A 55,696-nucleotide genomic window follows, 5' to 3' on the forward strand; every position below is an offset into this window, starting at 1 on the left:
GCCGGAAGTGAAGGATCCGGCTATCGACCTGGCAGCGTTTGCCGACTCGATCCTCAGGCGCGGCGTCCAGGACACAGTGATTGTCCAGTCGTTCAGCTACCCGGTTGCCCAGACCCTGGCCAAGTCCGGGCTGCAGGTCCTGTACCTGCTGCGCGAGGGCGAGGAGCCTGATCCGGCCGAGGTCCGCGCTGCCGGGATAGACCATGTGGGACCGAACAAAAGCATCAGGGCCGACTACCTGCGCAAGCTCAAGGATGCCGGGCTGACGGTGTGGCCCTATACGGTCAACGACGACGCCACCGCGTCCCGCCTGCGCAGCGACGGCGCCGACGGTGTCTTCACCGACGACCCCTGGGAGCTTTCGAAGCAGCTGCACCTGGGCTAGCCCTGCGGCGGTGGATGGATGGGTTGACCGATACGCCGGGTTCTGTGTTCCCGCGCTGTTACCGGCGCGGGAATAGCGGCCATCCATCTACGGACGCCGTTGCCGACGCCCTCCAGCAGCCTACCCGGACACTCGGGCGAGCAGCCCTCAAACGTGCCCTGTCTGGCCTTGCTCCGGGTGGGGTTTACCTAGCCTTCCCGGTCACCCGGGAAGCTGGTGGTCTCTTACACCACCGTTTCACCCTTACCTGCCCTGCCGCCTGTGCAGGCACACACGGCACGCAGGCGGTCTGTTCTCTGTGGCACTGGCCTGCGGGTTACCCCGAGTGGGCGTTACCCACCACCCTGCTCTGCGGAGCCCGGACGTTCCTCGAGCCACTTGCGTGACGCGCGGCCGCCTGGTCAACCCATCCGCTGTCCATTCTACTGGGACCGGGGACCGCTGATCGCCGGGGCTTGGGAGGACAGCCATGGTCCCGATTCCGGGGCCTTTTCCAAGCCGCGGTGGGACAATTGAACCAAGGTAAGCGACCTAGGGAAACTCCACAACGCAGGCACTTCAGGCAATCAGGAGGGGATCCGCATGGACCTCACCGGCATCGTCGTTCTCATCGTCGTCGTCGTGCTCGTGCTGACGCTGGCCCGGATGTCCATCCGGATTGTGCGCCAGTACGAGAAGGGCGTCCTCTTCCGGCTGGGCAGGGTCATCGGGGTGAGAATGCCCGGGCTGCGCTTCATCATTCCCGTGATCGACAAGCTCCAGCTCGTCAGCCTGCGGATCGTGACGATGCCGATCCAGTCGCAGGGCATCATCACCCAGGACAATGTGAGCGTCGATATCTCCGCGGTGGCGTACTACCGGGTGATCGACGCCGTGAAATCCGTGGTGGCGATCGAAAACGTGGCGGCGGCCATCAACCAGATCGCCCAGACCACGTTGCGGAAAGTTGTCGGCCGGCACAGCCTGGACCAGACGCTGTCCGAGACCGAGCGCATCAACAGCGATATCCGGGAAATCCTGGATGCCCTCACCCTGGAATGGGGCGTCCAAGTCACCCTGGTGGAGCTGAAGGACATCCAGCTCCCGGAGAGCATGAAGCGCGCCATGGCCCGCCAGGCGGAGGCTGAGCGGGAGAAGCGGGCGAAGATCATCGCCGCCGAGGGCGAGTCCATCGCCGCCGCCGCCCTCGGAGACGCCTCGGACACCATGATGGCCCACCCGCTTGCCCTGCAGCTGCGGAATCTGCAGTCCCTGGTGGAAATCGCGGTGGACAAGAATTCGACTGTAGTCTTCCCTGCACCCATGATGAGCACCATTGCAGAGCTCGCTGCTTTCCTGGCGCGCGAAAACAAGGCAGCCCAGGCGGCCCAAACCTCGGCATCTGCGTCCGCCACCCCGATTAAGGCGGCGTAGGAGGGTAGAACTACTCGTGTGCCGGGTAGCCTCCATGCCTATGATCAGACTATGGACTGGCCGTTGCTTGGACGCCGGCGGATGCTGGAGCTCGGAGCCGGCTTGCTGGGCGCCACCGCGCTGGCGTCATGCGCTGCTGCGGCCAAGCCTACGGCAGACCCGGCGACCGACGGGCTGACCGCAAAGCCGACGGCGGCCAATCCGGGAGACCCGGCGACGGCGACCGTCGACCCGCGTCCGCAGGTGGAGGTCACATCCGGTTCCTTCGTCTCAGGCTTCCGGCCGGGCACCTCCACCGGGTGGTCGGTGGCCGCGCCGGTGCCGTCCGGCTTGGCCGGGCAACAAAAGCTCCCCGTGGCCGTGTTCCTGCACGGCACCGGCAGCAGCAACCGTTTCATCTTCGATGTCCTCGGCGCCCAGGCGGTACTGCAGCGGCACCTCGCTGATGGCGGCCCGCCCTTCGCTATAGCCTCCGTGGATGGCGGCGACACCTGGTGGCACGCGCGCGCGGACGGTACGGATACCCAGGCGATGCTGCTGGCGGAGTTCATCCCGCTCCTGGCAAGCCAAGGGTTCGACACCGGCAAGCTCGGCCTTTTCGGCCTGTCCATGGGAGGACTCGGCGTGCTGCTCCTCGCCTCACAGGGGAAGGTCGCCGGACTCCGGGGCGTAGCCGCCATGAGCCCCGCCGTCTGGAGCGAGTACGACGTCGGCCTGGACGGTGCCTTCGACAGCCCGGAGGATTTCGCGGCAAATGACGTCTTCGCTCTCCGGCCGCAGCTGGAGGCATTGCCCAAGAGGATCGACTGCGGTACCGACGATGATCTTCTCCCCACAGTCCAGGCCTACGTCAGCGCCCTCCCCGGCCGGATCGAGGGCGGCTTCCAGCCCGGCGGGCACGACGAAGACTACTGGCGGTCCATCCTGCCGGACGTGGTCTCCTTCCTGGGCCGGCACCTCGGCTGAGCCGGCGCCTTTGGAGGGTCTGCGGACGTCCAGCCACCGGTAAGATTGGACGGTGCTGATTCTGCTGCCGCCCTCCGAAGGCAAGACCCCCGCCGTGGGCGGCGACGCCGTCGAGTGGGCCTCCCTGAGTTTTCCCGGACTCAATACGTACCGTGCGAAGGTCCTCGAAGCCCTCGGCACGGTCAGCGCTCACGAGGACGCCCTCGCGCTCCTGGGCGTCGGCGCCTCACTGCGGGCCGACGTCGAACGCAACACGCGGCTGCATGCCGAACCGGCGGCGCCGGCACACCAGGTCTATTCCGGGGTGCTGTACGACGCCTTGGGCTATGACTCCCTGACCGCGGCGCAGCGCCGCAAGGCGGACGAGTCCGTGCTGGTCATTTCAGCACTCTGGGGTGCCATCCGCTTCGCCGACCGGGTGCCCGCGTACCGTCTGTCGATGGGCACCGCACTTCCCGACGTCGGACGGCTGGCCTCGTTCTGGAAACCGCAGCTCAACGAGGCACTGCTGGCCGCAACGGAAGGTGAGCTGTTGGTGGATTGCCGCTCCAGCACCTACGCCGCCGCGTGGACTCCCCCGCCGCCGCAGACCGTCGCGGTCAACGTCTTCACCGAGGTCAACGGCGTGCGCAAGGTGGTCAGCCACTTCGCCAAGCACACCCGCGGGGAGCTGGCGCGGCACCTGCTGAGCCGCCGGGGCAAGGCTCCGGGGACGCCCGCGCAGCTGCAGAAGGCCGCGGCCGAGAAGTGGGCCGCGGAACTCGTCGAAGGCACGGCCCGGAAGCCGCATACCCTCAACATCGTCCTGCCCAACTAGTTCCATAAGCCCCAACTAGCTCGCATTTGTTGTCGTTTGGAGCGCTCCAAACGACAACAAATGCGGGTCAGTTGGGCTGACGAGGCGGCGGCTAGACCCACTCGGCGGAGCGGACCAGGATGCAGCCGGAATCGGGGCAGAACACGATGTCGTCCTCGGCCGCGGCTTTGATCTCGGCAAGGTCGCCCGGGCTGAGGTGCATGCCGGAGCCTTCCGAGGTGCCGTGGAAGAGCCGGGCGGCGCCGACACCCCGCTTGGCCAGGGTCTTCTCGTAAATCGCCAGCATCCCGGCGTCCAGTCCTTCGGCGAACTCGGCTCGCTTGGCGCGTACCACCGTGGCCTCGGTGGCGATCTCGGCCAGCTGCTCGTCCAGTTCGGCGCGGATGACGCCGAAGGAACCCTGGATGTCATCGACGATCTGCTGCTGCGTTGCCTGGCGGAGGCGCAGCGAGTCCAGGCGTTCCAGGACTTCCAGCTCGACATCTTCGAGGTCGGAGCGGCGCTTGTTGAGGGACACGAGGTCCTTCTGCAGGGCAACGAGGTCCTTGGAGAGGCCGGTGCCGCTGTTCAGCCTCGCCTCGTCGCGTTCAATCCGGGAGGCAACCTGCTCCACGTCGGCCTCGGCGCGCTTGAGCTCGAGTTCGGCGTCGTGGACGGCCACTTTCGCGGCACCGAGTTCGCCGTTGGCCACGCCGAGGGCAGCCTCGAGATCGGTGATCCGGGAGTCGCTTTCAAGGCTTCGGCGGCGGTTGGACAAGGACTTGAGCTTGGCGTCAAGTCCCTGCAATTCGAGCAACTTCAACTGTTCCGCCGGTGCTGCCTTGGCCACTATTACCTCCGCTTGTTCCCTTCCGGCCGGAGCCGGGCACCTTGTCGGCGCTCCCTAGACTCTAGTCCCCGCCCGGAGTCAGAATGAAGTCCCACGGGTCGCTGTTGGTGGTGCTGACCCGGATCTCAACGTCATGGCCCTGATCGTTCAGCACATTGCCGAGGGCTTCGGCGGCGGCCGGCAGCCACAGCCACTCGCTGGCGAAGTGCGAAACGTCGATCAGGTAGGGCCGGTCGTTGACTGCCGCCTCGCGGGCTTCCGACGCCGGATGATGCCGGAGATCGGCAGTCAGGTAGACGTCGGCGTTGCTGGCCCGCACCGCGCCGAACAGGGAGTCACCGGCCCCGCCGCAGAGGGCGACGCGCCGGACGAGTCCGTCCCGGTCCCCGGAAACCCGGACCCCACCGGCGACCGCCGGCAGGATGCCGAAGACGCGGGCGGCGAATTCACCCAGCGTGAGGACTTCCTTGAGGTCCCCGACCCGTCCTATCCCCTCTTCGGGCAAGCCATCCGCTGCCGGGGTCAGCGGGGCGACGTTTTGCAGGCCGAGTGCGTCCGCCAGGACATCGGACACCCCACCGACGGCGGAGTCACCGTTCGTGTGCACCGTCAGCAGCGCAGTTCCGGACTCGATCAGCCGGTGCACCGCCCGGCCCTTGGCGGTGGTCGCGGCGACCGAGGTCACGCCCTTGAGCAGCAGGGGATGGTGCGTAATCAACAGCTCCGCGCCCCATTCGATGGCCTCCTCGATCACCTCGAGGGTCGGATCGACGGCGAAGAGGATCCTGCTCACCTCAGCCGAAGGATGGCCTGCCACGAGGCCCACTTCGTCCCAGTCCTCGGCCAGCGATTCCGGCCAGAGCTCCTCGACGGCAAGCAGGATCATGCCCAGCATGGGCGGGCCGGACGCTTCTCCGGCCCCGGCTCCGGCATGTGAATCAGTGGTGATGGCAGCGTCGATTCCTTCGGAAGAGCCGGCTGAAACAACGGCGTTTACAGGTTCCATAACCTCATTTTTACCCTACTCGGCGCGCCGGGCCACCGGCGTCGGGAATCATCGGGGCTCTTCAACCATTGAAGAGGACATGAGAACTTTTGTCCTCGGCGGAGGCTGCTTCTGGTGCCTCGACGCCGTCTACCAGAAAACCAAGGGTGTCAGCTCTGTTGTTTCGGGCTACACCGGAGGCCATGACCGTGACCCCGACTACTACACCGTGTGCTCCGGAACCACCGGCCATGCGGAGGTGGTGGCGGTGACATTCGACGAGGACGTGGTTCCGGCGGAAGTCATCCTGGACATGTTCTTCGCGCTGCACGACCCCACCACGCTCAACCGCCAGGGCTACGACGTCGGCACGCAGTACCGCTCCTCGATGTTCTACGAGACCACGGAGGAGAAGGTCCTTTTCGAGGAGGCGATCGAACGGAACCAGCAACTGTGGGCCGACCCGATCGTGACCGAGGTCAGCCGGCTGCCGGTGTTCCACGTCGCGGAAGCGATGCACCAGGACTTCTACGCCAAGTACCCGGGAGAGGGCTACTGCCGGGTGATCATCAACCCGAAGCTCGCCAAGGCCAGGAAATATTACTCTGCATGGCTTAATGCTTAGCTAGGCCCTGCAGGCCCTCGTTAGGCTGACCTCAGTATTCCCCCTTCAACAGACAGGCGCTTATACCCATGGCACGGATCTATGACGATGTTACCCAGTTGGTTGGCGGCACCCCGCTGGTCCGGCTGAACCGGCTCACCGAAGGGCTGGACGCCACGGTTGCCGTCAAGCTGGAGTTCTACAACCCGGCCAACAGCGTCAAGGACCGGATCGGCGTCGCCATTATCGATGCAGCCGAGAAGTCCGGTGCCCTCAAGGCCGGCGGCACCATCGTCGAAGGCACCTCCGGCAACACCGGCATCGCCCTGGCCATGGTCGGCGCGGCGCGCGGGTACAAAGTCATCCTGACCATGCCGGAAACCATGTCCACGGAGCGCCGCGTCATGCTCCGTGCCTACGGTGCCGAGATCGTGCTGACCCCCGGTTCCGAGGGGATGCGCGGCGCCGTCGAGAAGGCCCAGGAGATCGTGGCCAACACGGAGAACTCCATCTGGGCGCAGCAGTTCGCCAACGAGGCCAACCCGGAGATCCACCGCCAGACCACCGCGGAGGAAATCTGGTCCGACACCGACGGCAAGGTGGACATCTTTGTCTCCGGCGTCGGCACCGGCGGCACCATCACCGGCGTCGGCCAGGTCCTCAAGGAGCGCAATCCCGGCGTCCAGATCGTTGCCGTCGAGCCCAAGGATTCAGCGATCCTCAACGGCGGAGCCCCGGGCCCGCACAAAATCCAGGGCCTCGGCGCCAACTTCGTCCCGGAAATCCTGGACATCAACGTCTACGACGAGGTCATTGACGCCACCCTGGAGGATTCCGTCCGCGTCGCGCGCGAGCTCGGCAACAAGGAAGGCATCCTGGGCGGCATTTCCTCCGGCGCGATCGTCTGGGCGGCCGTGGAGCTCGCCAAGCGCCCGGAGAACGCCGGTAAACTCATTGTTGCCGTAGTCTGCGACTTCGGTGAGCGCTACATCTCCACCGTGCTGTACGACGACATCCGCGGCTGAGTCCCAGCCCACTGTCCCACCATCGCTGTAGAAAGGTCTTTGTGAGCTTCTTCGCAAGACTTAAGGAAGACCTCGACGCCGCCCGGTCACACGACCCGGCGGCTCGGGGTTCTTTTGAGAACTTCTTTGCCTACTCCGGCCTGCACGCGATCTGGTTCCACCGCCTGACGCACCGGCTGTGGCAGAACCCCGCCCTGCGTTTCCCGGCGCGGCTGATTTCCCAGCTGGCCCGGTTCCTCACGGGCATCGAGATCCACCCGGGGGCGACCATCGGCCGGCGCTTCTTCATCGACCACGGCATGGGCGTCGTCATCGGCGAGACCGCCGAGATCGGCGAGGACGTCATGATCTATCACGGTGTGACCCTCGGCGGACGCTCGCTGGCGAAGGTCAAGCGGCACCCGACCATCGAGGACCGCGTCGTGATCGGCGCCGGGGCCAAGATCCTGGGACCCATCACCATCGGGCGGGACAGCGCCGTGGGCGCCAATGCCGTGGTGGTGAAGGACGCCCCGGCCGAATCGATCATCACGGGTGTGCCGGCCACCTGGCGCCACCGGGACGCGCAGCGGGAGACCAAGCCCGCCGTCGACCCGGCCGAATACCTCATCGATTACCACATCTAGCCAACCCTGAAGCCAACCGGCCGGCCGCTAGACGGGGAACCGCTTGTAGATGTTCCAGATCACGACGTCGAACACCCGGTCCGGCAGCAGGCGCCGCAGCAGCAGAAGAGCCCGCGCACTCCCGCCCACCGGATAACGGGTTTTGGGCCGCAGAGCGGTGGCGGCCTGAACGATCACGTCGGCAACCACCTCGGGCCGCGTGGAGAGCGCAGCCTTGTCTGTGGTGGCCAGCACCGCCGCCATGACCTTGGCCTGCGCCGCGTACGGCCCGTCCCCGGAGCTGGCCAGCAGGCCCTGCGCGGAAATGGCACCCCATTCGGTCTGGGTGCCTCCCGGCTCGATGATGGACACGCCGATGCCGTGCGGCTTGAGCTCCATCCGCAGGGAATCGCTGAGGCCCTCCACGGCGAACTTCGTGGCGTGGTACCAGGCGCCGAGCGGCTCATACATCTTCCCGCCCATGGAGGACACATTGATGATCCTCCCCCGGCCCGCGGCCCGCATGGCAGGAATCACCAGCTGCGTCATCCGGGCCAGGCCGAAAACGTTGACGTCGAACTGCCGCCTGCCTTCGGCGAGCTCCACCTCCTCGAGCGAGCCGTAGGACCCGTAGCCGGCGTTGTTCACCAGGACATCGATCCGCCCGTGCGCGGCAATCACCGCTCCGACGGCGGCGCCCATGGACGCCTCGTCCGTCACGTCCAGCGCCACGACCTTTACGCCGTAGGCCTTCAGCGGCTCCATCTTCTCCACCCGGCGGGCCCCGGCATAGACCGTGAACCCGGACGCCGCAAGCTTCCTGGCGGTTTCAAAGCCGATCCCGGTGGACGCACCGGTGACGAACGCTACGGGCTGGGGCATGAGCTGAACTCCTTGGACAGGTTGCGGCCGGAAACACGAACGACCGGCGCCCCCAGAGTATCGGGAAGCGCCGGCCGCTGTGTCAGACGGTGGCCGGGACTAGTGGGTGTCCACGGCCTCGATCTCGGACTTGTCTTCGCCCCAGAGGGTGTGGAAGGTGCCTTCGGCGTCGATGCGGCCATAGGTGTGGGCGCCGAAGAGGTCGCGCTGGCCCTGGATCACGGCGGCCGGGAGGCGCTTGCGGCGAAGGCCGTCGTAGTAGGCCAGCGAGGAGGAGAACACCGGCACCGGGATGCCGAGCTGGACAGCCGTGGAAACAACCCGGCGCCAGGCCGGAAGGACCTCGGCGATCGCCTTGGTGAAGGCGGGCGCGAAGAGCAGGTTGGCCGGCTTCTCCGTTGCGGCGTAGGCCTTGGTGATCTCCTTGAGCAGCTCCGCCCGGATGATGCAGCCGCCGCGCCACAGCGAGGCGATCTCGTCCAGCTTCAGGTCCCAGCCGTATTCCTTCGCGGCCGAGGTGAGCATGTCCAGTCCCTGCGCGTAGGAAACCAGCTTGGAGGCGTACAGCGCCTGGCGCACGTCTTCGACGAAGCCCTCGGGGACCTCGACTGCGGCTTCTCCGCCGGCCAGGAGTTCCTGGGCCAGCACACGCTGCTCCGACTGGGAGGACAGGGCCCGGGCGAAGACCGATTCGGCGATGCCCGACGTCGGCGATCCCAGTTCGAGCGCGGAGATGACCGTCCAGCGGCCGGTGCCCTTCTGGCCCGCGGCGTCCACCACGACGTCGACGAACGGCTTGCCGGTCCTGGCGTCGACGTGGCCGAGGACCTCGGCGGAGATTTCGATCAGGAAGGAGGCGAGCTCGCCCTGGTTCCACTCCTCGAAGATCTGCGCCTGCTCGGCCGGTTCGATCCCCGCGCCGGAGCGCAGCAGGTCGAAGGCTTCGCCGATGACCTGCATGTCCGCGTATTCGATGCCGTTGTGGACCATCTTGACGAAGTGGCCGGCGCCGTCGGTGCCGATCCAGGCGCAGCACGGCTTGCCGTCCACGTGGGCGGCAATTTTTTCCAGCAGCGGGCCGAGGGCGTCGTAGGACTCCCTGGAGCCGCCGGGCATGATCGAGGGGCCGTTCAGGGCGCCCTCCTCGCCGCCGGAGACGCCGATGCCGACGAAGTGCAGGTCCTTCTTGGCCAGCGCGGCCTCGCGGCGGCGGGTGTCCTCGTAGTGCGAGTTGCCGGCGTCGATGATGATGTCGCCCGCCTCCAGGAGCGGCTCGAGCTGCTCGATCACGGAGTCCACCGGCTTGCCGGCCTTGACCATGATCAGCACGCGGCGCGGCTTCTCCAGCGAGTCGACGAGTTCCTGGAGCGTCTCCGTGCGGACGAAGTCTCCGTCCTGGCCGTGCTTTTCCAGGAGCGCGTCGGTTTTCTCCACGGACCGGTTGTGCAGGGCAACGGTGAAGCCGTTCCGGGCCAGGTTGCGGGCGAGGTTGGCCCCCATCACCGCAAGGCCGGTGACACCGATGTGTGCTGACATCAAAACTCCAATTCATTTCTGTGCAACGAGTGCAGTTCGTCCCGCATTTCATGCGGAACACGCTTCTGGGAACAGTGGCTGTCAATAAACCATATGTATTTCCGCGGTCTACGGGAAAGCAGCGCCCACGTGGCGGAATAACGGCGCGTCATAAACAGTCTATGATTTCCGGCACCCGCTCCACCGGTCCGGACCGGAACGGCGGCTGGATGCCGCCGCTGGGTCCCCGTGCTGCGCACTATGCTTACGACTATGTCAACCAGCCTCCACCACCGTGCCATCGAGCATCTGGGCGCCCGCATCGTCGCGGGAGAACTCCCCGCCGGCCACGTCATGCTGGCCGAGCACCTTGAAGCCGAGCTCAAAGTCTCCCGCTCGGTAGTCCGTGAGGCCGTGCGCGTCCTGCAGTCCCTGGGCCTGGTCGAGACCATCAAGCGGGTGGGAATCCGGGTCCTGCCGGCCAACCGGTGGAACCCCTTCGATCCTCTCGTGATCCGCTGGCGGCTGGCCGGCGCCGGACGCGGAGCCCAGCTGCGCTCCCTCGCCGAGCTGCGCACCGCCGTCGAGCCCGTTGCCGCGGAACTGGCGGCGGTCAATGCCCCCGAAGAGCTGCGGCGCGAGCTGGTGGACATTTCCCTCGCCATGCGCGACGCCGGCCAGGCCGGCGACGTGCCGCGGTTCCTGGAGCTGGACATCCACTTCCACTCCCTGCTGCTGACCGGCTCCGGCAACGAGATGTTCGCCAACATGGTGGGCCAGGTGGCCGAAACCCTGACCGGGCGCACCGTGCACGGCCTGATGCCGGACCACCCGAGGGAAACGGCACTCCGGTGGCATGTCGAGCTGGCCGAAGCGATTGCCGCCGGAGAGGCCACCGCCGCCAGGGACGCTTCGAACCGGATCATGCGGGAGACCATCTCCGAGATGGAGCCCAGCTGGAAGAACCAGCCCCGGGTGTTCGTGCCGCTCCAGCGGCTTTAAGGCAAGCGGCCCCGCCACGGACGGGTGCCGTTCACTCCCCGCCGTTCACCCTTCAGCGGCCGGCCTGAAGTCCAGCAGCACCTTTCCGGAGACAGCCGAGTTTTTGGCGACCTCGAAGGCCTCCAGTCCTTGGTCCAGCGTGAAGGTGTGGGTGACCACCGGATCCACGAACAGCGATCCGTCGGCGAGTGCTGCAATGACCTCATCAATTTCGTTGTTGAAGCGGAACGAGCCCAGCAGCTCCAGCTCGCGGGTAATCGCCAGCGAGATCGGGACGGGCTGCGGGCCGGAGGGCAGGAGCCCAACCATCACGACTTTGCCGCCGCGCACCGCTCCCTTGATGGCCGAGGCCAGGCCGTGATGGCTGCCGGAGGACTCGATGACAACGTCTGCCTCCACCGCCGCGATGGCCTCGGCGTCGTCGCCCTGGAGGACCTCGTCCGCTCCCACGGCGCGGGCTATTTCCAGCGGCCTGGCGTGCATGTCCACGGCCACGATCCGCTGCGCGCCCGCTCGTTTGAGGACAGCCACCGCCAGCGCGCCGATGGGGCCGCTGCCGATCACCAGGGCCGTCTTTCCCGCGACGTCGCCGGCACGCGAGACGGCGTGCCAGGCGACACTGGCCGGTTCCACCAGCGCGGCGGTCCTTAGCGGCAGGCCTGCTGGCAAGGGCCGGAGCATCCGGGCCGGCAGCGTGGCGAAGCGGCTGAAGGCCCCGTCGGTGTGCGGGAAGCGTGCGGCGCTGCCCAGGTAGGTGCAGCCCGGTGACAGGTTCGGACGGTCTTCGGGGTACCGGGCCGCGCCCGGGCCGGGCGTGGCGGGATGCACCGTGACGGCCGTGCCGGCCGCAGGCCCGGTGCCGTCCGCGGCGGGCAGGAGCACGGTGCCCACGATTTCGTGGCCCAGGATCATGGGCGCCTTGAGGACCGACTCGCCGGCGGCACCGTGCATCCAGTAGTGCAGGTCCGAGCCGCAGATGCCGCCGAACGCCACTTCGACAACAGCTTCATCGGACGCCGGTGCGGACACTGGAATGTCCTCGATCCGGAGATCGCCCGCTGCGTGAGCCACCACCGCGGCCGCCGTGGCCGGCAGTTCTGTTACGGCGCCCATCAGACCACCACAGTCATTCCGCCGTCGATGAAGATCGTCTGGCCGTTGACGAAGTTCGAGCCGTCGGACGCGAGCCAGACCGCCGGGCCGGCCAGGTCCTGCACGGTCCCCCACCGGTGTGCCGGCGTCCGGCCGAGGATCCAGGAATTGAACTCCGCATCGTCCACGAGGTTCTGCGTCATTTCGGTGTGGATGTAGCCAGGTGCGATGCCGTTGATCTGCAGGCCGGAACCCGCCCATTCCGCCGTCATGGCCCGGGTCAGGTTCCGGAGTCCGCCCTTGGCCGCAACATAGGGAGCGATGGTGGGCCGGGCGAGGTCCGTCTGGACGGAGCAGATGTTGATGATCTTGCCCCGGCCGCGCGGGATCATGTGCCGCGCGGCCTCACGCCCCACGAGGAACGCGCTGGTCAGGTCGGTGGAGATCACCCGTTCCCAGTCGGCCACGTCCAGTTCCAGCATGGGGACACGGTGCTGGATGCCTGCGTTGTTCACCAGGATTTCCAGGGGTCCGACGTTTTCTTCCACCCAGGCGACGCCGCGGGCCGCCTCGGTGTCGCGCGTGACGTCGAAGGCGCAGCTGTGAACCCGCCCTGGTGGGTATTCCGCGGCCATTGCGGCTTCTGCGGCCTTCAGCCGTTCGGGGTTGATGCCGTTGAGCACCACCGTCGCGCCGGCGTCCGCCAGCGCGCGCGCCAGGGCATTGCCTATCCCCCGGCTGGAGCCCGTGATCAGTGCGGTCCGGCCTGTCAGGTCAAAAAGTGCACTCATGGTTTGCTGATCCTCAATTGGTCTTGGCTGCTGTGGTCGCTGAGATTCGAGATGGTCTGCCGGACGACGGCGAGGTCCTGGTCCCCCAGTCCCTGGCGCTCTAGTTCCGCGTAGAGTTCGACGCCGGCGCCCGCCATCGGCACGGCGGCGTTGACGGCGGCGGCGCTCTCGAGCACAAACGTAAGGTCCTTGTGCATGAACTTGGCGGGGCCGGTGGGAGCGTAGTCCTTGGCGGCGAGCCGTGGCCCCACGATGTCCAGGACCCGGCTTCCGGCCAGGCCGCCGGCGAGCACCTCGTAGAGCGCCGCGACGTCCATGCCGGAGCGTTCGGCGAGCTCGGCGGCTTCTGCGAGTGCCGCCGTCGTGGTTCCCACGATGAGCTGGTTGCACGCCTTGGCGAGGGATCCCGAACCGAGCGGTCCCAGCCTCCGCACCGTGGTGCCCATCGCGCTGAACAGCGGCAGGAGCCGCCGGAAGTCCTCGTCGCCTGCGCCCGCCATGATGGCCAGGGTCCCGTCCACGGCACCTTTGGTGCCGCCGCTCACGGGAGCATCGACGACGACGGCGTTACCGCCGCTCGCCCGGGCGACCCGGGCCCCAAATTCCTGCACCCCGGCCGGCGAGACGCTGCTCATGACCACAACGGCGGTTCCGGCGGCCGGCGGCTGCACGGACCAGCTGGCCAGGAGGCCCACGGCTGAGTCCTCGATGTAGGAGAGGTCAGGGAGCATGAAGATGATGACCGGCGCGTCCCGGAGGTCCTCCACCGCGGCCACGCGTCCGCCCCCGAGGGCGTCGAACGCGTCGAGTGCTGCCGGTGAGCGGTTCCAGGCGCTGACGGCCCAGCCTGCTTTGAGCAGGTTTGCCGCCATCGGCGCACCCATCAGCCCCAGGCCGACAAAGCCGGCTTCCTTCCGGTCCCTCTCCATGCTGCCTCACTTCGTCGTGACTGATCCTGGTCAATCTTCGAAATCTGTTCAATATCCTAACCTTCATTCAGTATGATGAACACCATGACGACTCAAACCACAGTCGCGATCGCCGTCCCGCTCGAAGCAGAGTTTGTGGAGCGCATCCGTGCAGTAGATCCTTCCGTTACTGTCCTTTACGAACCAGAGCTGTTGCCGCCGGAACGCTTTCCCGCGGACCACTCCGGAGATCCGGACTTCCGCCGGACGCCGGAGCAGGAGGAGCGCTACTGGGACATGCTGAACAGCGCGCAGGTCCTGTACGGATTCCCCAACGAAAGCCCGGCAGGCTTCGCCAGGATCGCCGGCAGCAACCCCCACCTTGAGTGGATCCATGCCATGGCGGCCGGCGCCGGCGGTGCCATGAAGGCATCGGGACTCGACGCCGGAACGCTGCAGAAGTTCAAGGTAACCACCTCGGCGGGCGTTCACGCCCTGCCGCTGGCGGAGTTCGCCGCCCTCGGCATCCTCAACGGCTTTAAGCGCAGCGCAGAACTGGCGCAGGACCAGGCGGCAAAGGTCTGGCCCGAGCTCCGCACCCCCACGCGCCTGGTCAACGGCTCCCGCCTGGCGATCACCGGACTGGGCGAGATCGGGCTTGAGACTGCTCGGATCGCCCGCGCCCTGGGCATGACCGTCAGCGGCACCAAGAGGACCGTGGAGCCCATCGACGGCATCGAGGAAGTCGCGGACAACGCCGGCCTCGCCGGCCTGCTGGCCACGGCGGACGCCGTCGTCAATACACTTCCCGGCACGCCGTACACCGAGCGGCTCTTCAACCGCGAAGTTTTCGCGGCCATGAAGCCCGGGACTGTCTTTGTGAATGTGGGCCGCGGCACCGTGGTGGACGAGGAGGCCCTGCTGGAGGCGCTCGGGAACGGCCAGGTCTCGTATGCGTGCCTCGATGTGTTTGCCGTGGAGCCGCTCCCCCAGGACAGCCCGCTGTGGAACCACCCCAGGGTGATGGTGTCCCCTCATACCTCTGCCCTCAGCGCAGCCGAAAACCGCCTGATCTCGGAGCGCTTCTGCACCAACCTGCGCACGTTCCTCGACGGCGGCGAACTCCCGCACCTCGTGGACACGGTCCACTTCTACTAAGCCCGGCAGCCTGTTCGGCACCAACCAAACAAGGCGGCCCGCCGGAAACGGAGGGCCGCCTTTTGCGTTGGTGCCGTGCCGCACAAACGGCCGCGGCCCCTTCCTGAAGGGAGGGGCCGCGGCCTCAGGTTGTGCCGACGTCGGGCTGGGAGCGAGGAGCGCCTAGCTCGCGTCTTCTGTGAGGAGGAGGTCGCGTCCCACCGTCTCGGGGGTGAAGAAGGTGGTCACAAACGAGATGAGCGCAAGAACCAGCGAGTAGATGGCGAGCACCAGCCAGGAGTGATCCGTGGCCGCCAGGAGCGCGGCACCCACCAGGGGAACGAGTCCGCCAGCCATGACGGCAGAGAGTTCACGGCTCATGGCCACGCCGGTGAACCGGTACTGCGAACCGAAGAGTTCGGGCAGGAGCGGGCACTGCGGGCCGAGCATGGACTGAACGCCGAGGGCGATGCCCACCACCATGACTATCCAGACGAGCGTGACGTTGCCGAGCGTCACCAGATAGAACGCCGGCAGCGCGATGATCGCTTGGAAGAGTGCACCGTAACGGTAGACGGGCACCCGGCCGAACCTGTCCGACAACGCACCAAAGGTGACCACCATAACGGCGGCGAAGCCGGCGGCAATGAGCAGGCCCACCGGACCAATGAACTTGTCGCCCGGGAAGACCCCGTCCTTTGACGCCAGGAAGGCGATGAGGAGGGCGGAATAGATCGAGGAATTCCCGTTCTCGCCCATCCGCAGGCCAATGCCGATCAGCACGTTCTTCTTCGAGTGCTTCCACAGCTGGCCGATGGGGTTCTTGACCACACTCTTGTGCTTCTCCAGCTCCTGGAATACGGGCGTTTCCCTCAGCCTCAGCCGGATGAAGATGGCCACCGCAATCAGGATCACACTCGCCAGGAACGGCACCCGCCACAGCCAGCCTTCCAGGACGGCCTTGTCAGCCATTGCAATCAGGGCGAAGGTTCCCGCACCGAGCAGGGTGCCCAGCTGGATACCGACAAACGGCAGCGAGGCGAAGAAGCCACGGCGCCGGCGCGGTGCGACTTCGGAAATCAATGTGGTGGCGCCTGCCTGCTCCGCGCCGGCGCCCAGACCCTGAAGAATGCGCAGGGTCACCAGGAGAACGGCGCCCAGCATGCCGGCCTGTTCAAACGTCGGCAGCAGACCGATGGCGAAGCTTGCTGTTCCCATCAGGCCGATAGTGAGGATCAGGACCATTTTGCGGCCGAACCTGTCGCCGATGTAGCCGAAGATCAGGCCGCCAAAAGGCCGGGCCGCGAAACCCACGCCGTACGTGGCAAACGATGCGATCAGGGCTCCATCCTCGCCGAGCGGCTTGAAGAAGAGCGGGCCGAAGATCAGGGCCGACGCCAGTCCGTAGATGTAGAAGTCGTAGTACTCCAGAGCGGAGCCCACGGAGCTGGCAAGAGTTGCCCTTCGCAGCTGTTCCGGATCGACGACGGCGCCGTCCGCTTCGGCCAGCGGTGTATTAGTACTAGTTGTCACAAGCACTCCCTCAAGATCACTCCAGACCCCCGTTGGCCTGGTGGGATAGGAGCAACCCCCTGAGGGGTTGATCACCATGTTGAACAGCGTACAACATGGTGATCAATGCGCCAATGTGTAATCAGATTTAGTTTTCGGGGAACCCACTTGCCTGGCTGACGCCGCCAGCCCTACCCCATGGGATTGCCCAGGGACCGGGCCAGTTCCTGCAGTTCTTTAACCATCATGGCGCCTTGTTCTTCCGAGTACGTGGCCTTCAGCGCGGTTACCGACAGGCCCAGGCTGGGCCCGTGCGCCCCCCGCGTTGGGACCGCGACGGCCAGGCAGACGACCCCCGTGGTCGATTCTTCATCCTCGAAAGCGAAACCCTTGTCCCGGATGACGGCGAGCTGGGCCTTGAGCTCGGCCCCGGTGCGCAGCGACTTCGGGGTGAGGACGGGCAGTTGGGCGTCGTCCGGGAACATCTCGGCGATGTCGTGGTCATGCAGCCGCGCCAGCAGCGCCTTGCCCACGGCACAGAGTGACACCGGCATCTTGTCCCCGACGTTGGAGGTCAGGCGAACTGCAGGGTGGCCTTCATAGCGGGCCAGATAGATGACGTTTGCTCCATCCAGCATGGCGATGCGGACGGTTTCCCCCGAAAGCGTTGGAGCCTGTTCACAGAACAGGTAGAACTCCTGGACCTCATCCAGGCGGCTGAGGTACGCCGCGCCGAGCTCAACCAACTTCCGTCCGAGAGTGAACTCGGCGCCTTTGCGATTGATGAGCCTGGCCTCCTCGAGCGCAAGCAGGAGGTTCGACGTCGAAGACTTCGGAATTCCCAGCTCCCTGGCGAGGTCACTCAGCGTGAGGCGCCCGGTCGCAGAGGCAGCCAGGGCCTCCAGCACAGCGGCGGCGCGGGTGACCGCCGGTGCGGGTGAGGCGCTCCCCAGCCCGTCGGAGATTCGGGGAACTCGGGAATCGGCCATGATTCTCCTTCAGGTTTCGCGCGTATGTCGCCGGCGCCATTCGAGTGCTGTTCATTCAGCTGAACAGTAACCATCATAATGGCTAGAGCCGGAAACCGTGCTGCCGCTGCCGTTGCCTCGTCGCATTGGTCCCCGAAGAGTGCTGCGTTGTGATTTCAGCGGTCAAGCCTGACACGCGATGCAAACGAACGCAGTCAGTCCGCGGCCACCACGGGATTCGTCAGCTCCCCGATGCCCTCGATGTGGCAGGTGACGGTGTCGCCGGGAACGATGCGCGCGCACTCGGCGGGGAAGCCCGTGAGCACCAGATCGCCAGGGTGAAGCGTCATGAAGGATGTCACGTAGACCAGGATTTCCTCCACTCCCCAGCCGAGATCAGCGGAGCCGGCCGCCCTGAGTTCCGTGCCGTTGTGTTTGATTCCGATCGCCAGGTTGGCGCCACTCAGCTCCGTGACGATCCACGGCCCCATCGGAGTGAACGTGTCCCGGCTCTTGGCGCTGATCCACAGCTCGTCGGTCATCTGCAAGTCCCGCGCGGAGACGTCATTTCCGATGGTGAACCCCAGAACTGCGGTCAGCGCGTTGCTGAGCGTCAGTCCGCGGACTTTGCTCCCGACGACGATCGTCAGTTCCGCTTCCGGGTCGACGCGGCCCACGTCTGGCCCCAGTTCTATGGCGTCTCCCGGACCGACCACGCTGGTCGCTGCCTTGTGGAAGGCCTGCGGCGGGAGATCGCGTCCCGCTTGGCCGGTGTTGTGCGCCATACCCAGGACATTGGCCGGGACACTTGGCGCCAGAAAGGTGAACGAGCTTTCTTCGACCGTGTCACCGCTTTCCCAACCACTGCGGGGTGCGCTGCCGGCGTTGGCCACGGATCCAGGGAAGGGCGTGTTGATCACCGTCCACGCCTTTCCTGCTTCACTGCCGAAGCCCGGGGCGTCGTTTGCGACGAAAAAATGCTCGGCCTCCGAAACATGGGCGAGGGGGCGGACTCGGGCGATTCGGCGGGCACTCGTGGCAGTCATGAAGACATCCTAGATCCCGGGCCGGCGTGTCCCGCGGCCGGAGTGTCGCAGGGCCGGGGCGTCGGCGGATGGAACCAGGCCCGATTCACCCCAGCGGCAGCAGGCCCTGCCGGAAGCCATCGACGATGGCCCCATTACGCCACCGAATGGGCCATTCCAGTGGCTGGCAACTGTGGCCTTGGGTTTAACATTTCCGGACTTTCACGGTATATTCGTAACAAGCCTTCCACCGCGGCATCCCCCAATAGTCGCGGTGGAAGGCTTTTCCATTGCCTCTTTCCCGCGCCTCCCTAGGCGGCGTCCGCGACGGCGTCCCGCAGCCGCCACCCACCGCCCAGCCCATCCCGGATGAGTTCCATTGTGGTCAGCGCCGAGCCCCGGTTGCGGCCAAGAGTCGCCTGGACCTGCCACACCTCCACGTCGACGCGGCTCAGCCCCTTCGGCATCCGCCGTTCGGACTCCCACCAGCTCACCCGCTCAAACCAGCGGACCGGCTCGGCGCCGACAATCCATTCCCGGCCGCCGCGGACCACCGCCCAGGGCTTCCCGTCCGGGCCTGATTTCACCATCACATGTTCCATGCCGACAAAGCTATTGCGAGGGTATGACACTCCCTCGCGCGGGTCCCGTGGCTGCTGCGCTGGAGACAAACCCGTGGATCGCTCTGGACTATATTTGATCCCTGGGCATGCCAGCAGCGACTCCGCGCCATACTACGGAGGATGATGTTCACAGCATGCAAAAAACAGGGAGCATCCGATTGAGAGCCACCGCCACTCGCGCGGCCATCGCCGTTGTAGCCATCGCAATCACCACCTTCATCTCGATCGTCAGACTCCCTAAAACTGCCTTGGATACCGTTTGGGCCGAAGATGGTCCGGTGTTCCTGCAGCAGGCAATGTCTGGCGGGGGACCCGGCGCAATCTTCGCTCCCTACGAGGGTTATCTGCACGTCCTTCCACGGCTCGCCGCAGAGGCGGTTGTGGACTTCGTTCCGGTCGAGAACTTCGCCGCAAGCCTGGCCTTTGTCTCCTGCCTTGTCGTCGCCGTGGTTGCCTACCTGACGTTCCACTGCGCCTCGGCCCTGACTGACAGTCTCTGGGTCAGACTCGCCTGGGCGGCAATCCCGATTTTGGTCAGCGTCGGGCCATACGAAATCCTCGGCAACACGGCCAACCTCCACTGGTATCTGCTGTGGCTCGTTCCGTGGCTGCTACTGAAGCCTGCGCAAAGCCGCCCCGAAGCTGTCATCCTCTGCCTCGCGACCGTTTCGTCCGGGCTCACCGAGGTGATTTCCGTGCTGTTCCTTCCCCTGGTTCTGCTGCACGTTCGTGACAAGGCGTACTGGCCGGCGCGCGCCGGCCTGGTGGCCGGCGCCGGCATCCAGATCTACACCACCCTTCTCTATCCCCGAGTTCCCAGCAGCGGGCAGGCCTGGGACCCGTTGTCAGTGGTGGCGGGCTGGTTCATCAACATGGCGGGCGTCATCTTCTTTGGTTCGTCGCGCAACATGGGGATCAACATCCTGAATTTCGGGGCGGCCCCGGTGATCCTCGGGTTTCTTCCGATCGCGGCCGCCCTGGTGTATCTCCTCGTCAGGGGCAAGCGCGAGCATCGTCTTCTGGCCCTGTTTTTTCTGGCCGCCTCGTTCGGGGTGTGGGCGGCCTGTCTCGTGGCAAATCCCCGGGCGCAGTTCGACTATCTCCACCTCACGGATGACCAGTGGGCGCACTTCACGCTCACCAGATATTCGGCGGCACCGGCCATGTTCATGCTGGCCTTGTTTCCGCTGCTGGCAATATCCATCCGTCGTGAGTCGGTCCGGGCACCTGCCGCAGTCCTGGCATCCTTCGCAGTCCTGTTGGCCGTCTCTTACTTTCCTACTCAAGTGGGCCGGGAACAGGGACCGTCCTGGAGTGCAGGCGTGGCCGGCGCCCGCGCGGCGTGCCTCGGGGCACGCGATGATGAGACTCGTCCTGTCCAGGTGGCACCCACCGGCTGGTCTATCTCAGGCGTAGCGATGCCCTGCTCCCGCTTAAGAGGATAGTTTCCCTCCAGACGACTAAAAAACCCCGTCGTTGCCGGCCTCTCGGCCTGCAATGACGGGGTTCTGCTGGTGGGTCCTACCGGGATCGAACCGATGACATCCACGGTGTAAACGTGGCGCTCTACCAGCTGAGCTAAAGACCCAAACCGTGGTCTTGGCGCTTCAGCGCTTCAACCAACGAACAGCTACTGTACCGGATGAAGCAGGCAGTACGCCAATCGTCCCACCACCCGAGGCCCGGCCGGCGATGGACCGGTCAGAGCGGCGGGAGCTCCTCGGCGAGCCAGGTCAGGGCCCCGCTGACACCGGCGTCGAACTTGATCGTGGCGAGGGCATCCCCCCGGGTCTGGCCCCTGTTGATGATGACGACGGGCTTGCCCTGCCTCGCCGCATGCCGGACGAACCGCAGCCCGCTCATCACCGACAGTGAAGAGCCCGCCACCACCAGCGCCCCGGCCTCGTCCACCATGGCATAGGAGCGCTCCACCCGGTCCTTGGGAACATTCTCGCCGAAGTAGACGAAGTCGGGCTTGAGCGTTCCGCCACAGGCCGGGCACTGCGCCACGACGAAACTCTCGATCAGGACGGAATCCTCCACCGTGGCGTCGGCGTCGGGCGCCATCTCCACCACACCAGCGGCCAGTGCCCGTTCCAGGAAGCCGGGGTTCAGCTCCTCCAGCACGCCAGCCAGCAGGCTGCGGCTGTAGCGGCGGTGGCAGTCCAGGCAGACCACCTGATCGAACCGTCCATGCAGGTCCACCACGTTGACGCTGCCGGCGTCCTCGTGCAGACGGTCCACATTCTGGGTGATGAGTCCTGTGAGCAGCCCGCGCTGTTCCAGCCGGGCGACGGCGGCGTGGCCGCCGTTGGGGTCCGCGCGCCGCAGATGCGACCAGCCGATGTGGTTCCGGGCCCAGTAGCGCCGCCGGTTTTCCGCTTCGCCGATGAATTCCTGGTACGTCATCGGCGCACGGGGCGCGGCGCCGGGTCCGCGGTAATCGGGTATTCCGGAGTCAGTGCTCAGGCCGGCGCCGGTCAACACGGCGAAGCGGCCGCCGGCAAGGATGCCGTGGATTTCCCGCAACACCTCGAGTTCATCCCGGGCGGGTTCGGCGGCGGCGACGGGCGGCAGACTGGCGAAGCCAGTCATGCCGATGCCGGGGCGCCGCTGCCTCACTGGATCAGCTCCCGGCGAGTCCCGACAGGGCGGCGCGGTATTCAGCAAAGTCCCTGGCCTGGCCGCGGGGATTCACCACCACATAGCGCACGATTCCACTCGCATCGACGATGAAGGTGCCGCGCTGGGCCATGCCGCTCCCGGCGTCGAACACCCCATACTGTGAGGCGACGGCGCCGTGCGGCCAGAAGTCGGCGAGGAGGTCGAAGGTGTAGCCCTCCTTCTCCGCGTAGGCCCGTTGGGCGAACTTGCTGTCCACAGATACGCCCAGCACAGCGGCGTCGGCATCCTCGAAAAGCGCCAGGTTGTCCCGGATTTCGCACAGCTCTCCGGTGCAGATGCCCGAGAACGCGAAGGGGAAGAACACCACAACCACGGTCCGGCCCCGTAGTCCGGAGAGCCTGATCGGTTCGCCGAACTGGTTAACCAGTTCGAAGTCGGGAGCCTGCTCCCCGACGGCGGGCACGGTGCCGGTTACAGTGCCGGTTACGGTGCCACTGGCTGAGGTCACTTGTTCTTCCGCGTGACCAACCGGGTGGCGCTCCAGTCCTGGGAAACGCCCGCGGAAGTTGTGACGTGGAGACCGGCAGTGGGGGCCGCGTCCTGGATGTCAGAGGGAGACACGTAGCCGCCCCGTCCGGACTTCGGCGTCAGGACCCAGACGACGCCGCCCTCGCTGAGGGTGGTCAGCGAGTCGACAAGCGTGTCAACGAGGTCGCCGTCGCCGGCCCTCCACCAGAGAATGGCGGCATCGACTACTTCGTGGTCGTCCTCATCAAAGAGTTCCGAGCCCGTGAGATCTTCGATGTCGTCACGCAAGTCGAAGTCGACGTCGTCGTCATAACCGAATTCCTGAATCAGATCCCCGGTTTTGAAACCCAGTTTTTCCGCCACATTTACCGAAGTGGCGGCGTCGGCCTCGCTCACGTGTTGCTCCTATGCTTAGTCATTTTATTGAACCTAGTGATTTCCATTACTCCAAGCCAACACCCTTTGAGCCTCCGCTTCAAGCTGTTGGCCCCGCGATCCGCCATATTCTGCGTCACACACGGCGATCCGAGCACCGCCGGGCGGCACTTCGTCACACAACCAGTATGCCGGTCAAATACGACGGGACCCCCACTCGACAGCTACGCATCCCCGAGCTGTCAGAGCTAGAGTGGCTGATGACGACTACGCCTGCGAGGGCGAACGCCCCGCTGACGCAGGCGGGCATAGTTGTGATTGGACCTTGCCCGGCGCACATGACCGGGCAGTTGTAACCGATACGTCGCACACGTCGCGTTCACGCCAGGCAGTTACCCTGCCGGAGCTGAGGGTGCCGATGAATGCGCTCAAAGAGAGGTTGGACGTGGCTGCAGGAGAAGATACCTCCCATATCCTCAGCGGGTTGACAAACCAGCTGCCTGATCGTGATCCGGAAGAGACCGCCGAATGGCTGGAGTCCCTGGATGACCTGATTCAGGAACAGGGCACCGAGCGTGCCCAGTACATCATGCGCAGTCTGCTCCAGCGGGCCGGCGCACAGAGTGTGGGCGTTCCGATGGTCACCACCACGGACTACGTCAACACGATCCCGGTCGACCAGGAAGCCCCGTTCCCCGGCGACGAGGAGATCGAGCGGAAGTACCGGGCCTGGCTGCGCTGGAACGCCGCGGTCATGGTGCACCGGGCGCAGCGCGCGGATATCGGCGTCGGCGGCCACATCTCGACCTACGCGGGCGCGGCGACCCTCTACGAGGTCGGCTTCAACCACTTCTTCCGCGGCAAGGACCACCCCGGCGGCGGGGACCAGGTCTTCTTCCAGGGCCACGCCTCCCCCGGCATGTACGCGCGGGCCTTCATGGAAGGCCGGCTCTCCGAGGAGGACCTGGACGGCTTCCGGCAGGAGAAGTCCAAGGAAGGACATGCCCTCTCCTCCTACCCGCACCCGCGCCTCATGCCGGAGTTCTGGGAATTCCCCACCGTGTCCATGGGCATCGGCCCGATGAACGCGATCTACCAGGCGCAGTCCAACCGCTACCTGCAGAACCGCGGCATCAAGGACACCTCGGACCAGCAGGTCTGGGCGTTCCTGGGCGACGGCGAAATGGACGAGCCCGAGTCCCGCGGCCTGCTCCAGCTCGCCGCGAACGACAAGCTGGACAACCTCAACTTCGTCATCAACTGCAACCTCCAGCGCCTCGACGGACCGGTCCGCGGCAACGGCAAGATCATGCAGGAACTCGAGGCCTTCTTCCGCGGCGCCGGCTGGAACGTCATCAAGGTCGTCTGGGGCCGGGAGTGGGACACGCTCCTGGCCAAGGACGAGGACGGCTCGCTCGTCAAGATCATGAACGAGACCGTCGACGGCGACTACCAGACGTACAAGGCCGAATCCGGCGCGTTCGTCCGCGAGCACTTCTTCGGCCAGACCCCGCAGACCAAGGAAATGGTCCAGGACCTCACCGACGACGAGATCTGGAACCTCAAGCGCGGCGGCCACGACTACAACAAGGTCTACGCCGCGTACAAGGCCGCCACCGAGTTCAAGGGCAAACCCACCGTCATCCTGGCCCACACGGTCAAGGGCTACGGCCTGGGCACCCACTTCGAGGGCCGCAACGCGACCCACCAGATGAAGAAGCTCACCCTCGCGGACCTCAAGGCCTTCCGCGACCACCTGCGCATCCCGATCACCGACGAACAGCTCGAAGCCGACCTCTACCGGCCGCCGTACTACCACCCCGGCATGGACTCCCCGGAGATCCAGTACCTGATGGGCCGCCGGAAGGAACTCGGCGGCTTCGTCCCCGAGCGCCGCTCCCGCCACACCGAGGTCACCCTGCCGGAGGAGAAGGTCTACGAGGTCGCCAACCGCGGCTCCGGCAAGCAGCAGGCAGCCACCACCATGGCCTTCGTCCGGCTGCTCAAGGACCTGATGCGGGACAAGGAGTTTGGCCAGCGGATCGTGCCGATCATCCCGGACGAGGCACGGACCTTCGGGATGGACGCGTTCTTCCCGACCGCGAAGATCTACAACCCGAACGGCCAGAACTACCTCTCCGTGGACCGCGAACTCGTCCTTGCCTACAAGGAGTCCATCTCCGGGCAGATCGTGCACGCCGGCATCAACGAGGCCGGTTCCGTAGCGGCCTTCACCGCCGCGGGCACCTCCTACGCCACGCACGGCGAACCGCTGATCCCGATCTACGTCTTCTACTCCATGTTCGGGTTCCAGCGCACCGGCGATTCCTTCTGGGCCGCGGCCGACCAGATGACCCGCGGCTTCATCATCGGCGCCACCGCCGGCCGCACCACGCTGACCGGCGAAGGCCTGCAGCACGCCGACGGGCACTCCCCCATCCTGGCCGCCACCAACCCGGCCGTTGTCTCCTACGACCCGGCGTACGGCTACGAGATCGGCGTCATCATGCGCGACGGCCTCAACCGCATGTACGGCCCCGGCCCCGCCGACAACGACCCGTCCCGGAACGTGATGTACTACCTCACCGTCTACAACGAGCCGATCGTGCAGCCGCCGGCGCCGGCGGAACTCGACACCGAGGGCATCATCAAGGGCATCTACCTGCTGGCACCGGCCAAGATCGACGGCCCGCGCACGCAGATCCTCGCCTCCGGCGTGTCCGTCCCCTGGGCCCTCGAAGCCCAGAAGGTCCTCGCCGAGGACTGGGGCGTCTCCGCCGACGTCTGGTCCGTGACGTCCTGGACCGAACTGCGCCGCGACGCCATGGCCGCCGAGGAGGACGCCTTCCTCAACCCGGGCCGGCCCGCCCGCGTGCCGTTCGTGACCGAACAGCTCGCCGGCGCCACCGGGCCGATCGTGGCAGTCACCGACTACATGAAGGCCGTCCCGGACCAGATCCGCCAGTTCCTCCCGAACGAGTTCGCCTCGCTCGGCGCCGACGGCTTCGGCTTCTCCGACACCCGCGCCGCCGCGCGCCGCTTCTTCAAGAACGACATCCACTCCATCGTGGTCCGCTCCCTGCAGATGCTGGCCCGCCGCGGCGAGGTGGACGCCCAGGCTCCGGCCCAGGCCATCGAGAAGTACAAGCTGCACAACGTGAACGCCGGCACCACCGGCAACGCCGGGGGCGACTCCTAGGCAGGGCCGCCAGGCCAGGCAACCCGTGTACGACGGCGGCTCCCACCGGACGGTGGGAGCCGCCGTCGGGCGTTTAACCCGGTGATCCAGAATTGTGATCTAGGGCGGTGATTTAGGGCTGTGATCCAGACAGGGCGCGTTGTAGCCTTTGCACAAATGGAGCTTGGGCGGCGGGCACCGTATGCTCGATGCATGGCAGAGCCGATCACCACTCCCGTAAAACGCAAGCCGGCTTCGAAGGCGATGACGCCGGAGAAGGCCGAGACCCTCAAAAAGCTGCGGGCGAGCGTGGGCCAGCTGTCCACCACGACGCTTCGCCAGCTGGAGAAGTCCCTGCCGTGGTACAGCCGGCTGAACTCCGACGAGCGCTCCGCCCTCGGCATGGTTGCCCAGAACGGCATCGCGGCGTTCGTTACCTGGTACGAGCGTCCCAGTTCGCCGTCGTGGATCCTTTCCGATGTCTTTGGCACCGCACCGACAGAGCTGACCCGCTCCATCAGCCTGCAGAAGGCGCTCCAACTCATCCGGATCGTGGTCGAGGTGGTCGAGGACCAGGTCCCCGTGATCGCCCCTGAAGCAGATCAGTCCGCCCTGCGCGAGGCCGTGCTGCGGTATTCACGCGAGGTCGCGTTCGCCGCCGCCGACGTCTATGCCCGGGCCGCGGAGTCCCGCGGCTCCTGGGACACGCGGCTGGAAGCCCTGATCGTGGACGCCATCCTGCGCGGCGAAAACACCGACGCCCTGCGCTCCCGGATCGCCGCCCTGGGCTGGAAGGCGCAGGAACGCTTCACCGTCATGGTGGGGAATTCACCGTCCGAGCCCAGCGCCAGCTACGTCAGCGAACTCCGCCGAACGGCCGGCCGCTTCGCCGAGGACGCGCTGGTGGGAATCCAGGGCGACCGGCTGATCCTGATTCTCGGCGGTGTCCATGACCAGGAGACGGCCTATCTGAAACTCAGCGAACTCTTCGCCCCGGGCCCCGTGGTCTACGGTGCCGAGGCGGGGTCACTGCTTGAGGCCAGCGGCTCCGCCCAGTCGGCCTTCGCCGGCCTGACCGCCGCCCGCGCCTGGCCCTCCGCCCCTCGCCCGGTGGCGGCCGACGACCTCCTGCCGGAACGGGTGATCTCGGGCGATGACGCCGCCCGGCGGTCCCTCGTCAAGAACATCTACCGCCCCCTGCTGGCGGCCTCCAACGGGCTCGTGGAGACCCTCGGCACCTATATCGAGCTGGGCCACTCACTCGAAGCCACAGCCCGGGAGCTCTTCGTCCACGCCAACACCGTCCGTTACCGGCTCAAGCGGGTCTGCGACGTCACCGGCTGGGATCCGCTCCTGCCGCGGGAGGCCTTCGTGCTGCAGACGGCCCTCGTCGTGGGCCGTCTTTCGGCCCCGCCGAAGCCCGCCACGGAACGCCAGCCGTCCCGCAACAACCCCTGACCCGTTGTAGACTTCCTACAAACTGACCCTGTGAGCTTGGTGCATGAAAACACCATTGATCACGCAGTAATTTGGAAAGCTGGATACGTGCTTGCAATCGTCTGCCCTGGACAGGGCTCCCAGACCCCTGGTTTTCTGGCCCCCTGGCTGGAACTGCCACCCGTCGCAGGCCAATTGGCCTCCCTCAGCGAGATAGCAGGTATCGACCTCACCGCCCACGGCACCACCTCTGATGAGGAGACCATCAAGGACACCGCCGTCGCGCAGCCCCTCATCGTTGCCGCCGGGCTGGTCGCCGCCAAGTCCCTGTTCGACGTCGAACTCGGCACTCTTCCGGTGATCCTCGCCGGTCACTCCGTCGGAGAAATCACGGCATCGGCCCTGGCCGGGGTCCTGACCGAAACCGAAGCCATGACGTTTGTCCGCGAACGCGCCAACGGCATGGCCGCCGCCGCTGCTGCCACTCCGACCGGCATGAGCGCCGTGGTGGGCGGAGACCCCGCCGAGGTCCTGACCGCCATCGAGGCCTGCGGCGCCACCGCTGCGAACGTCAACGGTGCCGGCCAGATTGTCGCCGCAGGCACCCTGGACCAGCTCAAAGCCCTCGCGGACAATCCACCGGCCAAGGCCCGGGTGATTCCGCTGAAGGTTGCCGGTGCCTTCCACACCTCGCACATGTCCCCGGCCGTCGCGGCGCTGCAGGCCCTGCGGCCCTCGCTCCACCCGCGGAATCCGCAGGTCCCCCTCCTGTCCAACTACGACGGCGCAGCAGTCACCGACGGCGGCGCCGCCGTCGACAGCCTCATCGCCCAGGTGTCCCGCCCGGTCCGCTGGGACCTGTGCATGGAGGCGATGGTGCAGCGCGGCGTGACCGGAGTCATTGAGCTGGCCCCGGCCGGAACGCTTGCCGGGCTCGCGAAGCGCGGCATGCCCGGCCTGAAGACCGTAGCTGTCAAGACCCCGGACGACCTCTCAGCCGCCCTGGCCCTATTCGCAGAACTGGAAGGACAGGCATGAGCGTTCCCGCCCTGAAGCAGTTGCCCGTGCACGAGAACACCCGCATCATGGGGGTCGGAGCCTACCGGCCGAGCGTGATCGTCACCAACGAGGATGTCTGCCAGTGGATCGACTCCTCCGATGAGTGGATCCGCCAGCGCACCGGCATCATCACCCGGCACCGCGCCCCGGCCGATGTCAGCGTGATCGACATGGCCGAAGGCGCCGCCCGCGAGGCGCTGGATAAGGCCGGGATCGCCGCCTCCCAGCTCGGCGCCGTGATCGTCTCCACCGTGACGCATCCCTACGCGACACCTTCCGCCGCCGCAAGCCTCGCCGACCGCCTGGGTGCGACGCCGGCACCGGCCTTCGACATCTCGGCCGCCTGCGCGGGCTACTGCTACGGCATCGCCCAGGGCGACGCCCTGGTCCGCTCCGGTACGGCCGACTACGTCCTCGTGGTCGGCGCGGAAAAGCTTTCCGACGTCATCGACAACACCGAGCGGACCATCTCCTTCCTGCTCGGCGACGGTGCCGGCGCCGTCGTGATCGGCCCCTCCGACACCCCCGGCATCGGCCCGTCGGTGTGGGGCTCGGACGGCAGCAAGTGGGATGCGATCGGCATGACCCACTCGATGCTGGACATCCGCGAACTGGCACTGACCGGCAAGCGGAGCACTGCCCTCAGCGAAGAAGAAGCCGCAGTCACGGACGCCGCGCTGTGGCCGACGCTGCGCCAGGACGGCCAGACGGTCTTCCGCTGGGCAGTCTGGGAGATGGCCAAAGTGGCCGAGCAGGCGCTGGAGGCTGCCGGCATCACGGCCGATGACCTCGCGGCCTTCATCCCGCACCAGGCCAACATGCGGATCATCGATGAGATGGCCAAGAAACTGAAACTTCCCGAGACGGTCACGATCGCCCGGGACATCGCCGAAGCGGGCAACACCTCGGCGGCCTCCATCCCCCTCGCCACCCACCGCCTGCTGCAGGAAAACCCTGAGCTGAGCGGCGGGCTTGCACTGCAGATCGGCTTCGGTGCCGGACTGGTGTTCGGTGCCCAAGTGATCGTGCTTCCGTAGGCGCCCGCGCCCTCCCCTGAACTGAATACGTTCTTCCACAGTACGGATTCCCACACCAAGCCGAATTCTCGGTTTGAATCATTTCCGTCCGAAGCAGCCGGAGCACCGGCTGCGGAGGGCAACTACAAGAAAAGGAGCCATCAATGGCTAGCAACGAAGAGATCCTGGCCGGCCTGGCTGAAATCGTCAACGAAGAGACCGGCCTGGCCACGGAAGCTGTCGAAATGGACAAGTCCTTCACCGAGGACCTGGACATCGACTCCATCTCCATGATGACGATCGTGGTCAACGCTGAAGAAAAGTTCGGCGTGCGCATCCCGGACGAAGAGGTCAAGAACCTCAAGACCGTCGGCGACGCCGTCAGCTTCATCGCCAACGCCCAGGCCTGATCCTGACCGTTTTGGCTCCTGCCGGCAACGGCTGAGATCCGTGGCCGGTCCGGGGCGCTGCAGCAGCACCCCGGACCGGACCACTTTGCCTGTTGCTTTTTTGAAGCACAGATTTTGCAGCACCATTTCGCATGACAAGTTCGCATAACAAGTTCGCATGACCACAGAGTTTTCCCCACGCAGGCCCCGGCAGTCCTTTCCAGAATCCGGACCCGGCAGGCGCACCGACAGAGAGTGATCCCATGGCACGCAAAGTAGTCATTACCGGTCTGGGTGCCACCACACCCATTGGCGGCGATGTCCCCACGATGTGGAAGAACGCGCTGAAGGGCGTCTCCGGCGCGCACACGCTCGAGGACGACTGGGTGGCCAAGTTCGAGCTGCCCGTGCATTTTGCAGCACGCGCCTCCACCCCCGCGCTTGAGGTCCTGGGCCGGGTCGAAGCCAAGCGGATGGACCCGTCCACGCAGTTCGCCGTTGTCGCCTCCCGCGAGGCCTGGGCCGACTCCGGCATCACGGAGATCGACCACGACCGCCTCGCCGTGGCCTTCGCCACCGGCATCGGCGGCGTCTGGACCCTGCTCGATGCCTGGGACACCCTGCGTGAAAAGGGCCCCCGCCGCGTCCTGCCCATGACCGTGCCGATGCTGATGCCCAACGGACCCGCGGCGGCGGTCAGCCTTGACCTGGGCGCCCGCGCCGGCGCCCACACCCCGGTCTCCGCCTGCGCCTCCGGTACCGAGGCCGTGCACATGGGCCTGGAACTGATCCGCTCCGGCAAGGCCGACGTCGTGGTCTGCGGCGGCGCCGAAGCCGCCATCCACCCGATGCCGATCGCAGCGTTCGCCTCCATGCAGGCCCTCTCACGCCGGAACGATGAGCCCGAGCGCGCCTCGCGCCCCTACGACCTCGGCCGCGACGGCTTCGTCATGGGTGAAGGCGCCGGCGCGCTGGTCCTCGAGGCCGAGGAACACGCCCTCGCCCGCGGCGCGCGGATCTACGCCGAGCTCGCAGGCACCTCGGTGACGGCCGACGCCTACCACATCACCGCGCCCGATCCCCAGGGCCTGGGCGCCACTCGCGCGCTCAAGGCTGCCATGTTCGACGGCCGGATCCAGGCCGAGGACGTGGTGCACGTCAACGCGCACGCCACCTCCACACCGGTGGGCGACAAGCCCGAGTACACGGCCCTCAAGGCCGCCCTGGGCGCCCAGCTGGACAGCGTGGCGGTCTCCGCGACGAAGTCCCAGATGGGCCATCTGCTGGGTGCCTCCGGTGCGGTGGAAGCCGTGCTGACCGTGCTGGCAGTGCACGAACGCAAGGCGCCGGTGACCATCAACCTGGAGAACCAGGATCCGGAGATCCCGCTCGACGTCGTCACTTCCGAGCGCGAGCTGCCCTCCGGCAGCATCGTGGCACTGAGCAACTCCTTCGGCTTCGGCGGCCACAACGCCGTCATCGCGGTGCGGAGCATCTAGCGGTCCCGTTCCTCCGCCGAGACGACAGATGGCGGCAATGTTCTTCGTGAACATTGCCGCCATCCGTCTCTTGGCATAGCTATGGGGTGTGTTGCGGTGATCCGCTGCGCCGGCGCTCAGTCCGAGCAGTTCCAGCCGAGGAGTTCTAGCCGACCTGGTGGAGCCAGCGCACCGGGGCGCCTTCGGCGGCGTGCCTGAAGGGTTCCAGTTCCTCGTCCCAGGCTTCGCCGAGGGCGAGGGAGAGCTCGTGGTAGACCGCAGAGGGGTCGCCGGCGCCGGATTCGTAGGCGTAGCGGATGCGGTCCTCGGAGACCATGATGTTGCCGTGCACGTCGGTGACGGCGTGGAAGATGCCGAGCTCGGGGGTGTGCGACCAACGTCCCCCGTCGACGCCCTGGCTGGGCTCCTCGGTGACTTCGTAGCGCAAGTGCGCCCAGCCCCGGAGAGCGGACGCCAATTGAGCCCCCGTGCCCGGATTCCCGGTCCACGACAGCTCGGCCCGGAACATTCCAGGCGCAGCCGGCTGAGCCGTCCACTCAAGGTCGGTCCGCTTGTCCACGACAGATCCTATGGCCCACTCAACGTGGGGGCACAGGGCCGTCGGGGCCGAGTGAACAAACAACACACCGCGGGTCAGTGCAACAGACATTCCATCCTCCATAGCTGTAGGTACGTCTTCCCCAACGACCTCTGCCTGGATGTCTGTCTGTTGCGCGGGTCCGTAGTTGTGCGGGTGGTCCCTGCCAGACTATTAAATTACTGCCCGGTTTCTGGGTGGAGCTAGAGGCGAAGAGCTTCAAGCAACACTTGAAAGTTGGTGGGCGTGGGTCTTATTCTGCCGTACCCCACCTAATTACGCCAGTGAAATTCGGCGCGTCTTTCCCGGCGCGCCGTGCGGGGTGGCGCAGGGAGCCATCCAAGGCGCCGGGTACGGCTTTATGACAAGCTGTCAGGCGCGCGGGTGGGCCTGCTGGTAGCTCTTCCGGAGCCGGTCCACGGAGACGTGGGTATAGATCTGCGTGGTGGCCAGGCTGCTGTGGCCGAGAATTTCCTGCACCGCGCGGAGGTCAGCACCACCGTCGAGCAGGTGCGTGGCGGCTGAGTGGCGCAGCGCGTGCGGCCCGGTGGCCGCGGTGTCCCCCAGCGCCCCCAGCAGCTCGTGGACCACGCTGCGGACCTGGCGCTGGTCCACCCGTTTGCCGCGGGCACCGAGGAACAGGGCTGGTCCCGAGGCGTTCGTGGCAAGGGCCGGCCGGCCGCGGCGGAGCCAGTCGTCCACGGCGAGTGCCGCCGGGAGCCCGTAGGGCACGGTGCGTTCCTTGTTGCCCTTGCCGAGCACGCGCAGGGTCCGGCGGTCCGGATCGAGGTCATCGACATCCAGGCCGGCAAGCTCGCCCACCCGCACGCCGGTGGCATACAGCAGTTCCACCATGGCCCGGTTGCGCAGCGGCATCGGCCCACCCTCGGCGGCGGCAGATTCGGCCCCTTCCACCAGCCGGAGGACCTGGCCCTGGTGCAGCACGCCGGGCAGGGAATTCTCCCGTTTGGGCGCTCTCAGCCGGAGGGCCGGGTCGGTTTCGATCAGTTCCTCGCGGACCGCCCAGGCGGTGAAGGCCCGGGCGGTGGCGGAGCGGCGGCCCAGGGTGGCGCGGGACATGCCCGCTTCGCTCTGGGCACCGAGCCAGCGCCGCAGGGTGCCGAGCTCCAGCCCGGCAAGGTCTTCCACGCCCTCGGACGCGGCATGGGCGAGCAGGCTGCCGACGTCGGAAAGGTAGGCGCGGACAGTGTGGATGGAGCGTCCCCGCTCCGCCACCAGATAGCGGCTGAAGCCGTCGGCGGCGGTGGCCAGCGCGGCCGGGATCTGCGGAGTAGACACTCCCCTACTCTCGCAGGATTCACACGGCAATCAAGAAGCCCGTCGGCGAGCCGCCGCCGAGCCTGACCGCCCACCGCTGCAGCCTGCCCGCCCGTCATCGCTCACCCCACCTTCCCCGAGCGTTTCCAGCCTCCCCGATGGGACTCGGCCAGACTCAGCAGCCCTCTTTCGCGCGCCAGGATCCGTGTCGGGATCGCAGGAGTCAAATTTGTGTCGATCTGCTGCGTCCTCGAGACCGTCTTGGACTTCACCGGCTACCAGCCCTATATCTTCAGCTTCTTGTGTGGTTCATAGTTCTGCCCTTGCCCTCTTCAGGCAACGACGACACGTTGCTACGCCGATTTCATCTCAGCCGGGGGCCGCTCCAAATATTAACGTCAACTCGGTGGAGGGGCTCTATTCGCCAGTGGCCGTAGTCAATTCGCCATATGCCACTCAGGACTGTCCGTCTATCCTAGGAAGTTCAGAAGGTTTCTTGCGGCTAGCAAACATGCACGCTTGCGCTTGACGTCGTCGGTCTCGGCGTCGAATTGCTTCCGCTCGTCAAGATGCTCGTAGACGGTTTAGAGGCCCGAACCGATGGCTTTGACCGATTGCCATCCGGAATATGACGGCTTGGCTCGGAGGACGCTACTTACGTCCGAACCAGTCATCCAGATCGAGCGGCGCCCCCGCAGACTAGATGGGCGACACGTCCGCGCATTGGGCGGATGACCGTCTATAGAAATTGGGAGAATGTTCATACTCCCAAAGCTGATGACGGCATCATCTGCTGCGCCTTGATACGTCCAAGCTGTCAACATCTAGATACCTTAGAGGCGGGATCATCGTTGATTCTTCAGTGTCGAACGTGCGTTCCCCCTTATGGCTGTCACATCACATGAGCCGCCACTCTCCGCCGTCCGACTTCGCCCTATTCGCAGCCTGACCTGTTGAGCCTGAGCGAACGCCTAGATCTATGCCGCAGAGTAGGCCGTCGGTATTTCATCATTAGGGGGTAACGTGTCCGCTGGGATTTCTAACGTTTTTCAGTCAACCAAGTTTTGGACTTTTACCGGCAACTTGGTTGCCGGAATCCTGGCTTCTGTGGTCGTCCTGTTCGGGCAATCCTTAGTCGAGGTTTTTAGAGATTACTTAGTTGGCAATCGGAACATCCTCAGCAACACTGGTTTTATTTGGGCACTGGTTCTCCCAATCCTTCCGATCGCAGGGATCATTTGGGGAATAAATGACGCACGGAAGCCGGAATCCGGTAAGTCTAATAGGAGCATTGGTTTATTTTTGGGTGCCATGGTCGTGATGCTCGTTAGTCTAATCTTTGTCGTAATAGCGTTCATGCTTCTCCAAGCTGCGGTAAACCAACAACGGGGCTAGACGGCAGCCTCTCGCGGACATCAAGTTGCCTTCCTGGCGAAGTCGTAATCTCATCGCTTCAACTTAGGTGGCGGCGGGTTTCACGCGCTGGCGCGGCACGTCCTTAGATTTAGGACACGGGCCCAGGTTGTAGAAACCCAGCCTAGTTCTCATCCTCCCTTCCCCGAGCGTTTCCAGCCTCCCCGATGGGACTCGGCCAGACCCAGCAGCCCGAGCCGGCCGAGTCCGGCACGGACCGAGTCCACACTCAGCCCCGCCACTGCAGTGAGCTTTTCGACGGAGCTGGTGGTCCGCAGCGGAAGGGCGTCAAGAAGGATGAGGTCCTCCAGGGTCAGGCCGTCCTGGACTTCCACCCTGCCCGTCTTTGTCTCCGGCAGCGATTCCCCGCTTGGGGCGGCGAGCTCCGCAATCTCCCCCGCGTCCGTGACGCAAACCGCGCCGCCTTCCCGGAGCAGACGGTGGCAGCCCGCTGAATTGGCGCTGTGCACCGACCCGGGCACGGCCCCGACGGCCCGGCCCAGGGTTTCGGCATGGTGTGCCGTGTTGAGGGCACCCGATCTCCAGCGGGCTTCGACGACCACCGTGACGGATGCCAGGGCCGCGATGAGCCTGTTCCGCTGGAGAAACCTAAACCGGGTGGGCGCGGAGCCTGGCGGAACCTCGGCGAGGACAGCGCCCTGGTTGGCGACCGCCCGAAGCAGGTCCTCATTGCCGGAGGGATAGAACCGGTCCACTCCTCCTGCCATCACGGCGATGGTGGGCATGCCCCCGGCGCCGCCGGCCAGAGCCGCCCGGTGAGCGTGCGCATCGATGCCGTAGGCGCCGCCCGAGATGATCGTGAAGCCCCGCTGCGCCAGCGAGTAGGCGAGATCGCCGGTCACGGCAGAGCCGTAGGCGGTGCTGTCACGGGAGCCCACCAGAGCAATGGATTTGGCGCCGGGAGGCAGCGGCTGCTCTACGCCGCGCCACCAGAGGCAGATCGGTTCCTGCAGGCCGAGATCCGCGAGCTGTCGGGGCCACAGTTCGTCCGACGGGATGATCAGGCGTCCGCCCAGTCGTTGCATCGTGGCCAGGTCCCTTGCGGGCGCCAGATCAGGGACGCGGGGCGCCCAGCGCTTCCGTGCGGCTGCCAGGCCTGTCCAGCCGCCACCGGAGCTGTTGTCTTCCAGTACCCGGGACATTTCCTGTTCCAGCTCCGGGCCTGCCGCGGCTTCGCCGGTAGCGATTCGCAACGCGTCCTCCGCCCCGGCGACGTGCACGAGCGCCAGGCCTGCGGCGTCCTGGGGCTCGAACAGGCGGGACAACGCCGCCCGGGCTGTCATTTCGTTCATCATCATGGTGTCCTTTCGCAGGCTCATCGATCGTTCGCCCGGCGTTTGGTGCTGTCCAGGTGTGGGGGCAGTGCGCGGCGCGGCGCCGACCCTTAGGCGGCAGCGGCTGCCTGCCGAAGGCCGAGGGCCTGGCCGATGTCGTCGGCACCGGGGGTGTCCCGCGCGGCTAGGTCTGCCAACGTCCAGGCCAGACGCAGCACGCGGTCGTAACCGCGGGCCGTAAGCACGCCACGCTCCAGGGCGAGATCCAGGATCCGCGTGGTGGGTGGCCCCAGCCGCAAGGCACCCCTGAGGAGCCGTCCGGGGACCTGTGCGTTGGTCTCGAATCCGAACGGCATGAGCCTCTCCGACTGACGGTTCCTTGCTGTCCGGACCCGTTCGGCGATCGTGGCGGTGTCCTCCTCAGAACCCGTCTGACCGAAATCGGCCAATGAAACCCGCTCGACTTCAAGCTGGATGTCTACCCGGTCCAGCAGCGGACCGGACAGACGGGAAAGATAGCGCCGCCGCATGGTGGGGGTGCAGGTGCAATCAACCCCCTTTCCTGACGCCTTGCCGCAAGGACACGGGTTGGCGGCGAGGACGAGCTGGAACCTGGCAGGATAAGCAGCCGTGCCCGCCGAACGATGGATCACCAGCTCCCCGCTCTCCAGCGGCTGCCGGAGTGCGTCCAGCACCCGGCGTTCGTATTCGGGTGCCTCGTCCAGGAACAGCACGCCGCGGTGTGCCCGGGAGGCGGCGCCCGGACGGGGCAGCCCTGACCCGCCGCCGATGATGGCGGCCGAGGTGGCAGTGTGGTGTGGATTCTCATAGGGCGGCCGGCGCAGCAGTTGCACGGACGCGGAGGTGAGGGCGCAGAGGGAGTGGATGGCGGTAACTTCCATCGCCTCTGTGTCTCCCAGGTCCGGCAGGAGTCCCGGAAGCCGCTCGGCCAGCATCGTTTTCCCCGCTCCTGGCGGTCCGGTCAGCAGGAGATGGTGGGCGCCGGCGGCCGCGACTTCCACGGCCTTGCGGGCATCGGCCTGCCCCGAGACGTCACGCATGTCGGGCGGGATGGCTGAACCTGCCTCCGGTCCGGTTTCCCCGTCACGGTCCTCAGGCCCGGGCTCGAAGCCGAGGGCCAGATCCTGCGGATCGGCACCGAAGTCAAAAGCCAGCCGCGCCAGCGTCGAGTAACCCTGCACACGCGCGCCGGGCACAAGCTCGGCTTCGGCGGCGTTGGAGTGCGCCACTACAATATCCGGGTATCCCGCCCGAACCGCAGCCATGACCGCGGGCAGGACGCCGCGGACCGGCCGCAGCCTGCCGTCGAGGCCCAGTTCGGCAATGAAGACGGTGCGCCCCGTGGATCTGATGTCGTTCGAAGCCAACAGCGCGGCCATCGCGATGGCCAGGTCGAAGCCGGAACCGCGTTTCGGCAGCGAAGCCGGGATGAGGTTGGCTGTGATCTTTCGGCGGCTCAGCGGGATACCCGAGTTCTGGGCCGCAGACCGGATCCGCTCCTTGGCCTCGTTGAGCGAGGCGTCCGGTAGACCCAGGATGATGAACGCCGGCAGCGTCTGGCCGATGTCAGCCTCGACTTCGACGATGTAACCGTTGAGTCCGACGAGGGCCACCGAGTAGGTCCGGCCCAACGCCATCTAGCCCACCCCTTTGAGGTGTTCCACCGCCGGGTCGCCGATGCCGTCGTCGAGCACGGCAATCACATCGACGCGGCGCAACGGCATTCTTAACTCGTGGTCGCGGCACCAGGCGGACGCCAGACGGTGCAGCCGGGCCAGCTTGTCCACGCCGACAGCCTCGAAGGGGTGCCCGTAGTCAAGGGATTTCCTGGTCTTCACTTCCGCAATGACCAGCGCGTCGCCGTCGAGCGCGACGATGTCTATTTCGCCTTCCGGGCACCGCCAGTTGCGGTCAACGATCCGCATGCCTTGGGCTTCAAGGTATTCGGCGGCGAGTTCTTCGCCGCGCCGGCCCAGCACATCTTTTGCTCTCATGACACCAGACTGGGGTGCCACGCAGAAGCGGCACAGGGCTCCCTGCCCCTATGTGGGAAACTCCGGGCTGTCGTCTATCGGTGGAGGACTAGGGCCTGTCTCAAAGTGAGGTCAGGAACCAGTCGTTGATGACGGCGATGTGGAGGATGGCTTCGTATCGGACGGCGAGTTTGTCGTATCTGGTGGCGACGGCGCGGTGGCGTTTGAGTCGGTTGATTCCGCATTCGACGGCGTGCCGGGCTCGGTAGTCGTCCGGGCTGAACCTGTGAGGGCGGCCGCGGTTCTAGCGGTGTTGTTGTTGGTCTGCTGGTTCGGGAATGGTGCAGGCGATGCCGTGTCGGCGCAGGTAAGCGCGGTTTGCGCGGGCGCTGTAGGCCTTGTCCGCCCGGACCTTGTCGGGCCGTGTGCGGGGACGGCCTGTCCACGCTGACGTCCCAGGTGATCAGTCCGGCCGCGTCCGCCCGGGTTTGCAGGGCGGTGACGATCTGCGCCCACGCCCCGGCCCGCTCCCACCGCCGGAACAGCGCATACACCGCCCGCCAGGAGCCGTAGCAGTCCGGGACGTCCCGCCAGGGCGCACCGACCCGCACCCGCCACCTGATCCCGTCGATGAGCTGCCGTTTCGTCCACTCCGACGGCCGACCCGACCGCGTGGGCACAGGCAACAGCGGTTCCAGCCGCGCCCACCGCTCATCGGTCAGGTCAAGCCGCCTCGTCACCGCTGGGGTTGCCACGAGGTCTCCGGTGTTCAGGTTCTTCTTGGTCGATGAACCTCTACGGGAGAACTCACTTACTTCACGATCACGACACGCCCGTCACACCGGACTTCGAGGCAGACCCCTAGGTACCTGATGTCGAGATGTGACCGATGAGCATCAGAGTGGGTCCAGGCGGGCCTTGAGCAGGCAGAACTCATTGCCTTCGGGGTCGGTCAGGACATGCCACTGCTCCTCCCCTGTCTGGCCGATGTCGGCCGGGCGCGCACCGAGCTTCAGAAGGCGTTCGAGCTCGGCGTCCTGATCGCGGTCGGTGGCGTTGACGTCGATGTGCAGCCGGGATTTCCCCTTCTCCGGCTCATCCCTGCGACTGAGGATGATCGTCGGCTGCGGACCGCCGAACCCTTCGCGCGGCCCGATCTCCACCGAGCCGTCGTCCTCGCGATCGAGCACGACGAAGTCCAGGACCTCGCACCAGAAACGCGCCAGCACCTCAGGGTCGCGGCAACCGAGCACGAGCTCACTGATACGACATGCCATTAACGAAACCTGCTCTCAGCCTGGGAACTGCCGGGGAGGCCACACGCGAACCTCATGGGCTCCCAGCAGTGAAAACAATCCCTCGATCATACCGGAGGAGGCGATGCACCGGCGAAATGATTTCAGGGCCGCCCCTGTCCTGGCAGCCGGGCAAGGCCGTTGGCCATGCAGTAGGGAAGCTGACTTTGAGACACGACCTAGACGAGTCCGCTGATTGTCGTAGCCAGGTATTGGGTATCTGCTTAGCTGAAGTAGGCTTTGTGGCACATTTGCAGCCCGGGCGGCCGGTCTCCAGCAATGACTGTCCGGCTACGTTCGGCCGGTTTCAGGACTGTTTTCCACGGACGAGGCCTGCCTGGAGTACCTGGCGAGGCTGTGGTGGCCGGGTGGTCTCGTGTGCCCGCGGTGCAGCGGTCTGGACTATTGGTCCACATGTGCCGGGTGCTCCCGTCGGACGTCAGCAACGGCGGGGACCATTTTTGATCGCACCGGCACGCCGATGCGGACGTGGTTCGCGGCCATCTGGTTTGTCACTGCGCAGAAGAACGGCGTCTCGGCGCTGGGTTTGCAGCTTGTACTGGGAACGGGCTCGTGCGAGACGGCGTAGGCCTGGATGCATAAGCTCCGTCGGGCCATGGGCTCGACCATCGCCGGACGGAACGCCGCGAGCGGCTCAGCGACGGATGCGGTAGCGGATATGGGTGGCCTCCGGGGTGTCGACCACCCGAACGACCTCCAGCTCGATGCGCGACGGCAACAGCTCGAACAGCCGGCGGCCACCACCGAACAGCACAGGGATCTGGTGAATCTGCAGCTCGTCCAGCACACCGGCCTCGACCGCCCGCTGCGCCGTGTACGCACCGTGCACCAACACGTTCCGGTCCCCGGCGGCGGCCTTCGCCTGAGCCATCGCGCTCTCGATCCCGTCGGTCGCATATGTCACCAACGGATAGTTCGCCACCGAGGGACCGGGCGGCCGGTGGCTGAGCACGAAGACCGGGACGCCGTGATGATCACCTTTCCAGTGATCGGCCTGCTCCGCGGTACGCCGACCCGACAGCACCGCACCGGTCGCGTTTATCTCGTCGAACAACTCCCCGGCCGGCCCGGACGGCCGGAAGAACTCCCCGTCCGGAGCGACGAACCACTCGTGCAGCCGGCCGAAGCCGTCGCCGCCGGGGTTGCCTGGTTCGTCGTTCGGACCCGCGATGTACCCGTCTAGGGACATCGACATGTAGAGCACCGATGAGGGCATAAGCCTGCTCCTTGTATTCGGCCGGCGCGGCTCCGTCAGCCACACCTCCAACTATTAGCTATGCCACGACTCGAGGATCCGCCGACCCTCGAGCTCACCGGCGGGACGGAGCATCGTCGGCGTGCTCTCGATAGACGGTGTCTCCTCGATGAAGGCCATAAGCCGACGTTAGTCACGCCCGCCGACATAGACAACAACTTCCTCCCACCGAGGACGAATCGTCACAGGTCAGGAGTCAACCAAACCGGGGGCAGTCCCGAGGGTGTCCAAGTTCGTGTAGACGGCGCATAATTTCGAGAGGCGCAAAGTCGAATCCTGTGACGCAGCGCTCCGCGACGGAATCGCCGCCGACCGAAGGGGATCTTCATGGGCAAGCTCACCGTCACCGCTTTTACCACTCTGGACAACGTCGCCGAGGAGCCCCAGCTGTGGTCGGGACAGTTCTTCAGCGACGCCACCGGCACGTTCAACAACGAAGTGCTGGCCGAGGCGGACTCGATGCTCCTCGGCCGGGTCACCTACGACGGCTTCGCCGCCGCCTGGCCGTCGCAGTCGGGCGACCCCATCGCGGACAAGTTCAACGCCATGCCCAAGTACGTCGTGTCGACGACCTTGGAACGGGCCGACTGGAACAACAGCACGATCATCGCCGAAGACATACCACGCCGTGTCCGGGCCCTGCGCGAGCGGGAGAACGTGATCGTCTGGGGGAGCCCGACGCTCGTCAAAACGCTCATGGAGGAGAATCTCGTCGACGAGTACGTGCTGCTGGTCTCGCCCATCGTGCTCGGGCACGGCAAGAAGATGCTGCCGGAGCACGGAACCCAGCACACGCTGCGGATCATCGAGCAGCGGCTCCTGGAAGGCGGGATGCTGGCCCTGCGGATGATGCCGGTGGCGGCCGAGAGCCGCGAGTCCTGATGGTTGTCAGCGGTGAGGGATCGCTTGGTGGGTGCTTCACCGGTACATGACTCGATGGGCATCCCGCCGGCGTACGTGTCGATCACGCGGGTCACGCCGAGGTGGGCCGGACTCAAGGCGACAGCGAACTCGACCCGCATGGCTGGGCGGTGATGAGCGCGTTCATGCGCGGCGAGCCGCTGCGCCTGGCGGATTGGGCGCACGTGACAGCCCCAACCCCGGGTGCTCTCCGGTGGCCGAAGCGAGCCAGTACTACGCACGGCGGCACGCGCGATCACCGAAGTCCTACCCAACGCAGAGCACCGCGAGCTGTACAAGCTGGCCCACAATCCGAAGGCTGGCCTCCTCGCGCCCGTCGCGGCGCAATTCCTCATGGAACACGCCGCACCCCGGTAACACCCGCGCTGACGAAATGAGCACACGAGGATGTCGCATCCACCTTCGGAGGCGGAGAAAGAGGCGATCCGGTTGATCAGATCACGAGGGTTTGAGCGGGTGTGGGCCGGTGTGGATTGCTTGGTCGAGGAGTCGGTAGAACAGCAGGCCGCGGCTCGTGGACGTGCGTCTGTTGAAGCGGAATGTGAACTCGTCGAGGTAGTAGGCGAACTGTTCCCGGAACGCCCCGTAGTGCATGGTCCCGATCATCCATCGCTTGAGGAGGGACGCCACTCGATGGACCGCCGGCAGGTCGATATGGGCCGGCACGTCAGAGCCGAGCTGGGTGAAGTACTGATGCCCGCCGAGACGCTCTTCTGAGAGGTGTCACGAACCAGATGGCCGCGAACCACGTGCGCAACGGGGTCCGGGTGCGATCGAAGAGCGTGCCCGCCGTCACCGACGTTGGGCGGGAACAGCCCGTGCACATCCACAAGTTGGCGCTCGTTCGCCACAACACGACCCGCCACATCGCGGGCAGACGAATCCGTCCGGCCAGCGCAATCGAGCGAGGTAGTCCAAGCACTTCTCGTCCGTCGAGAACCACTCTTGGAACTGTCCGAACGTCGCCGGATAGTCCAAACCGGGAACCGCCCGGGCTCCCCTAAAAAATCGCCACAATCTACTTCAGCTAAGTAGATACCCAGTACAGACCAACTAATTTGCCGGGCGTCAGTTCCCCAGGTCCTCGACCTTCGGCAGGGCCAGTTCCTCGCCGTGCGGGAGTTCTTCGACGTTGACGTCCTTGAAGGTGATGACGCGGACGCTCTTGACGAAGCGGGCGGAACGGTAGACGTCCCACACCCAGGCATCCTGAAGCGTCAGGTCGAAGTAGACCTCGCCGTCAGCGCTGCGGGCCTGCAGGTCCACGTGGTTGGCCAGATAGAAACGCCGCTCGGTCTCGACCACATAGCTGAACAGCCCGACGACGTCGCGGTATTCGCGGTAGAGCTGGAGCTCCATGTCGGTCTCATAGTTTTCAAGGTCCTCGGCACTCATGGTTCCATCTTGCACCATCCGGCGCCGGGCGCGCGCCACGAGGTGCGCCACAACGGTCCGCCACCGGGCCCGGACCGTCGAGGCCGGCCGCAGGCTAGAGCAGCCGCCAGCTGACCCGGTGGTACGGCGTGGGCCCGGCCGCGCGGAGGGCGTTCTTGTGCTCGGCGGTCCCGTAGCCCTTGTTCTCGTCCCAGCCGAAGGCCGGGTACTCCGTGTGCAGCTCGCGCATCAGCCCGTCGCGTTCCACCTTGGCCAGGATGCTGGCCGCGGCGACGCTCAGGCACTGCATGTCCGCTTTGACGAGGGTGTGCACCGGCGCGTCGCAGCCGGGCTCCGCCGGGCCGTCGTCAAACAGCGAGGGCTGGGCCTCCGGAGACAGCCAGTTGTGGCTGCCGTCCAGCAGCACCACGTCCGGGACCACGCCGCCGGCCAGGACCGAGAGCCAGGCCCGCGTTCCGGCGAGCCGGAGCGCCCCCACAATGCCGAGGGTGTCGATTTCGTTGGCCGAGGCATGTCCGACGGCCGAGGCAACGCTCCAGCTCCGGACGAGTGGCACCAGGCGTTCCCGGTCTGCCACCTTTAGCAGCTTGCTGTCCCGCACATCCGCCAGAAGCTGCTGCTGTTCGAGGTCGATGACGGCGATCCCCACGCTGACCGGCCCGGCCAGGGCGCCGCGGCCCACCTCGTCGATACCGGCGAGGAGCCGGGCGGAGCTGCGGAAGCGGCGTTCGTAGTCAAGAGTGGGTGCGTCAGACATCGCTGCCCGTTACTGTCCGGCCGGGGCGGGAACGCCGCGGAAGACGTCCGGGTAGTTATCCAGGGACGTGATCCGGTTCAGCGGCCAGGCGATGACGGCAGCCTTGCCCTCGATATCGGCCACGTCCACGAAGCCGCCGTTGCTCTCCAGATGGGCGCGGGAGTCGGCGGAATGGTTCCGGTTGTCTCCCATGACCCAGACCTTGCCCTCGGGGACCACAACGTCGAAGTCGCGCACCTGCGGCACTTCCGCGGCGTTGATGTACTTCTCGGCCAGGGGCGCGCCGTTGACGGTGAGCTGGCCGCCGGCGTCGCAACAGACGACATGGTCGCCGGGCAGCCCGATGACCCGCTTGACGAGGTGCTGTTCGGAGTTGTCCGGCAGCAGGCCGACAAAGGTCAGCCCGTCCTGCACCCAGGTGAAGGGGCCGTCGACCTTCTCCGCCGCGGGGACCAGCCAGCCCTTGGTGTCCTTAAACACCACGACGTCGCCGCGCTGAAGCGCGAACGGTTCGGGGACAAGGAGGTTCACGAAGATGCGGTCGTTCACGTCCAAGGTGTTGACCATGGATTCGGACGGGATGTAAAACGCGCGGAACAGGAATGTCTTGATCAGGAAGGACAGCACGATGGCGACGACCACCACTGTGGCCACTTCCTTTACCCAGAGGAAGAACGGGTTGCGTCCTTCTTTCGCCTTGGCCCTCCTGGCCCGCTTTGACGTGGGTCCGGCGTGAGACGGACCGGCGTGAGATGCCCCCGCCCCCGCACGCTGAGCACGCTGCGCCTGCGGCACCGCCGCCGTCGGGTCCTGCACCTGCGGCACAGCCGCCGTCGGGTCCTGCGCCTGCGGGAGCGCCGCGGTCGGGTACTGAGGTGCCACCGCGGGCTCCGGGTCAGCCCGGAAATCAGGGCTCACCGGCTGAACGGAGGTGGGGATCGCTGAGGAGGTAACCCGGGGCTGGTCCTGCCCCCGCGGATCAGGAATCCGGGGTCCGGTCTCGGGCATCTACTGTCCGTTCGTTGTTGTGTTGGCGGCCGCAGTGGGCCGTGTTACTGCTGTAAATCTATCAAGGGGCCAGATGATCTGTACCGGCCGGCCGACCACGCGGTCCAGCGGCACCATTCCCCCGCCGGGGGCGCCGAGCAGGCTCCGGGAATCGGCCGACATGGAGCGGTGGTCGCCCATCAGCCACAGCCGTCCGGCGGGCACGGTCACGCTGAACGTCTGCACGCTGGGGGCATCGCCGGCATTTAGGTATGGTTCCGCAACTTGCTGGCCATTGACTGTGAGTCCGGGCGCGTCGCAACATACCACGTGGTCACCCGGAAGCCCGATGACGCGTTTGACGTAGGTGTCTTCACTGCCGGCCAGGCCAAGCCAGCGCCCGGCGGCGGCGAGGAAATCGTGCACCGGGCCCTTGCCGCTGTTCAGCGGGGCGAAGGACCCACGGCCGTCGAAGACGACGACGTCGCCGTGCCGCACCGGCCCGGCCTGGAAGTCCGTCCGGGACACCACGATCCTGTCACCCTCGCGGAACAGCGGCTCCATCGAGGCGGAGGGGATGAAGTAGACGTCGAGCCAGACCGAACGGACCACCCCGCTGATGACGAAGGCGAGAGCCAGCGCCAGCAACGCAAAACGCCAGCCGAGTTTCCTGGGCTGGCGTTTTGTCTGTTCCATGATCCGTATCCTCTAACGCTTTTCTGAATTGAACGGCGCTGTTGCGGATGCTCCGGCGACAAGCCGGATACGGTCCGTGGACCCGCGGTGAAGTCCGGAAGGGACTTACTTTTTGGTCTGGAAGTCGCGCTTTTCCTTGATCTTCGCGGCCTTACCGCGCAGATCACGCATGTAGTACAGCTTGGCGCGGCGCACGTCACCCTTGGAGACAACCTCGATCTTGTCGATGATCGGGGAGTGCACCGGGAAGGTACGCTCCACGCCGACGCCGAAGGAGACCTTGCGGATGGTGAAGGTTTCGCGGAGACCGTCGCCGTGGCGGCCCAGGACGAAGCCCTGGAAGACCTGGACACGGGAGTTCTTGCCTTCGATGATGTTCACGTGAACCTTGAGGGTGTCACCCGCGCGGAAGACGGGAACATCGGTGCGCAGCGAGGCTGCATCTACGGAATCGAGGATATGCATTGATCCACTCCTGGTGAACGCCACAGGTCATTCACGTTGGGTCACGGCGGCGAAGCCCGGGCGCAAATGCGGTCCGGAAATTCCCGCCGAAAATTTTCAGTCCGGCTCCGCCAGGAATTGACAGGGCCGGGGTGCCGGGCTGTTGATAACGATCCCCACTGTGGCAGGTTCGTACCCAGCAGGCACAAGGACTAATTTTGCCACATCCGGGGGCTTCCGGCCAATCCCGCGCGACGCGGACTCTAGGACTGCTCCGCACCGGCGTCGGGGCGGCGCCTGAGGTGTCCGTCGACGACGTCGTACCCGAGGTCCGAGAAGGCCGTACGGTCCGCGCGCGGCAGCTTGGCGGCGTCGAACTCCGTGAGCAGGTCCGGGCGGCGTTCGGCAGTGCGCCGGTACTGCTGGTGCCGGCGCCATTGGGCGATTTTGCCGTGGTTGCCGCTCAGCAGCACCGCCGGCACCTCGCGGTCCCGCCAGCTGGAGGGCTTGGTGTAGACAGGGTATTCCAACAGCCCGTCCGAGTGGGATTCCTCGACCAGGGACTCGGGGTTGCCGACGACGCCGGGCAGCAGCCGCCCGATGGCCTCCACCATGGCCAGCACGGCCACCTCGCCGCCGTTGAGCACATAGTCCCCGAGGCTCATGGGCCGCACGGTGAAGTGTCCGGCCGCCCATTCCATCACGCGCTCGTCGATGCCTTCATAGCGTCCGCAGGCGAACACCAGCCGGTCCTCCTCGGCGAGTTCGTGGGCCGTGGCCTGGGTGAACCGCTCCCCCGCCGGCGACGGCACAATCAGGACCGGCCTGGCCGCCGCTTCAGACGCCTCGGTCTCCGCGCTGGCGGCTTCGGGTCGGGCGGCGGCCACGGCGGCCAGCGCCTGGGCCCACGGCTCCGGCTTCATGACCATGCCGGCACCGCCGCCGTACGGGGTGTCATCCACTGTCCGGTGCCGGTCCGTGGTGAAGTCCCGGAGGTCGTGGACGTTGAGCTCCAGCAGCCCGTCCTGGCGCGCCTTACCGATCAGCGAGAGTTCCAGCGGCGCCAGGTACTCGGGAAAGATGCTGACGACGTCGATCCTCATTTAGGCGTTTCTCCAGTGGCGTCGTCGGACTCGGCAGCGTCCTCGGACCCGGCGTCGTCGGACTCGGCGCCCTCTTCGGCGTTGACCTCAAAGAGTCCAGGCGGCGGGGTGACGAGGACAAAGCCTTCGCCGACGTTGACCTCGGGGACAATCTGCTCCACGAAGGGGATCAGGATTTCCCTGCCGTCCCGCGACGTGACCACGAGCAGGTCCTGGACCGGGAGGGTGTTCAGTCCGGAGACCTTGCCGACCACCTTGTCGCCGACGCGGACGTCCAGGCCGACGAGCTCGTGTTCGTACCAGCCCTCGTCGTCGTCGTCCTCGTCCAGTTCCTCGGTTTCGATGAACAGCTTGGCGCCGCGGACGGTTTCCGCCTCGTTGCGCGTCTCGATCTCCTCGAATGCGAGCAGCAGGATGTCCTTGTTCCAGCGGGCGCTGAGGATGGTGAGCGGGCCGGCCGAGGCGGGCTCCACCACGAACTGGGTGCCCGGGACGAAGCGGTCGCCGGGCGCGTCGGTGAGCACCTGGACGGTTACTTCGCCGCGGATGCCGTGGGGCTTGCCGATTCGTGCCACCTGAAGCTGCATCTGTTCCTCTGTTCGGGGTTGGTTTGCTCGGGGTTGGTGATTCTGTGGATCAAGGGAAAACAGTCCGGCCCCTCCACCATTATCTGGTGAAGGGGCCGGACTCAAAACAAGTGTTGCTGAAAGCGTTACCGGCGGCGGTCGGTGTCGACGACGTCGACCCTGACCGGTTCGCCATCCGCCAGCGCTGCAACCACAGTGCGCAGTGCGCGTGCGGTGCGGCCCTGCCGGCCGATCACCCGTCCGAGGTCGTCCTGATGAACACGCACTTCGAGGGTGTCCCCGCGGCGGTTGTTCTTCGCACTGACCTTGACATCCTCAGGGCTGTCAACGATCCCGCGGACGAGGTGTTCGAGCGCTTCTGCCAGCAATGTACTAAGCCTCAGTGGTCTCTGCTGCGGCGTCGGCGGGGGCCTCGGCTGCGTCGTCCTTCTTGGCCTTCTTGGTGATGGCTTCCGGGATGATCACGGAACCCTTTTCCGGGGTAACGAAGGCAGCCTTGGGAGCCTTGGTCTTCAAGGTGCCCTCCTGGCCCGGGAGGCCCTTGAACTTCTGCCAGTCACCGGTGATCTTGAGGATCGCGGCAACCTGCTCGGACGGCTGTGCGCCGACGCCGAGCCAGTACTGGGCACGGTCCGTGTCGACCTCGATGTACGAGGGCTCTTCGGTCGGGTGGTACTTGCCGATCTCTTCGATGGCACGGCCATCACGCTTGGAGCGTGCGTCCATGACGACGATGCGGTAGTACGGTGCGCGCATCTTACCGAAGCGCTTAAGGCGAATCTTTACGGCCACTTTTGTGGTCACTCCTGTTTCTGAAACGGGGTCGAGCCCGGCGTTCTGCACCCGTGGGGCGGGCCGTACTAGGGGGTTCTAAAAGGACAAGATCCGGACGCGGAGAGAGGGGCCACGCAGATCGAGTACCTGTTCATTGTGCCAGATCAACGCACGGATTTCGACTTGACACTCTCACTGCGGGAAAATAACAGTGCAAATAAGAGGGCAAATCTGCAGACAAATCACCGGGCCAGGCGGTTCCGGCCTGCGGCGTCAGCGGGTCCAGACGTAGAGCCCGGACCGGGTGGCGGGATCGACGCCGGCAGCCAGTTCCGCCAGCTGGCGGACATAACCGGCGGCCTGGTCCGCACCGAAGGGCATGTCCTCCTCGGCGGCCCAGCTGAGGGCCACCTCCGCCAGGACGTCGCCCTCCCCCTCGGTCTCATAGCTGAGCAGATCGGCGAGCGCCCTGACCATGGCCGGCGGGACGCCCAGCAGGGAGTCGCTGGCCACGTCCACCATGGCGAGCTCGTAGTCGGCGCCGGCGGAGTGCACGGCCGTCCCGGCCAGATCGCCGAGGCGTTCGACTTCGAAGTCGCTGATGTCCGGGATCCGGAGGGCCCCGGGGGCCGGGGCTCCGCCGCCCTCGAGCGCAGCTGCGCGCTTGAGGGCTTCATCGTGGGTGGAGACAAAGATTTCGGTGAATCCCATGGGTGATCCTTAGTGGCTCGGCGCTGATCGCGCGGCGGAAAGTCCGGCTCCAGCCTAGCCCAGCCGCGCGGTCCGGACGGCGTGCCGGCCAGCGCCGCAGCCGGCGTGCTGTCAGCGCCGCAGCGCACCGTCGGCGCCGCACCCAGCGTGCCGTCAGCGCACGGCGACGCGGATGCGGTTCCGCCACGGGTCGTCGAAGCGCAGTTCGGCTCCCGTGTGGTGCGAGGGGACGCCGGCGGTCTTGAGACGGTCGGCGAGGGCTCCGACGTCGTCGCCTGACGGTACTTCGATCAGCACCTCGCCCAGGCCGAGGGTGTCCCGGCGGGGGCCGGCGCCGCGGCTGTTCCAGACGTTCATCGCCATGTGGTGGTGGTAGCCGCCCGCGGACACGAACAGCGCCTGGCCGTGCCAGCCTGCCGTCTTCTCGAAGCCGAGGGTCCCGACGTAGAACTCCTGCGCGGAGTGCACGTCACCCACCTGCAGATGGACATGCCCGATGCCGGCCTCCGCCTCATGCTGTCCACTGACGGACTCCTCGGTGAGGAACTGTTCGAGGTAGCGCTGCGGCGGCAGGGCCAGGCTGTCCATCACAACGTTCTTGCCCTCCCAGGACCACGCCTCGCGCGGACGGTCCCAGTACAGCTCGATGCCGTTGCCCTCGGGATCGTTGAAGTAGAAGGCCTCGCTCACGAGGTGGTCCGCACTGCCGGTGAAGGACTGCGGCTCGAACTGGGCGGCGCTGGCCACGGTGGCGGCGAGGGACGGCTGGTCGTCGAACAGCAGGGCGGTGTGGAAGAGGCCGGCCTCACCGCGCGAGGGGAGGCTGAGTCCGGGCGCCGGGGCGAGGTGGACCAGCGGCTTCTGCCGGCGTCCAAGGTAGAGCCCGCCGTCCTGCTCGGCCACGATGTCGAGGCCGAGGGCGCGCTGGTAGTAGTCCGTCATGAGCTTCATATCGCCGACCTTGAGCATCACGGTGCCCATGGTGAGTGCGGCGGGAAGAAGATCCTGGGTGCTGGCTTCTGCAGTCATTTGATCGCTCCGGTGCTTCAGCGGCCACCGACCCTCGATGACCTTACATAGAGTAAATTACTTGAAGCTTCAATTTATTCCTAATGGCCTGGTTTGTCCCTGGCGGACCGGCTCTCCGCGCAGCACGATGTGTTTCAGCTGCCGCAGCGTGTCCAGACGGCTCCGCGGATCGTCGGCGCAGACCAGGACATCGGCGCTGGCACCTTCGCTGATCGCGTCGGCACCCAGCCAGGCGCGGGCGGCCCAGGCACCCGCGTCGAGGGCTGCCCGGGCCGGAAGACCGGCATCGTGCAGGGCCTGGATCTCGTCAACGATCCGCCCGTGCTTGATGACGCTGCCGGCGTCCGTGCCGGCATAGATGGCCACCCCTGCTTCGAAGGCCTCCAGGATGCGTTCGCCGCGGCGTTCCCAGAGTGAGCGCATGTGCGCGGCGTAGCGGGGGAACTTTGTGTCCGCCCGCTCCGCGATGGCCGGGAACGTCGCGATGTTGATGAGGGTGGGGACGATCGGCACGCCCTGTTCGACGAAACGAGGCAGGTGCCGCGGAAGCAGGCCGGTGCCGTGTTCGATGCAGTCGATCCCGGCGTCGAGCATGTCATCCAGGGTGTCCTCGGCGAAGCAGTGCGCCGTCACCCGGGCGCCTTCATCATGGGCGGCCTGCACGGCGTCCTTGAGCTCCCGGACCGGGAAGCCCGGGGCGAGGTCGCCGGCGTCGCGGTCAATCCAGTCCCCCACGAGCTTGACCCAGCCGTCGCCGGCGCGGGCCTGCTTGCGTACGGCCTCCACCAGACCCTCCGGCTCGACTTCGACGGCGAAGCCGTGCAGGTAGCGCCGTGTCCTCGCGATGTGCCGGCCGGAGCGGATGATGCGTGGCACGTCGGCACGCCGCTGCAGCCAGCGGGTGTCGTGCACGGCGCCGGCATCGCGCACCAGCAGGGCGCCGGCGTCTCGGTCGGTGATGGCCTGCGCCTCCGCCATCTGTTCCGCGACATCCCCGCCGGGGCCGAGACCGATGTGGCAGTGCGCGTCGACCAGCCCGGGGATGACCCACCCGTCCAGCACGAGGTCCGGCGTGTCGGCGGGCCGGCGGAAAGTCAGCAGACCGTCGACGGACCACAGGCCGTGGTGTTCCCGGTCCGGCCCGGTGAGGATGGGGCCGCTGAACTCGATGATGCTGGTCATGGCTTAAAGCCTAATCCTCATGGCGATCCGCCGGCCCAGGTGGTCCAGTCCGAGTTGCGCTTCGTGGGCGCGGGGGGCCGCCAACTCCGGTCCCCGTCAACACCTGTGGTAGCTTCGTCTACGACCACACGGGTGCCCTTGCAGGGGCTGAGATCGGGCTGATGCAGCCTGCGACCGTTGAACCTGTCCGGGTAATGCCGGCGAAGGAAGTGAGTATTCCCGTGAATACGCAAGAAACACAGTTGATCCCTGCCAAATATGAGACTGTCCAGGAAACACAGTCGCTGAAGTCCCATTCTTTGGCTTTCACCACGGACGAGGAACACGGCATCCGCGTTCCGGTGACCGAAATTGCCCTGGAGGATTCCCCCGGCGGGGTGAAGAATCCGCCGTTCACGATATACCGGACGGCCGGCCCCGGAAGCGATCCAGTGGTCGGCCTGGAGCCGTTCCGGTCCGAATGGATAGAATCCCGGGGCGATACCGAGCCCTACGGCGGCCGGGAACGAAACCTGCTCGACGACGGCAAGTCCGCGGTGCGCAGGGGCGCCGCGTCTGCTGAGTGGAAGGGTGCACAGCCGGTGCCCCGCCGCGCCGTCGACGGCAAGACGGTCACCCAGATGCACTACGCCCGCCAGGGGCACATCACGCCTGAGATGCGGTTCGTGGCTGTGCGGGAGAACTGCGATGTGGAGCTGGTCCGCAGCGAAGTGGCCGCAGGCCGCGCCATCATTCCCAACAGCATCAACCACCCCGAATCCGAGCCCATGATCATCGGCAAGGCCTTCCTCGTGAAGATCAACGCCAACATCGGCAACTCGGCGGTCACCAGCTCCATCGCCGAGGAAGTGGACAAGCTGCAGTGGGCCGCCCAGTGGGGCGCGGACACGGTGATGGACCTTTCCACCGGGGATGACATCCACACCACCCGTGAATGGATCATCCGCAACTCCCCCGTCCCGATCGGGACGGTGCCGATCTACCAGGCGCTGGAGAAGGTCAACGGCGAGGCCAATGACCTGACCTGGGAGATCTACCGGGACACGGTGATCGAGCAGTGTGAGCAAGGCGTGGACTACATGACCGTCCACGCCGGTGTGCTGCTGCGCTATGTGCCGTTGACCGCCAACCGGGTCACCGGGATCGTGTCCCGCGGCGGAGCGATCATGGCAGGCTGGTGCCTGGCCCACCACGAGGAAAACTTCCTGTATACGCACTTTGACGAGCTGTGCGAAATTTTCGCCAAGTACGACGTCGCGTTCTCCCTCGGTGACGGTCTGCGGCCAGGGTCGACGGCGGACGCCAACGACGCCGCCCAGTTCGCCGAACTGGACACCCTGGCCGAACTTACCAAGCGGGCGTGGAAATACGACGTGCAGGTCATGGTCGAAGGCCCGGGGCACATCCCCTTCCACCTGGTCCGTGAAAATGTGGAACGCCAGCAGGAGCTGTGCGACGGCGCCCCGTTCTACACGCTCGGGCCGCTGGTCACGGATATTGCGCCCGGGTATGACCACATCACCTCGGCGATCGGCGCCACGGAGATTGCCCGCTACGGCACCGCGATGCTCTGCTACGTCACACCCAAGGAACACCTCGGACTGCCCAACAAGGACGATGTGAAGACCGGCGTGATCACCTACAAGATCGCCGCCCATGCCGCCGACCTCGCCAAGGGCCATCCCGGAGCGCACGAACGCGACGACGCCCTGTCCAAGGCCCGGTTTGAGTTCCGCTGGCGGGACCAGTTCGCGCTGTCGCTGGACCCGGTCACGGCCGAGGCCTTCCACGATGAGACGCTCCCCGCGGAGCCGGCCAAGACGGCCCACTTCTGCTCGATGTGCGGGCCCAAGTTCTGCTCCATGCGCATCAGCCAGGACATCCGGGACGAGTACGGCTCCGCGGATTCACAGGCCGCACTCGCCGACATGGCGGCGGGAATGCGTGCGAAGAGCAGCGAGTTCCTGGCCTCGGGCGGCAAGGTCTACCTGCCTGAGCCGCAGCTTCCCGCTCAGCGCTAGCGGACCCGCCCAACTAGGTCGCAGTTAACGTCGTTTTGGGCGCCCATAACGACATTAACTGCGACCCAGTTGGGCCAGCGGGCTCAAGAGGCGTGGGCGTGCTGGCTCCGGCCGACGTCGGCGATGAAGGCCCGGATGACCCGGTCACCCTCTGCTGAATCCTGGGGCCGGTGCCCGCCCGCCGCAATGCGGTGCAGGGCGCCGGTCTCGCGGAGGTAGCCGGCGATTTCCTCGTAGAGCGGCTCCCAGCCACCGGTCAGCACCAGGGTGGGGACGCCGGGGACGATCTGCAGCGGGGCTTCCCAGGGCGGTGCCTGCAGCCGCAGCCTGCGGGCTTCACGCTGCTCTTCGGGTCCCGGGACTTCGGCCGTTCCGGCGCCGGGGCTGTGGGCGGCGAACGCCCGGCGGATGAACTCGCGCCGGAAGTCGTCATCGCTGAGGTGGTGCCGCACATCGAAGAGCGGCTGCATCAGGGCCCGGTGCGCCGCCGTCGCGGGCAGTTCCGCCGTCAGCGAGAGGCAGGCCGGTTCAACCAGGGTCAGGGACTGCACCAGGTCGGGGCGCTCGACGGCGGCCATCATCGCCGCTATGGCGCCCTGCGAATGCGCCACGACGTGGCCGCCCGACTCGCCGCGGCCGTCGTCGGCCAAGGCCCGCAGCACAATGACGGCGTCCGCGGCGAAGTCCGATTCAAGGGGTTCCGCGACGGCGTCGAAGCCGTGCCGGCGCAGGAACAGCGCGTCGTAGCCCAGCGCCATCCCGTGCTGTTTCGGCCACGCCGCGGCGCCGAAGCTGCCGGCCCCGTGGACGAAAACTACCCGCTGCTTGAACATGATCCAACCCTATGGCACCGGCCCGGCAATCAGCCCCGGCGACATAACGGTCCCGGCGTCTGGTTTGCCTGGTCGGCTACTTAATGCCGTTACTTGCTGCCGCCGAGGAACTTATCGAAGCCCTTGGGCAGGTTCAGCTGGGAGGGATCGAAATCCTCACCCTGCTGGCCGAAGGATGCCCCGGTGGGCAGTGGCTTGGGTCCGGCGGCACGCCGGGCCTCGGCCTCGCGGAGTTCCTGCGCGGCCTTGGCCGGGTTCCCGGAGCGGGCCTTTTTCTTGGGCGCGTTCTTGGCACCCTTGCGGGCACCGCCGCCGCCGCCCATGCCCGGCATACCGGGCATTCCGGGCATGCCGCCGCCGGCAGCCATCTTCTTCATCATCTTCTGCGCCTGGGCAAAGCGCTCCAGCAGGCCGTTCACCTCGGAGACGTGCACACCGGAACCACGGGCAATACGGGCGCGGCGGGAGCCATTGATGATCTTGGGCGCAACCCGTTCGTGAGGGGTCATGGACCGGACGATCGCCTCGACGCGGTCGATCTCCCGTTCATCGAACTGCTCGAGCTGCTGCCGGATGTTCTGCGCGCCGGGCATCATCATGAGCATTTTCTTCATGGAGCCCATGTTGCGGATCTGCTGCATCTGGGCGAGGAAGTCGTCCAGGGTGAAGTCTTCCTGGTCGGCGAACTTCTTCGCCATCCGGGCGGCCTCGTCCTTGTCCCAGTTCTGCTCGGCCTGCTCGATCAGGGTGAGCACGTCACCGAGGTCGAGGATACGCGAGGCCATCCGGTCCGGGTGGAAGAGCTCGAAGTCGTCCAGGCCTTCGCCGGTGGACGCGAACATGACGGGCTTGCCGGTTACGGACGCGACGGAGAGCGCGGCACCGCCGCGGGCGTCGCCGTCGAGCTTGGAGAGCACGATGCCGGTGAAGTTGACGCCTTCGTCGAAGGCCAAGGCCGTGTTGACGGCGTCCTGGCCGATCATCGAGTCGATCACGAACAGGACTTCATTCGGGACGATGGCCCGGCGGATCTGGCGCGCCTGTTCCATCATGTCCGCGTCGACGCCGGTCCGGCCGGCGGTGTCCACGATCACGACGTCGTGCAAGGTGCGGCGGGCTTCCTCGACGCCGGCGCGGGCGACGGCGACCGGGTCGCCGGCGGGGTGATCGAGCTCGGTGGAGGTGGCGCCCGGGTGCGGGGCAAACACCGGCACGCCAGCGCGCTGGCCGACGATCTGGAGCTGGTTGACGGCGTTGGGGCGCTGCAGGTCGGAGGCGACCAGCATGGGGCTGTGGCCCTGGGCCTTGAGGTACTTGGCGAGCTTGCCGGCGAGGGTGGTCTTGCCGGCACCCTGGAGGCCGGCGAGCATGATGACGGTGGGGCCGGTCTTGGCGAGGCGGATCCGGCGGGTTTCGCCGCCGAGGATCTCGACGAGTTCCTCGTTGACGATCTTCACGATCTGCTGGCCCGGATTCAGCGCGGCGTTGACCTCGGCGCCGAGGGCACGCTCGCGCACGCGGCCGGTGAATTCGCGGACCACGGGCACGGCAACGTCGGCGTCCAGCAGGGCACGCCGGATCTCGCGGACCGTGCCGTCAACGTCCGCCTCGGTCAGGCGGCCTTTGCCACGGAGGTTCTTGAAGGTTGCTGTCAACCGGTCAGAGAGTGAATTGAACACGCGCCGTGCACTTCTTTCAGTGGATCTACGGATGGCGGCCGGTCCGGCACGCCAGCGTCGCGACTGATGTTCGCCTGAACGAACCGCCTCGACAACGGGACTCGACTATCTAGGGTACCAAGACGCGCCTCCAAGATGGCATGCTGGCTTAGGTGACCAGCCAAACAACCGTGAAAACCCTGCTCATCCTCGGCGCCTCGGGCGACCTGACCGGAAGGCTGCTGCTGCCGGGGCTGGCCCGGCTGGTGGCCCGCGGGCA

Annotated in this window: 54 protein-coding genes, 1 tRNA gene, 1 other RNA gene, 3 pseudogenes and 1 riboswitch (2 of these 60 cut by a window edge); of the genes and pseudogenes, 20 read left to right on the forward strand and 39 right to left on the reverse strand. The window is 66.2% G+C overall.

What is annotated here, in order from left to right:
* Positions 1-385: the 3' end of a glycerophosphodiester phosphodiesterase gene (locus ACQCSU_RS03660; RefSeq protein ID WP_426978335.1), read on the forward strand. It extends 488 nt beyond the left edge of the window; only the last 385 of its 873 coding nucleotides appear in the window; its start codon lies beyond the left edge, outside the window; its stop codon occupies positions 383-385.
* 15 nt (positions 386-400) lie between these two features.
* On the opposite strand, the gene rnpB is transcribed toward ACQCSU_RS03660, so the two are convergent.
* An RNA gene (gene rnpB / locus ACQCSU_RS03665) (RNase P RNA component class A) lies at positions 401-794 on the reverse strand.
* Positions 795-967: 173 nt separating this feature from the next.
* Between rnpB and ACQCSU_RS03670 the strand changes: the two genes are divergently transcribed.
* Genes ACQCSU_RS03670 through ACQCSU_RS03680 form a run of 3 tightly spaced genes read left to right on the forward strand, consistent with a single transcriptional unit; the run spans position 968 to position 3,581 of the window.
* Positions 968-1,798, forward strand: a complete 831-nt coding sequence (locus ACQCSU_RS03670) for a slipin family protein (RefSeq protein ID WP_426978336.1) — start codon at positions 968-970, stop codon at positions 1,796-1,798.
* A gap of 51 nt (positions 1,799-1,849) precedes the next feature.
* Positions 1,850-2,764, forward strand: coding sequence for an alpha/beta hydrolase (locus tag ACQCSU_RS03675; protein WP_426978337.1), 915 nt, complete (start codon positions 1,850-1,852; stop codon positions 2,762-2,764).
* Between the two features lie 52 nt (positions 2,765-2,816).
* On the forward strand, positions 2,817-3,581 hold the full coding sequence (locus tag ACQCSU_RS03680; RefSeq protein ID WP_426978338.1) for a YaaA family protein: 765 nt from the start codon (positions 2,817-2,819) through the stop codon (positions 3,579-3,581).
* Positions 3,582-3,672: 91 nt separating this feature from the next.
* Here ACQCSU_RS03680 and ACQCSU_RS03685 read toward each other — a convergent pair whose 3' ends face one another.
* Both ACQCSU_RS03685 and ACQCSU_RS03690 read right to left on the reverse strand, forming a co-directional pair.
* The gene (locus tag ACQCSU_RS03685) at positions 3,673-4,410 is read right to left on the reverse strand and encodes a zinc ribbon domain-containing protein (protein WP_426978339.1); all 738 of its coding nucleotides are present in this window, start codon (positions 4,408-4,410) and stop codon (positions 3,673-3,675) included.
* A gap of 61 nt (positions 4,411-4,471) precedes the next feature.
* The gene (locus ACQCSU_RS03690; RefSeq protein ID WP_426978340.1) at positions 4,472-5,416 is read right to left on the reverse strand and encodes a Nif3-like dinuclear metal center hexameric protein; all 945 of its coding nucleotides are present in this window, start codon (positions 5,414-5,416) and stop codon (positions 4,472-4,474) included.
* 79 nt (positions 5,417-5,495) lie between these two features.
* Between ACQCSU_RS03690 and msrA the strand changes: the two genes are divergently transcribed.
* The 3 genes from msrA to epsC all read left to right on the forward strand — a co-directional run bounded on the left by msrA (position 5,496) and on the right by epsC (position 7,650).
* A complete protein-coding gene (gene msrA / locus ACQCSU_RS03695) occupies positions 5,496-6,020 on the forward strand; it encodes a peptide-methionine (S)-S-oxide reductase MsrA (protein ID WP_426978341.1) in 525 nt (174 codons plus the stop codon).
* 68 nt (positions 6,021-6,088) lie between these two features.
* Positions 6,089-7,024 carry a cysteine synthase A gene (cysK, locus tag ACQCSU_RS03700; protein WP_426978342.1) on the forward strand — a complete coding sequence of 312 codons (936 nt, stop codon included), beginning with the start codon at positions 6,089-6,091 and terminating at the stop codon, positions 7,022-7,024.
* A gap of 41 nt (positions 7,025-7,065) precedes the next feature.
* Positions 7,066-7,650 carry a serine O-acetyltransferase EpsC gene (gene epsC / locus ACQCSU_RS03705; RefSeq protein ID WP_426978343.1) on the forward strand — a complete coding sequence of 195 codons (585 nt, stop codon included), beginning with the start codon at positions 7,066-7,068 and terminating at the stop codon, positions 7,648-7,650.
* A gap of 27 nt (positions 7,651-7,677) precedes the next feature.
* On the opposite strand, the gene ACQCSU_RS03710 is transcribed toward epsC, so the two are convergent.
* A complete protein-coding gene (locus tag ACQCSU_RS03710) occupies positions 7,678-8,511 on the reverse strand; it encodes an oxidoreductase (protein WP_426978344.1) in 834 nt (277 codons plus the stop codon).
* A 99-nt stretch (positions 8,512-8,610) separates the two neighbouring features.
* Entirely contained in the window at positions 8,611-10,047 is a 1,437-nt protein-coding gene (gene gndA, locus ACQCSU_RS03715; RefSeq protein ID WP_426978345.1) for an NADP-dependent phosphogluconate dehydrogenase, read from the reverse strand.
* 252 nt (positions 10,048-10,299) lie between these two features.
* Here gndA and ACQCSU_RS03720 point away from each other — a divergent pair, with 252 nt between their 5' ends.
* Positions 10,300-11,028, forward strand: a complete 729-nt coding sequence (locus ACQCSU_RS03720; protein WP_426978346.1) for a FadR/GntR family transcriptional regulator — start codon at positions 10,300-10,302, stop codon at positions 11,026-11,028.
* Positions 11,029-11,073: 45 nt separating this feature from the next.
* On the opposite strand, the gene ACQCSU_RS03725 is transcribed toward ACQCSU_RS03720, so the two are convergent.
* Genes ACQCSU_RS03725 through ACQCSU_RS03735 form a run of 3 tightly spaced genes read right to left on the reverse strand, consistent with a single transcriptional unit; the run spans position 11,074 to position 13,840 of the window.
* Positions 11,074-12,141 carry an L-idonate 5-dehydrogenase gene (locus ACQCSU_RS03725; RefSeq protein WP_426978347.1) on the reverse strand — a complete coding sequence of 356 codons (1,068 nt, stop codon included), beginning with the start codon at positions 12,139-12,141 and terminating at the stop codon, positions 11,074-11,076.
* Positions 12,141-12,911, reverse strand: coding sequence for an SDR family oxidoreductase (locus ACQCSU_RS03730; RefSeq protein ID WP_426978348.1), 771 nt, complete (start codon positions 12,909-12,911; stop codon positions 12,141-12,143). The genes ACQCSU_RS03725 and ACQCSU_RS03730 overlap by 1 nt, the downstream gene beginning before the upstream one ends.
* Entirely contained in the window at positions 12,908-13,840 is a 933-nt protein-coding gene (locus ACQCSU_RS03735) for an NAD(P)-dependent oxidoreductase (RefSeq protein WP_426978349.1), read from the reverse strand. Before ACQCSU_RS03735 ends, ACQCSU_RS03730 begins: the two co-directional genes overlap by 4 nt.
* 72 nt (positions 13,841-13,912) lie before the next feature.
* On the opposite strand from ACQCSU_RS03735, the gene ACQCSU_RS03740 reads away from it, so the two are divergent.
* Positions 13,913-14,977 carry a D-2-hydroxyacid dehydrogenase gene (locus ACQCSU_RS03740; protein WP_426978350.1) on the forward strand — a complete coding sequence of 355 codons (1,065 nt, stop codon included), beginning with the start codon at positions 13,913-13,915 and terminating at the stop codon, positions 14,975-14,977.
* Positions 14,978-15,139: 162 nt separating this feature from the next.
* Here ACQCSU_RS03740 and ACQCSU_RS03745 read toward each other — a convergent pair whose 3' ends face one another.
* The 4 genes from ACQCSU_RS03745 to ACQCSU_RS03760 form a co-directional block, all read right to left on the reverse strand.
* Complete coding sequence (locus ACQCSU_RS03745; RefSeq protein WP_426978352.1) at positions 15,140-16,489, reverse strand: MFS transporter; 1,350 nt, start codon at positions 16,487-16,489, stop codon at positions 15,140-15,142.
* Positions 16,490-16,659: 170 nt separating this feature from the next.
* Entirely contained in the window at positions 16,660-17,457 is a 798-nt protein-coding gene (locus tag ACQCSU_RS03750) for an IclR family transcriptional regulator (RefSeq protein ID WP_426978353.1), read from the reverse strand.
* A gap of 194 nt (positions 17,458-17,651) precedes the next feature.
* Positions 17,652-18,482, reverse strand: coding sequence for a fumarylacetoacetate hydrolase family protein (locus tag ACQCSU_RS03755; protein WP_426978354.1), 831 nt, complete (start codon positions 18,480-18,482; stop codon positions 17,652-17,654).
* 290 nt (positions 18,483-18,772) lie between these two features.
* Positions 18,773-19,051: a hypothetical protein gene (locus tag ACQCSU_RS03760; RefSeq protein ID WP_426978355.1), complete on the reverse strand. Its 279-nt coding sequence runs from the start codon at positions 19,049-19,051 to the stop codon at positions 18,773-18,775.
* Between the two features lie 191 nt (positions 19,052-19,242).
* Between ACQCSU_RS03760 and ACQCSU_RS03765 the strand changes: the two genes are divergently transcribed.
* On the forward strand, positions 19,243-20,529 hold the full coding sequence (locus ACQCSU_RS03765) for a hypothetical protein (RefSeq protein ID WP_426978357.1): 1,287 nt from the start codon (positions 19,243-19,245) through the stop codon (positions 20,527-20,529).
* A 67-nt stretch (positions 20,530-20,596) separates the two neighbouring features.
* Here ACQCSU_RS03765 and ACQCSU_RS03770 read toward each other — a convergent pair.
* The 4 genes from ACQCSU_RS03770 to ACQCSU_RS03785 all read right to left on the reverse strand — a co-directional run bounded on the left by ACQCSU_RS03770 (position 20,597) and on the right by ACQCSU_RS03785 (position 22,633).
* Positions 20,597-20,672, reverse strand: a tRNA-Val gene (locus ACQCSU_RS03770).
* 113 nt (positions 20,673-20,785) lie between these two features.
* Positions 20,786-21,706, reverse strand: coding sequence for an NAD-dependent protein deacetylase (locus ACQCSU_RS03775; protein ID WP_426978358.1), 921 nt, complete (start codon positions 21,704-21,706; stop codon positions 20,786-20,788).
* Between the two features lie 4 nt (positions 21,707-21,710).
* Positions 21,711-22,217: a peroxiredoxin gene (locus ACQCSU_RS03780; RefSeq protein WP_426978359.1), complete on the reverse strand. Its 507-nt coding sequence runs from the start codon at positions 22,215-22,217 to the stop codon at positions 21,711-21,713.
* The gene (locus ACQCSU_RS03785) at positions 22,214-22,633 is read right to left on the reverse strand and encodes a DUF3052 domain-containing protein (protein WP_354248389.1); all 420 of its coding nucleotides are present in this window, start codon (positions 22,631-22,633) and stop codon (positions 22,214-22,216) included. The genes ACQCSU_RS03780 and ACQCSU_RS03785 overlap by 4 nt, the downstream gene beginning before the upstream one ends.
* 397 nt (positions 22,634-23,030) lie before the next feature.
* Between ACQCSU_RS03785 and aceE the strand changes: the two genes are divergently transcribed.
* From aceE to ACQCSU_RS03815, 6 genes are all read left to right on the forward strand, one after another.
* Complete coding sequence (aceE, locus tag ACQCSU_RS03790) at positions 23,031-25,811, forward strand: pyruvate dehydrogenase (acetyl-transferring), homodimeric type (protein ID WP_426978360.1); 2,781 nt, start codon at positions 23,031-23,033, stop codon at positions 25,809-25,811.
* Between the two features lie 192 nt (positions 25,812-26,003).
* Positions 26,004-27,248, forward strand: a complete 1,245-nt coding sequence (locus tag ACQCSU_RS03795) for a PucR family transcriptional regulator (RefSeq protein WP_426978361.1) — start codon at positions 26,004-26,006, stop codon at positions 27,246-27,248.
* A gap of 87 nt (positions 27,249-27,335) precedes the next feature.
* Positions 27,336-28,265 (forward strand): ACP S-malonyltransferase, encoded by a 930-nt coding sequence (locus ACQCSU_RS03800; protein ID WP_426978362.1) that lies wholly within the window; start codon positions 27,336-27,338, stop codon positions 28,263-28,265.
* Complete coding sequence (locus tag ACQCSU_RS03805; RefSeq protein ID WP_426978363.1) at positions 28,262-29,323, forward strand: beta-ketoacyl-ACP synthase III; 1,062 nt, start codon at positions 28,262-28,264, stop codon at positions 29,321-29,323. The genes ACQCSU_RS03800 and ACQCSU_RS03805 overlap by 4 nt, the downstream gene beginning before the upstream one ends.
* Before the next feature lie 143 nt (positions 29,324-29,466).
* Positions 29,467-29,712 carry an acyl carrier protein gene (locus tag ACQCSU_RS03810; protein WP_018773434.1) on the forward strand — a complete coding sequence of 82 codons (246 nt, stop codon included), beginning with the start codon at positions 29,467-29,469 and terminating at the stop codon, positions 29,710-29,712.
* A gap of 242 nt (positions 29,713-29,954) precedes the next feature.
* Positions 29,955-31,190 (forward strand): beta-ketoacyl-[acyl-carrier-protein] synthase family protein, encoded by a 1,236-nt coding sequence (locus ACQCSU_RS03815; protein ID WP_426978365.1) that lies wholly within the window; start codon positions 29,955-29,957, stop codon positions 31,188-31,190.
* A gap of 145 nt (positions 31,191-31,335) precedes the next feature.
* On the opposite strand, the gene ACQCSU_RS03820 is transcribed toward ACQCSU_RS03815, so the two are convergent.
* The 7 genes and pseudogenes from ACQCSU_RS03820 to ACQCSU_RS03850 form a co-directional block, all read right to left on the reverse strand.
* A complete protein-coding gene (locus ACQCSU_RS03820) occupies positions 31,336-31,839 on the reverse strand; it encodes a DUF3145 domain-containing protein (protein ID WP_056426723.1) in 504 nt (167 codons plus the stop codon).
* Between the two features lie 300 nt (positions 31,840-32,139).
* Positions 32,140-33,066 carry a tyrosine recombinase XerC gene (locus tag ACQCSU_RS03825; protein WP_426978366.1) on the reverse strand — a complete coding sequence of 309 codons (927 nt, stop codon included), beginning with the start codon at positions 33,064-33,066 and terminating at the stop codon, positions 32,140-32,142.
* Positions 33,067-34,589: 1,523 nt separating this feature from the next.
* Positions 34,590-35,798, reverse strand: a complete 1,209-nt coding sequence (gene dprA, locus ACQCSU_RS03830; RefSeq protein WP_426978367.1) for a DNA-processing protein DprA — start codon at positions 35,796-35,798, stop codon at positions 34,590-34,592.
* A gap of 65 nt (positions 35,799-35,863) precedes the next feature.
* Positions 35,864-37,411, reverse strand: coding sequence for a YifB family Mg chelatase-like AAA ATPase (locus ACQCSU_RS03835; protein WP_426978368.1), 1,548 nt, complete (start codon positions 37,409-37,411; stop codon positions 35,864-35,866).
* Positions 37,412-37,768, reverse strand: a complete 357-nt coding sequence (locus ACQCSU_RS03840; protein ID WP_426978369.1) for a YraN family protein — start codon at positions 37,766-37,768, stop codon at positions 37,412-37,414. It abuts the gene before it with no gap.
* Between the two features lie 100 nt (positions 37,769-37,868).
* Positions 37,869-38,469 (reverse strand): annotated as a pseudogene (locus tag ACQCSU_RS03845) (transposase).
* A gap of 174 nt (positions 38,470-38,643) precedes the next feature.
* Complete coding sequence (locus tag ACQCSU_RS03850; RefSeq protein WP_426978370.1) at positions 38,644-39,024, reverse strand: VOC family protein; 381 nt, start codon at positions 39,022-39,024, stop codon at positions 38,644-38,646.
* 269 nt (positions 39,025-39,293) lie between these two features.
* Between ACQCSU_RS03850 and ACQCSU_RS03855 the strand changes: the two are divergent.
* Positions 39,294-39,628 (forward strand): annotated as a pseudogene (locus tag ACQCSU_RS03855) (transposase); the annotation flags it as partial.
* Between the two features lie 69 nt (positions 39,629-39,697).
* Here the strand turns inward: ACQCSU_RS03855 and ACQCSU_RS03860 are convergent.
* Positions 39,698-40,279 (reverse strand): dihydrofolate reductase family protein, encoded by a 582-nt coding sequence (locus ACQCSU_RS03860; RefSeq protein WP_426978371.1) that lies wholly within the window; start codon positions 40,277-40,279, stop codon positions 39,698-39,700.
* A gap of 366 nt (positions 40,280-40,645) precedes the next feature.
* Here ACQCSU_RS03860 and ACQCSU_RS03865 point away from each other — a divergent pair, with 366 nt between their 5' ends.
* Positions 40,646-41,200: a dihydrofolate reductase family protein gene (locus ACQCSU_RS03865; protein ID WP_426978372.1), complete on the forward strand. Its 555-nt coding sequence runs from the start codon at positions 40,646-40,648 to the stop codon at positions 41,198-41,200.
* Positions 41,201-41,677: 477 nt separating this feature from the next.
* On the opposite strand, the pseudogene ACQCSU_RS03870 reads toward ACQCSU_RS03865, so the two are convergent.
* The 13 genes and pseudogenes from ACQCSU_RS03870 to ACQCSU_RS03930 all read right to left on the reverse strand — a co-directional run bounded on the left by ACQCSU_RS03870 (position 41,678) and on the right by ACQCSU_RS03930 (position 50,904).
* Positions 41,678-42,256, reverse strand: a pseudogene (locus ACQCSU_RS03870) (transposase).
* A 51-nt stretch (positions 42,257-42,307) separates the two neighbouring features.
* Positions 42,308-42,634, reverse strand: a complete 327-nt coding sequence (locus ACQCSU_RS03875) for a DUF2469 domain-containing protein (RefSeq protein WP_426978373.1) — start codon at positions 42,632-42,634, stop codon at positions 42,308-42,310.
* A gap of 94 nt (positions 42,635-42,728) precedes the next feature.
* Positions 42,729-43,391: a ribonuclease HII gene (locus ACQCSU_RS03880; protein WP_426978374.1), complete on the reverse strand. Its 663-nt coding sequence runs from the start codon at positions 43,389-43,391 to the stop codon at positions 42,729-42,731.
* A 9-nt stretch (positions 43,392-43,400) separates the two neighbouring features.
* Positions 43,401-44,273, reverse strand: coding sequence for a signal peptidase I (gene lepB / locus ACQCSU_RS03885; protein ID WP_426978375.1), 873 nt, complete (start codon positions 44,271-44,273; stop codon positions 43,401-43,403).
* Positions 44,274-44,399: 126 nt separating this feature from the next.
* Positions 44,400-45,074 (reverse strand): signal peptidase I, encoded by a 675-nt coding sequence (gene lepB / locus ACQCSU_RS03890; RefSeq protein ID WP_426978376.1) that lies wholly within the window; start codon positions 45,072-45,074, stop codon positions 44,400-44,402.
* 105 nt (positions 45,075-45,179) lie between these two features.
* Entirely contained in the window at positions 45,180-45,539 is a 360-nt protein-coding gene (rplS, locus tag ACQCSU_RS03895) for a 50S ribosomal protein L19 (protein WP_354246957.1), read from the reverse strand.
* Between the two features lie 242 nt (positions 45,540-45,781).
* Complete coding sequence (gene trmD / locus ACQCSU_RS03900) at positions 45,782-46,621, reverse strand: tRNA (guanosine(37)-N1)-methyltransferase TrmD (RefSeq protein WP_426978377.1); 840 nt, start codon at positions 46,619-46,621, stop codon at positions 45,782-45,784.
* Positions 46,618-47,208: a ribosome maturation factor RimM gene (gene rimM / locus ACQCSU_RS03905; RefSeq protein WP_426978378.1), complete on the reverse strand. Its 591-nt coding sequence runs from the start codon at positions 47,206-47,208 to the stop codon at positions 46,618-46,620. The genes trmD and rimM overlap by 4 nt, the downstream gene beginning before the upstream one ends.
* Positions 47,209-47,333: 125 nt before the next feature.
* Entirely contained in the window at positions 47,334-47,576 is a 243-nt protein-coding gene (locus ACQCSU_RS03910; protein WP_056426755.1) for an RNA-binding protein, read from the reverse strand.
* Between the two features lie 4 nt (positions 47,577-47,580).
* Positions 47,581-48,000, reverse strand: a complete 420-nt coding sequence (gene rpsP, locus ACQCSU_RS03915; RefSeq protein ID WP_426979706.1) for a 30S ribosomal protein S16 — start codon at positions 47,998-48,000, stop codon at positions 47,581-47,583.
* A 255-nt stretch (positions 48,001-48,255) separates the two neighbouring features.
* Positions 48,256-48,693 carry a hypothetical protein gene (locus tag ACQCSU_RS03920; protein ID WP_426978379.1) on the reverse strand — a complete coding sequence of 146 codons (438 nt, stop codon included), beginning with the start codon at positions 48,691-48,693 and terminating at the stop codon, positions 48,256-48,258.
* 153 nt (positions 48,694-48,846) lie between these two features.
* Positions 48,847-49,722, reverse strand: coding sequence for a VOC family protein (locus tag ACQCSU_RS03925; RefSeq protein ID WP_426978380.1), 876 nt, complete (start codon positions 49,720-49,722; stop codon positions 48,847-48,849).
* 69 nt (positions 49,723-49,791) lie between these two features.
* Positions 49,792-50,904 (reverse strand): amidohydrolase family protein, encoded by a 1,113-nt coding sequence (locus ACQCSU_RS03930; RefSeq protein ID WP_426978381.1) that lies wholly within the window; start codon positions 50,902-50,904, stop codon positions 49,792-49,794.
* A gap of 118 nt (positions 50,905-51,022) precedes the next feature.
* Positions 51,023-51,130, forward strand: a riboswitch (TPP riboswitch).
* Here ACQCSU_RS03930 and thiC point away from each other — a divergent pair.
* On the forward strand, positions 51,126-52,925 hold the full coding sequence (gene thiC / locus ACQCSU_RS03935; RefSeq protein ID WP_426978382.1) for a phosphomethylpyrimidine synthase ThiC: 1,800 nt from the start codon (positions 51,126-51,128) through the stop codon (positions 52,923-52,925). It overlaps the preceding riboswitch by 5 nt.
* 83 nt (positions 52,926-53,008) lie before the next feature.
* Here thiC and ACQCSU_RS03940 read toward each other — a convergent pair whose 3' ends face one another.
* Entirely contained in the window at positions 53,009-53,758 is a 750-nt protein-coding gene (locus tag ACQCSU_RS03940) for an alpha/beta fold hydrolase (RefSeq protein WP_426978383.1), read from the reverse strand.
* A gap of 89 nt (positions 53,759-53,847) precedes the next feature.
* Positions 53,848-55,437: a signal recognition particle protein gene (gene ffh / locus ACQCSU_RS03945; protein ID WP_426978384.1), complete on the reverse strand. Its 1,590-nt coding sequence runs from the start codon at positions 55,435-55,437 to the stop codon at positions 53,848-53,850.
* A 152-nt stretch (positions 55,438-55,589) separates the two neighbouring features.
* On the opposite strand from ffh, the gene ACQCSU_RS03950 reads away from it, so the two are divergent.
* Positions 55,590-55,696 carry the beginning of a glucose-6-phosphate dehydrogenase gene (locus tag ACQCSU_RS03950; RefSeq protein WP_426978385.1) on the forward strand. Its footprint extends 1,282 nt past the window's final position, so 107 of the gene's 1,389 nt are visible here — the first part of the coding sequence; its start codon is at positions 55,590-55,592; its stop codon lies beyond the right edge, outside the window.

The sequence above is a fragment of the Pseudarthrobacter sp. O4 genome (assembly GCF_050157025.1).
Taxonomy (GTDB): Bacteria; Actinomycetota; Actinomycetes; order Actinomycetales; family Micrococcaceae; genus Arthrobacter.

Excerpts from the sequence above, each read along its gene's own strand:
- ACQCSU_RS03740 (WP_426978350.1), top strand. The coding sequence starts at position 13,913 with ATGATGAACACCATGACGACTCAAACCACAGTCGCGATCGCCGTCCCG.
- ACQCSU_RS03920 (WP_426978379.1), bottom strand. The coding sequence starts at position 48,693 with ATGGGATTCACCGAAATCTTTGTCTCCACCCACGATGAAGCCCTCAAG.
- lepB (WP_426978376.1), bottom strand. The coding sequence starts at position 45,074 with ATGGAACAGACAAAACGCCAGCCCAGGAAACTCGGCTGGCGTTTTGCG.
- ACQCSU_RS03930 (WP_426978381.1), bottom strand. The coding sequence starts at position 50,904 with ATGACCAGCATCATCGAGTTCAGCGGCCCCATCCTCACCGGGCCGGAC.
- ACQCSU_RS03820 (WP_056426723.1), bottom strand. The coding sequence starts at position 31,839 with ATGTCTGTTGCACTGACCCGCGGTGTGTTGTTTGTTCACTCGGCCCCG.
- ACQCSU_RS03875 (WP_426978373.1), bottom strand. The coding sequence starts at position 42,634 with ATGAGTGCCGAGGACCTTGAAAACTATGAGACCGACATGGAGCTCCAG.
- ACQCSU_RS03880 (WP_426978374.1), bottom strand. The coding sequence starts at position 43,391 with ATGTCTGACGCACCCACTCTTGACTACGAACGCCGCTTCCGCAGCTCC.
- ACQCSU_RS03670 (WP_426978336.1), top strand. The coding sequence starts at position 968 with ATGGACCTCACCGGCATCGTCGTTCTCATCGTCGTCGTCGTGCTCGTG.
- ACQCSU_RS03675 (WP_426978337.1), top strand. The coding sequence starts at position 1,850 with ATGGACTGGCCGTTGCTTGGACGCCGGCGGATGCTGGAGCTCGGAGCC.
- ACQCSU_RS03925 (WP_426978380.1), bottom strand. The coding sequence starts at position 49,722 with ATGACTGCAGAAGCCAGCACCCAGGATCTTCTTCCCGCCGCACTCACC.
- ACQCSU_RS03755 (WP_426978354.1), bottom strand. The coding sequence starts at position 18,482 with ATGACTGCCACGAGTGCCCGCCGAATCGCCCGAGTCCGCCCCCTCGCC.
- ACQCSU_RS03795 (WP_426978361.1), top strand. The coding sequence starts at position 26,004 with ATGGCAGAGCCGATCACCACTCCCGTAAAACGCAAGCCGGCTTCGAAG.
- ACQCSU_RS03720 (WP_426978346.1), top strand. The coding sequence starts at position 10,300 with ATGTCAACCAGCCTCCACCACCGTGCCATCGAGCATCTGGGCGCCCGC.
- ACQCSU_RS03690 (WP_426978340.1), bottom strand. The coding sequence starts at position 5,416 with ATGGAACCTGTAAACGCCGTTGTTTCAGCCGGCTCTTCCGAAGGAATC.
- rimM (WP_426978378.1), bottom strand. The coding sequence starts at position 47,208 with ATGCAGCTTCAGGTGGCACGAATCGGCAAGCCCCACGGCATCCGCGGC.
- cysK (WP_426978342.1), top strand. The coding sequence starts at position 6,089 with ATGGCACGGATCTATGACGATGTTACCCAGTTGGTTGGCGGCACCCCG.
- aceE (WP_426978360.1), top strand. The coding sequence starts at position 23,031 with ATGAATGCGCTCAAAGAGAGGTTGGACGTGGCTGCAGGAGAAGATACC.
- ACQCSU_RS03835 (WP_426978368.1), bottom strand. The coding sequence starts at position 37,411 with ATGGCGTTGGGCCGGACCTACTCGGTGGCCCTCGTCGGACTCAACGGT.
- ACQCSU_RS03840 (WP_426978369.1), bottom strand. The coding sequence starts at position 37,768 with ATGAGAGCAAAAGATGTGCTGGGCCGGCGCGGCGAAGAACTCGCCGCC.
- ACQCSU_RS03850 (WP_426978370.1), bottom strand. The coding sequence starts at position 39,024 with ATGGCATGTCGTATCAGTGAGCTCGTGCTCGGTTGCCGCGACCCTGAG.
- ACQCSU_RS03865 (WP_426978372.1), top strand. The coding sequence starts at position 40,646 with ATGGGCAAGCTCACCGTCACCGCTTTTACCACTCTGGACAACGTCGCC.
- ACQCSU_RS03710 (WP_426978344.1), bottom strand. The coding sequence starts at position 8,511 with ATGCCCCAGCCCGTAGCGTTCGTCACCGGTGCGTCCACCGGGATCGGC.
- ACQCSU_RS03750 (WP_426978353.1), bottom strand. The coding sequence starts at position 17,457 with ATGGCCGATTCCCGAGTTCCCCGAATCTCCGACGGGCTGGGGAGCGCC.
- ACQCSU_RS03810 (WP_018773434.1), top strand. The coding sequence starts at position 29,467 with ATGGCTAGCAACGAAGAGATCCTGGCCGGCCTGGCTGAAATCGTCAAC.
- rplS (WP_354246957.1), bottom strand. The coding sequence starts at position 45,539 with ATGCATATCCTCGATTCCGTAGATGCAGCCTCGCTGCGCACCGATGTT.
- ACQCSU_RS03725 (WP_426978347.1), bottom strand. The coding sequence starts at position 12,141 with ATGGGCGCCGTAACAGAACTGCCGGCCACGGCGGCCGCGGTGGTGGCT.
- ACQCSU_RS03735 (WP_426978349.1), bottom strand. The coding sequence starts at position 13,840 with ATGGAGAGGGACCGGAAGGAAGCCGGCTTTGTCGGCCTGGGGCTGATG.
- ACQCSU_RS03815 (WP_426978365.1), top strand. The coding sequence starts at position 29,955 with ATGGCACGCAAAGTAGTCATTACCGGTCTGGGTGCCACCACACCCATT.
- ACQCSU_RS03860 (WP_426978371.1), bottom strand. The coding sequence starts at position 40,279 with ATGCCCTCATCGGTGCTCTACATGTCGATGTCCCTAGACGGGTACATC.
- msrA (WP_426978341.1), top strand. The coding sequence starts at position 5,496 with ATGAGAACTTTTGTCCTCGGCGGAGGCTGCTTCTGGTGCCTCGACGCC.
- gndA (WP_426978345.1), bottom strand. The coding sequence starts at position 10,047 with ATGTCAGCACACATCGGTGTCACCGGCCTTGCGGTGATGGGGGCCAAC.
- trmD (WP_426978377.1), bottom strand. The coding sequence starts at position 46,621 with ATGAGGATCGACGTCGTCAGCATCTTTCCCGAGTACCTGGCGCCGCTG.
- ACQCSU_RS03805 (WP_426978363.1), top strand. The coding sequence starts at position 28,262 with ATGAGCGTTCCCGCCCTGAAGCAGTTGCCCGTGCACGAGAACACCCGC.
- ACQCSU_RS03940 (WP_426978383.1), bottom strand. The coding sequence starts at position 53,758 with ATGTTCAAGCAGCGGGTAGTTTTCGTCCACGGGGCCGGCAGCTTCGGC.
- ACQCSU_RS03760 (WP_426978355.1), bottom strand. The coding sequence starts at position 19,051 with ATGGTGAAATCAGGCCCGGACGGGAAGCCCTGGGCGGTGGTCCGCGGC.
- dprA (WP_426978367.1), bottom strand. The coding sequence starts at position 35,798 with ATGAGCCTGCGAAAGGACACCATGATGATGAACGAAATGACAGCCCGG.
- ACQCSU_RS03730 (WP_426978348.1), bottom strand. The coding sequence starts at position 12,911 with ATGAGTGCACTTTTTGACCTGACAGGCCGGACCGCACTGATCACGGGC.